Origin of the sequence: Hymenobacter qilianensis (assembly GCF_014489555.1) — a bacterium.
Classification (GTDB): domain Bacteria; phylum Bacteroidota; class Bacteroidia; order Cytophagales; family Hymenobacteraceae; genus Hymenobacter; species Hymenobacter qilianensis.
In genome coordinates, this window is record NZ_CP060784.1 from 632,998 (window position 1) to 689,924 (window position 56,927).

General features: G+C 55.7%; 56 protein-coding genes and 5 pseudogenes (2 of these 61 only partly in view). 26 read left to right on the forward strand and 35 right to left on the reverse strand.

Translation table 11 applies throughout. From position 1 onward, the window contains the following. Positions 1–2,861, forward strand: partial view of a DUF7948 domain-containing protein gene (locus tag H9L05_RS02890; protein WP_187732955.1) — the 3' portion only. 517 nt of this gene lie to the left of the window's left edge; only the last 2,861 of its 3,378 coding nucleotides appear in the window; the start codon falls outside the window, past its left edge; it ends in the stop codon at positions 2,859–2,861. A gap of 14 nt (positions 2,862–2,875) precedes the next feature. Here H9L05_RS02890 and H9L05_RS02895 read toward each other — a convergent pair whose 3' ends face one another. Genes H9L05_RS02895 through H9L05_RS23000 form a run of 3 tightly spaced genes read right to left on the reverse strand, consistent with a single transcriptional unit; the run spans position 2,876 to position 3,683 of the window. Next, entirely contained in the window at positions 2,876–3,235 is a 360-nt protein-coding gene (locus tag H9L05_RS02895) for a TrmH family RNA methyltransferase (RefSeq protein ID WP_262892614.1), read from the reverse strand. Next, positions 3,136–3,387, reverse strand: a complete 252-nt coding sequence (locus tag H9L05_RS24695; RefSeq protein WP_262892615.1) for a TrmH family RNA methyltransferase — start codon at positions 3,385–3,387, stop codon at positions 3,136–3,138. The genes H9L05_RS02895 and H9L05_RS24695 overlap by 100 nt, the downstream gene beginning before the upstream one ends. After that, a complete protein-coding gene (locus tag H9L05_RS23000) occupies positions 3,345–3,683 on the reverse strand; it encodes a hypothetical protein (protein ID WP_223284695.1) in 339 nt (112 codons plus the stop codon). The genes H9L05_RS24695 and H9L05_RS23000 overlap by 43 nt, the downstream gene beginning before the upstream one ends. A 178-nt stretch (positions 3,684–3,861) precedes the next feature. Here H9L05_RS23000 and H9L05_RS02900 point away from each other — a divergent pair, with 178 nt between their 5' ends. The 6 genes from H9L05_RS02900 to H9L05_RS02925 all read left to right on the forward strand — a co-directional run bounded on the left by H9L05_RS02900 (position 3,862) and on the right by H9L05_RS02925 (position 8,087). Further along, the gene (locus H9L05_RS02900; RefSeq protein ID WP_187732956.1) at positions 3,862–5,097 is read left to right on the forward strand and encodes a sensor histidine kinase; all 1,236 of its coding nucleotides are present in this window, start codon (positions 3,862–3,864) and stop codon (positions 5,095–5,097) included. Beyond that, positions 5,049–5,393: a sensor histidine kinase gene (locus tag H9L05_RS02905; RefSeq protein WP_262892677.1), complete on the forward strand. Its 345-nt coding sequence runs from the start codon at positions 5,049–5,051 to the stop codon at positions 5,391–5,393. The genes H9L05_RS02900 and H9L05_RS02905 overlap by 49 nt, the downstream gene beginning before the upstream one ends. A gap of 20 nt (positions 5,394–5,413) precedes the next feature. Continuing rightward, on the forward strand, positions 5,414–5,824 hold the full coding sequence (locus H9L05_RS02910; protein ID WP_187732957.1) for a response regulator: 411 nt from the start codon (positions 5,414–5,416) through the stop codon (positions 5,822–5,824). Positions 5,825–6,125: 301 nt separating this feature from the next. Then, complete coding sequence (locus H9L05_RS02915) at positions 6,126–7,043, forward strand: hypothetical protein (protein ID WP_187732958.1); 918 nt, start codon at positions 6,126–6,128, stop codon at positions 7,041–7,043. Between the two features lie 43 nt (positions 7,044–7,086). Then, positions 7,087–7,845, forward strand: a complete 759-nt coding sequence (locus tag H9L05_RS02920; RefSeq protein ID WP_187732959.1) for an endonuclease III domain-containing protein — start codon at positions 7,087–7,089, stop codon at positions 7,843–7,845. Between the two features lie 41 nt (positions 7,846–7,886). Beyond that, on the forward strand, positions 7,887–8,087 hold the full coding sequence (locus H9L05_RS02925) for a hypothetical protein (RefSeq protein ID WP_187732960.1): 201 nt from the start codon (positions 7,887–7,889) through the stop codon (positions 8,085–8,087). Between the two features lie 43 nt (positions 8,088–8,130). Here H9L05_RS02925 and H9L05_RS02930 read toward each other — a convergent pair whose 3' ends face one another. Genes H9L05_RS02930 through H9L05_RS24705 form a run of 3 tightly spaced genes read right to left on the reverse strand, consistent with a single transcriptional unit; the run spans position 8,131 to position 9,526 of the window. Continuing rightward, positions 8,131–8,370, reverse strand: coding sequence for a hypothetical protein (locus H9L05_RS02930; protein ID WP_187732961.1), 240 nt, complete (start codon positions 8,368–8,370; stop codon positions 8,131–8,133). 17 nt (positions 8,371–8,387) lie between these two features. Continuing rightward, positions 8,388–9,104 (reverse strand): patatin-like phospholipase family protein, encoded by a 717-nt coding sequence (locus tag H9L05_RS24700; protein ID WP_187732962.1) that lies wholly within the window; start codon positions 9,102–9,104, stop codon positions 8,388–8,390. Then, on the reverse strand, positions 9,050–9,526 hold the full coding sequence (locus H9L05_RS24705) for a patatin-like phospholipase family protein (protein WP_262892616.1): 477 nt from the start codon (positions 9,524–9,526) through the stop codon (positions 9,050–9,052). The genes H9L05_RS24700 and H9L05_RS24705 overlap by 55 nt, the downstream gene beginning before the upstream one ends. A gap of 189 nt (positions 9,527–9,715) precedes the next feature. On the opposite strand from H9L05_RS24705, the gene H9L05_RS02945 reads away from it, so the two are divergent. Then, positions 9,716–9,991 carry a DUF167 domain-containing protein gene (locus H9L05_RS02945; RefSeq protein WP_187732963.1) on the forward strand — a complete coding sequence of 92 codons (276 nt, stop codon included), beginning with the start codon at positions 9,716–9,718 and terminating at the stop codon, positions 9,989–9,991. A gap of 325 nt (positions 9,992–10,316) precedes the next feature. Next, complete coding sequence (locus H9L05_RS02950; protein WP_187732964.1) at positions 10,317–11,114, forward strand: ZIP family metal transporter; 798 nt, start codon at positions 10,317–10,319, stop codon at positions 11,112–11,114. A 4-nt stretch (positions 11,115–11,118) separates the two neighbouring features. Here the strand turns inward: H9L05_RS02950 and H9L05_RS02955 are convergent. From H9L05_RS02955 to blaOXA, 6 genes and pseudogenes are all read right to left on the reverse strand, one after another. Beyond that, positions 11,119–12,530, reverse strand: a pseudogene (locus tag H9L05_RS02955) (ammonium transporter). Between the two features lie 250 nt (positions 12,531–12,780). Beyond that, positions 12,781–13,641: a M28 family peptidase gene (locus tag H9L05_RS02960; RefSeq protein WP_187732965.1), complete on the reverse strand. Its 861-nt coding sequence runs from the start codon at positions 13,639–13,641 to the stop codon at positions 12,781–12,783. Between the two features lie 299 nt (positions 13,642–13,940). Beyond that, positions 13,941–15,140 carry a threonine synthase gene (locus H9L05_RS02965; protein WP_187732966.1) on the reverse strand — a complete coding sequence of 400 codons (1,200 nt, stop codon included), beginning with the start codon at positions 15,138–15,140 and terminating at the stop codon, positions 13,941–13,943. Positions 15,141–15,212: 72 nt separating this feature from the next. Beyond that, positions 15,213–15,932 (reverse strand): LysR substrate-binding domain-containing protein, encoded by a 720-nt coding sequence (locus tag H9L05_RS02970; RefSeq protein WP_223284696.1) that lies wholly within the window; start codon positions 15,930–15,932, stop codon positions 15,213–15,215. After that, the gene (locus tag H9L05_RS23010; RefSeq protein WP_223284697.1) at positions 15,908–16,117 is read right to left on the reverse strand and encodes a LysR family transcriptional regulator; all 210 of its coding nucleotides are present in this window, start codon (positions 16,115–16,117) and stop codon (positions 15,908–15,910) included. The genes H9L05_RS02970 and H9L05_RS23010 overlap by 25 nt, the downstream gene beginning before the upstream one ends. 157 nt (positions 16,118–16,274) lie before the next feature. Beyond that, positions 16,275–17,083: pseudogene (blaOXA, locus tag H9L05_RS26685) on the reverse strand (class D beta-lactamase). 337 nt (positions 17,084–17,420) lie between these two features. On the opposite strand from blaOXA, the gene H9L05_RS02985 reads away from it, so the two are divergent. The 6 genes from H9L05_RS02985 (at position 17,421) to H9L05_RS03010 (ending at position 24,580) form a co-directional block, all read left to right on the forward strand. Beyond that, positions 17,421–17,954, forward strand: coding sequence for a hypothetical protein (locus H9L05_RS02985; protein WP_187732969.1), 534 nt, complete (start codon positions 17,421–17,423; stop codon positions 17,952–17,954). Further along, positions 17,860–18,498 carry a hypothetical protein gene (locus H9L05_RS02990; RefSeq protein ID WP_187732970.1) on the forward strand — a complete coding sequence of 213 codons (639 nt, stop codon included), beginning with the start codon at positions 17,860–17,862 and terminating at the stop codon, positions 18,496–18,498. The genes H9L05_RS02985 and H9L05_RS02990 overlap by 95 nt, the downstream gene beginning before the upstream one ends. Then, complete coding sequence (locus H9L05_RS02995) at positions 18,390–19,376, forward strand: MG2 domain-containing protein (RefSeq protein ID WP_187732971.1); 987 nt, start codon at positions 18,390–18,392, stop codon at positions 19,374–19,376. Before H9L05_RS02990 ends, H9L05_RS02995 begins: the two co-directional genes overlap by 109 nt. Next, positions 19,373–22,993 carry an alpha-2-macroglobulin family protein gene (locus H9L05_RS03000; protein ID WP_187732972.1) on the forward strand — a complete coding sequence of 1,207 codons (3,621 nt, stop codon included), beginning with the start codon at positions 19,373–19,375 and terminating at the stop codon, positions 22,991–22,993. Before H9L05_RS02995 ends, H9L05_RS03000 begins: the two co-directional genes overlap by 4 nt. Before the next feature lie 365 nt (positions 22,994–23,358). Beyond that, positions 23,359–23,655 carry a hypothetical protein gene (locus tag H9L05_RS03005; RefSeq protein ID WP_187732973.1) on the forward strand — a complete coding sequence of 99 codons (297 nt, stop codon included), beginning with the start codon at positions 23,359–23,361 and terminating at the stop codon, positions 23,653–23,655. Positions 23,656–23,815: 160 nt separating this feature from the next. Continuing rightward, entirely contained in the window at positions 23,816–24,580 is a 765-nt protein-coding gene (locus H9L05_RS03010; protein WP_187732974.1) for a protease inhibitor I42 family protein, read from the forward strand. Between the two features lie 101 nt (positions 24,581–24,681). Here H9L05_RS03010 and H9L05_RS03015 read toward each other — a convergent pair whose 3' ends face one another. After that, positions 24,682–27,414, reverse strand: coding sequence for a S8/S53 family peptidase (locus H9L05_RS03015; RefSeq protein ID WP_187732975.1), 2,733 nt, complete (start codon positions 27,412–27,414; stop codon positions 24,682–24,684). 817 nt (positions 27,415–28,231) lie between these two features. Here H9L05_RS03015 and pbpC point away from each other — a divergent pair. The 4 genes from pbpC (at position 28,232) to H9L05_RS03035 (ending at position 32,024) form a co-directional block, all read left to right on the forward strand. Then, positions 28,232–30,478: a penicillin-binding protein 1C gene (gene pbpC, locus H9L05_RS03020; protein ID WP_223284698.1), complete on the forward strand. Its 2,247-nt coding sequence runs from the start codon at positions 28,232–28,234 to the stop codon at positions 30,476–30,478. Then, on the forward strand, positions 30,424–30,657 hold the full coding sequence (locus H9L05_RS03025; protein WP_187732977.1) for a hypothetical protein: 234 nt from the start codon (positions 30,424–30,426) through the stop codon (positions 30,655–30,657). The genes pbpC and H9L05_RS03025 overlap by 55 nt, the downstream gene beginning before the upstream one ends. A gap of 255 nt (positions 30,658–30,912) precedes the next feature. Next, the gene (locus H9L05_RS03030) at positions 30,913–31,470 is read left to right on the forward strand and encodes a YMGG-like glycine zipper-containing protein (protein WP_187732978.1); all 558 of its coding nucleotides are present in this window, start codon (positions 30,913–30,915) and stop codon (positions 31,468–31,470) included. An 89-nt stretch (positions 31,471–31,559) separates the two neighbouring features. Continuing rightward, a complete protein-coding gene (locus tag H9L05_RS03035) occupies positions 31,560–32,024 on the forward strand; it encodes a YybH family protein (protein ID WP_187732979.1) in 465 nt (154 codons plus the stop codon). A gap of 82 nt (positions 32,025–32,106) precedes the next feature. Here the strand turns inward: H9L05_RS03035 and H9L05_RS03040 are convergent, their stop codons facing one another. Further along, positions 32,107–32,508 (reverse strand): DUF779 domain-containing protein, encoded by a 402-nt coding sequence (locus tag H9L05_RS03040; RefSeq protein WP_187732980.1) that lies wholly within the window; start codon positions 32,506–32,508, stop codon positions 32,107–32,109. Positions 32,509–32,630: 122 nt separating this feature from the next. Continuing rightward, a complete protein-coding gene (locus tag H9L05_RS03045; protein ID WP_187732981.1) occupies positions 32,631–34,157 on the reverse strand; it encodes an aldehyde dehydrogenase family protein in 1,527 nt (508 codons plus the stop codon). Between the two features lie 124 nt (positions 34,158–34,281). Here H9L05_RS03045 and H9L05_RS03050 point away from each other — a divergent pair, with 124 nt between their 5' ends. Continuing rightward, positions 34,282–35,205 carry a helix-turn-helix transcriptional regulator gene (locus H9L05_RS03050; RefSeq protein WP_187732982.1) on the forward strand — a complete coding sequence of 308 codons (924 nt, stop codon included), beginning with the start codon at positions 34,282–34,284 and terminating at the stop codon, positions 35,203–35,205. A 173-nt stretch (positions 35,206–35,378) separates the two neighbouring features. Here the strand turns inward: H9L05_RS03050 and H9L05_RS03055 are convergent, their stop codons facing one another. From H9L05_RS03055 to H9L05_RS03075, 5 genes are all read right to left on the reverse strand, one after another. Next, on the reverse strand, positions 35,379–36,212 hold the full coding sequence (locus H9L05_RS03055; RefSeq protein WP_187732983.1) for a TIGR03915 family putative DNA repair protein: 834 nt from the start codon (positions 36,210–36,212) through the stop codon (positions 35,379–35,381). 109 nt (positions 36,213–36,321) lie between these two features. Next, positions 36,322–36,672: a hypothetical protein gene (locus H9L05_RS03060; protein WP_187732984.1), complete on the reverse strand. Its 351-nt coding sequence runs from the start codon at positions 36,670–36,672 to the stop codon at positions 36,322–36,324. A 94-nt stretch (positions 36,673–36,766) separates the two neighbouring features. Then, entirely contained in the window at positions 36,767–37,651 is an 885-nt protein-coding gene (locus tag H9L05_RS03065; RefSeq protein ID WP_187732985.1) for an alpha/beta fold hydrolase, read from the reverse strand. Between the two features lie 62 nt (positions 37,652–37,713). Continuing rightward, entirely contained in the window at positions 37,714–37,896 is a 183-nt protein-coding gene (locus tag H9L05_RS03070; RefSeq protein ID WP_187732986.1) for a hypothetical protein, read from the reverse strand. A 236-nt stretch (positions 37,897–38,132) separates the two neighbouring features. After that, on the reverse strand, positions 38,133–39,398 hold the full coding sequence (locus H9L05_RS03075; protein ID WP_187310564.1) for a putative DNA modification/repair radical SAM protein: 1,266 nt from the start codon (positions 39,396–39,398) through the stop codon (positions 38,133–38,135). A gap of 306 nt (positions 39,399–39,704) precedes the next feature. Between H9L05_RS03075 and H9L05_RS03080 the strand changes: the two genes are divergently transcribed. The 4 genes from H9L05_RS03080 to H9L05_RS03095 all read left to right on the forward strand — a co-directional run bounded on the left by H9L05_RS03080 (position 39,705) and on the right by H9L05_RS03095 (position 44,158). Beyond that, positions 39,705–41,657, forward strand: coding sequence for a BamA/TamA family outer membrane protein (locus H9L05_RS03080; protein WP_187732987.1), 1,953 nt, complete (start codon positions 39,705–39,707; stop codon positions 41,655–41,657). A 218-nt stretch (positions 41,658–41,875) separates the two neighbouring features. Beyond that, positions 41,876–42,712 (forward strand): CvfB family protein, encoded by an 837-nt coding sequence (locus H9L05_RS03085; protein ID WP_187732988.1) that lies wholly within the window; start codon positions 41,876–41,878, stop codon positions 42,710–42,712. A gap of 164 nt (positions 42,713–42,876) precedes the next feature. Then, entirely contained in the window at positions 42,877–43,539 is a 663-nt protein-coding gene (locus tag H9L05_RS03090) for an NAD-dependent epimerase/dehydratase family protein (RefSeq protein ID WP_187732989.1), read from the forward strand. Between the two features lie 79 nt (positions 43,540–43,618). Further along, positions 43,619–44,158, forward strand: a complete 540-nt coding sequence (locus H9L05_RS03095; RefSeq protein WP_187732990.1) for a hypothetical protein — start codon at positions 43,619–43,621, stop codon at positions 44,156–44,158. A 76-nt stretch (positions 44,159–44,234) separates the two neighbouring features. Here H9L05_RS03095 and H9L05_RS03100 read toward each other — a convergent pair whose 3' ends face one another. The 5 genes from H9L05_RS03100 to H9L05_RS03120 form a co-directional block, all read right to left on the reverse strand. Further along, positions 44,235–44,570, reverse strand: coding sequence for a hypothetical protein (locus H9L05_RS03100; RefSeq protein ID WP_187732991.1), 336 nt, complete (start codon positions 44,568–44,570; stop codon positions 44,235–44,237). Positions 44,571–44,862: 292 nt separating this feature from the next. Next, on the reverse strand, positions 44,863–45,531 hold the full coding sequence (locus H9L05_RS03105) for an OmpH family outer membrane protein (RefSeq protein WP_187732992.1): 669 nt from the start codon (positions 45,529–45,531) through the stop codon (positions 44,863–44,865). An 89-nt stretch (positions 45,532–45,620) separates the two neighbouring features. After that, a complete protein-coding gene (locus H9L05_RS03110) occupies positions 45,621–46,712 on the reverse strand; it encodes a succinylglutamate desuccinylase/aspartoacylase family protein (RefSeq protein ID WP_317175087.1) in 1,092 nt (363 codons plus the stop codon). 56 nt (positions 46,713–46,768) lie between these two features. Continuing rightward, positions 46,769–47,710: a 30S ribosomal protein S6--L-glutamate ligase gene (rimK, locus tag H9L05_RS03115; protein ID WP_187732993.1), complete on the reverse strand. Its 942-nt coding sequence runs from the start codon at positions 47,708–47,710 to the stop codon at positions 46,769–46,771. Positions 47,711–47,775: 65 nt separating this feature from the next. Continuing rightward, positions 47,776–48,252, reverse strand: coding sequence for an ATP-dependent zinc protease family protein (locus H9L05_RS03120; protein WP_187732994.1), 477 nt, complete (start codon positions 48,250–48,252; stop codon positions 47,776–47,778). Positions 48,253–48,498: 246 nt separating this feature from the next. Here H9L05_RS03120 and H9L05_RS03125 point away from each other — a divergent pair. Next, a pseudogene (locus tag H9L05_RS03125) lies at positions 48,499–49,086 on the forward strand (O-acetyl-ADP-ribose deacetylase). Here the strand turns inward: H9L05_RS03125 and H9L05_RS03130 are convergent. From H9L05_RS03130 to H9L05_RS03165, 8 genes are all read right to left on the reverse strand, one after another. Further along, a complete protein-coding gene (locus H9L05_RS03130) occupies positions 49,067–49,867 on the reverse strand; it encodes an alpha/beta fold hydrolase (RefSeq protein WP_187732995.1) in 801 nt (266 codons plus the stop codon). The pseudogene H9L05_RS03125 and the gene H9L05_RS03130 overlap by 20 nt on opposite strands. Before the next feature lie 137 nt (positions 49,868–50,004). After that, complete coding sequence (locus H9L05_RS03135; RefSeq protein WP_187732996.1) at positions 50,005–50,553, reverse strand: DUF502 domain-containing protein; 549 nt, start codon at positions 50,551–50,553, stop codon at positions 50,005–50,007. A gap of 83 nt (positions 50,554–50,636) precedes the next feature. Further along, positions 50,637–51,521 carry a 4-hydroxy-3-methylbut-2-enyl diphosphate reductase gene (locus H9L05_RS03140; RefSeq protein WP_187732997.1) on the reverse strand — a complete coding sequence of 295 codons (885 nt, stop codon included), beginning with the start codon at positions 51,519–51,521 and terminating at the stop codon, positions 50,637–50,639. Between the two features lie 209 nt (positions 51,522–51,730). Beyond that, positions 51,731–52,477 carry a (d)CMP kinase gene (cmk, locus tag H9L05_RS03145; RefSeq protein WP_187732998.1) on the reverse strand — a complete coding sequence of 249 codons (747 nt, stop codon included), beginning with the start codon at positions 52,475–52,477 and terminating at the stop codon, positions 51,731–51,733. After that, positions 52,474–52,890, reverse strand: coding sequence for a hypothetical protein (locus H9L05_RS03150; RefSeq protein ID WP_187732999.1), 417 nt, complete (start codon positions 52,888–52,890; stop codon positions 52,474–52,476). Before H9L05_RS03150 ends, cmk begins: the two co-directional genes overlap by 4 nt. Positions 52,891–53,010: 120 nt before the next feature. Then, a complete protein-coding gene (locus H9L05_RS03155) occupies positions 53,011–53,406 on the reverse strand; it encodes a hypothetical protein (RefSeq protein WP_187733000.1) in 396 nt (131 codons plus the stop codon). A 106-nt stretch (positions 53,407–53,512) separates the two neighbouring features. After that, a complete protein-coding gene (locus H9L05_RS03160) occupies positions 53,513–54,184 on the reverse strand; it encodes a hypothetical protein (protein ID WP_187733001.1) in 672 nt (223 codons plus the stop codon). Between the two features lie 11 nt (positions 54,185–54,195). Beyond that, positions 54,196–54,357, reverse strand: a complete 162-nt coding sequence (locus tag H9L05_RS03165; RefSeq protein WP_187733002.1) for a hypothetical protein — start codon at positions 54,355–54,357, stop codon at positions 54,196–54,198. 96 nt (positions 54,358–54,453) lie between these two features. Here H9L05_RS03165 and ade point away from each other — a divergent pair. Further along, positions 54,454–56,119, forward strand: a pseudogene (gene ade, locus H9L05_RS03170) (adenine deaminase). Between the two features lie 219 nt (positions 56,120–56,338). Here the strand turns inward: ade and H9L05_RS03175 are convergent. Then, positions 56,339–56,770, reverse strand: coding sequence for a response regulator (locus tag H9L05_RS03175; protein ID WP_187733003.1), 432 nt, complete (start codon positions 56,768–56,770; stop codon positions 56,339–56,341). A 66-nt stretch (positions 56,771–56,836) separates the two neighbouring features. Next, positions 56,837–56,927, reverse strand: a pseudogene (locus tag H9L05_RS03180) (PLP-dependent cysteine synthase family protein); its annotated part runs 884 nt beyond the window's last position; the annotation flags it as partial.

Genomic DNA, 56,927 nt, shown 5'->3' on the forward strand with positions numbered 1-56,927 from the left:
AAATGGAACTGCACGATGGGCAGCTTCGGCTTCATACCCAATTGGGAGTGCAAGCGGAGCAGGCGCCAATCGCGTATCAGGTGCTGGCCAATGGGCAGCGGCGCCCCGTAGCCTGTCGGTTCCGCCTCTACGACAACGAAGTGCGCTTTGAGCTGACCGGAAAGTACGACACCAAATTGCCGCTGATTATTGATCCGGCCCTCGTATTCAGCACTTACACCACCAACTCCACGTTTTTGTCGGCCAACTCGGCGGCGGGTGATGAGTACGGCAATATGTACACGGCCGGCTACACGCAGGATTCGACGTACCCGGTAACCATAGGTGCTTACCAAAGCCACCAGCGGGGCCAGAACCTGGGCATTTCAAAGCTCGACCCGACGGGCCGAACCGTGCTGTTTGCTACCTACTTAGGAGGCAACAGCGCCGAGTATCCGCTGGACATGACTATCACGGCCAAAAATGAGCTGATCGTGCTGGCGCTTTCGGGCTCCACCAATTACCCGGTGACTGCCACCACGTATGACAACACATTCAATGGCGGCCAGGATTACGTTATTTCCCGGCTGAGTGCCGATGGCGCTTCCCTTTTGGCCTCTACGTACTTAGGCGGCTCAGGCTTTGAGGCGGGCTCTCTTTCTTCGAGGCCCGCCACCGTTACCAGCACTCCTACAGGCGGCGTGCTGATTGGCGGGAACACGAACTCCACTAATTTTCCGGTGCGGAACGCGGTGCAGTCTACCCTCCGAAGCATCGGCACATCTGGTTTTCAGTCTGGCAATGACGGCTTTGTGACGAGCTTAAACGAAGCTTTATCGACGCTGCAATGGTCGACTTACCTGGGTGGCACGGCCGAAGATCAGGTGCACGACATCAAAGTAGCTCCCGATGGCAGCATCTACGTTTGCGGCCAGACGGCCAGCGCCGATTTCCCGGTGGGCAGCACCGGGCTGAACCGCACCTTTCGGGGCGGGCAGCTGGATGGGTTTCTGCTGCACTTGAGTGCGGCGGGCAACAACCTGTTGGGGGGCACTTTTCTGGGTACTACGGGCACCGATCTGGCCCGCTTCATCGACTTCGACTCGGATGGGCAGGTATTGGTTGCCGGAGGTACTGCGGGCAGCTACCCCGTTACGGATGGCGCATTCACCCTGCAGACGCCGAATACCGAGAAGGTGTTTATTCATTGCTTTAATCCGGCCCTGACCAGTACCATTTTCTCCACGCAGATTACCGCTGCCATCAGCGGGTCCATAGTTTCGTCTACGCTGATTACGGCCTTCAACCTCGACGCCTGCAACCGTATCTACTTCTGTGCTTACGGCAGCACCAATAGCTCCCCCGTCACCTCCGATGCTTTTTCCACCGCTCAGCGCAGCATCTATTTAGCCGTTTTAAGTCCGGGTGCCCGCCGCCTGGAGTATGGCACCTATTTCGGCGGACCTGCGAATGGAGGAACGCACTTACACGCGGCGGCATCCAACGAAATCACAAAGCAGGGCGTGCTGTATCACATCGAGTGCACCACTACCACGAGCTTCACCACGACGCCGGGCACCTATGCTCCCACCAAAACGGTAGGCACCAATAGCGGAGCAGCATTCAAGTTCAACATGCTGCCTGCGGGTGCTTCGCTGCCCACGCTGACGGCCGCGCTGCCGCCGGTACCAGTGGGCTGCGCGCCCTACACGGTTCAGTTCAGCAATGCCGGCAGCGGAGCCGAAACCTACGAGTGGGACTTTGGCGACGGTAGTCCGCTGGAAACCTCGGCCACGCCAGCCCACCGTTTCGAGCGCCCTGGCACGTATCAGGTTCGGCTGACCGTGACGCGCACCGGGGGCTGTGGACCGCAGCGCCTGACAACCACGACGACCGTCGGAGTTACCAATCAGGCAGCGCCACTGGTATCCGCGGTGGCGGCCGTGCCGGCGGGTTGCGCCCCGTACACGGTTCAATTTCAGAATACCAGCACCAGCACCGGCCCGGTTCGCTACGAGTGGAATTTTGGCGACGGCAGCATGGAGATCGGAATTGCCCCCCAGCATCGATTTACCGTGCCCGGCCGCTATGTAGTACGGCTGACGGCTGAGCAAGCCAGCCCTTGCGGCACGCAACGCAGCGTTAGTGAAACCGTTGTTGTCGTCGATCCGCCGGCGCCGGCGCTCGTGGCTAACTTTCAGGCACCTACTGCAGTCTGCGTGACTACTCCCGTAGAGTTTGTGAGTACCGGCGTGGGGGCAATGCGCTACCAGTGGAACTTTGGGGATGGCACTCCACTCGAAACATCGGAAAAGCCGCTGCACCGCTTTCCGCGCGCGGGCACCTACCAGGTGCAGCTCACGGTGAGCCTTACAAACGTGTGCGGCAACAAGCAGGAAACCATCCGACGCAGCATTGTGGTGCAGGATCCGCCGACGCTGGTGGAGCGCATCGACTCGCTGGACTGCCGTGCCCAACTCACGCTGGATGCTGGTATTACGAGCAACAAGTATGAGTGGTCGACGGGGGAAACGACGCGCTCTATCATTGTGAAGAAGGCCGGTACGTATCGGGTGAATGTGACAACAAATGCCCCCTGCCCTACTACAGTTGCCTTCACCATTCAGCCCGCCGGGGAGCGGAATATATTCAACATCATTACGCCCAACGGCGACCGGCGCAACGACACGTTCGTGCTTCCCTCGGAGCTTGGTGTACCGGAGCTGCGCATTTTCAACCGTTGGGGCCAAGAGGTGTACCAGAGCGCAGCTTACCGCAACGAGTGGCAAGCCGAAGGCCAACCGGCGGGCGTCTATTACTACCAAGTGCGCCAGCCTCAGTGTGCGCTCACGCTCAAAGGTTGGGTTGAGGTTATTCGCTAACGGCTACGTAGGCCTCAGATTTGCCCCCCACGCTGGCGTACGGCCTCAAACGTCATGATAGCCGTGCAGGTGCTCACGTTGAGCGAGTCGATATAGCCGGCCATCGGAATCTTGATTTGCGCATCGGCCGCCGCGAGCCATTCGTCGCTGAGGCCGGTGGCCTCGGTGCCCATCACAATGGCGCTGGGGCCGCTGAAATTCATGTTGGTATACAACCCGGTGGCGGCGGGAGTGGTGGCGTAGCTGCGAATACCGTGTTGGCGCAGCCAGGCGACTACCTCGGCGGTGGGGCGGCCACCACCTGATTGGTAAACACGCAGCCAATGCTGGCCCGAATGACATTGGGATTGTAGAGGTCGGTGCGCGGGTCGCACACGATCACGGCGTCTACGCGGGCCGCGTCGGCGGTGCGGAGCACGGCGCCCAAGTTACCGGGCTTTTCCACTGCCTCCAGAATAATCAGGAGCGGGCTGGGGGGCAATTTCAGGTCGGTGAGGGCGCGGCGCGGTGGGCGGGCCAGGGCCAATATGCCATCGGAGCCTTCGCGGTAAGCCACTTTCTCAAACACCGTTTTCGAAACCGTAAAATACTCCGGGCGGGGGCAAATAACGTTTCCAACTCCCGCTGCCGCGCCGGCTCAGCTAGCTCCGGGCACACAAACAACGTGGTAACCTCCACGCCGGCTTGCTGGGCAATAGTCAGCTCGCGGTAGCCCTCAATGATGGTCAGGTTTTGCTGCCGACGCTCAGCGGGCTTCTGCTGCAAGCGCAGCAGGTTCTTGATGCGCGGATTCTGGGGGCTGGTAATCGGTTCGGGGGGCATTTTTCCGAGGAATAAAAGAAGGCTGCGTGGCCGTGCAGATAAGCTGGCCGGCACACAAAGGTAGAAGCAAAGCCGGCCATCCATCAGCACTTGGCTTGACCACTGCGCCTATAAAAGTGCGAACTTTACTTTTTACACTCTCCATCGGATCTAGTTTCTTACTTCTACCTAAACTCAAGTGCGGCTGAATCTTAATACGAAAATCAGGCTGGGCTTTGGCATTGCGCTGGTTGTGCTGCTGCTTACTTCCCTGTTCGCTTATATGAGCATACAGCAAGTGGCTTATTACACCAATCGGGTGGAGCACACTTATAAGGTGTTGCAGCACACCACCGATCTGCGAACCCAGGTGCGCGATGCGCAGGGGGCAATTCGCAGCTATCTGCTGATGGGCGACAAAGCGTATCTCGGGAATTATGACAACCTGGTGAGCGACATCCACAGGAATTATGAAAGCCTGCGGCATCTTACCTTCGACAACCCCGACCATCAGCGCCGCTTAGATACGCTTGGGACTCTTATGGCCCAGGAAGTTCTGTTGCTGGATGCTTGGCGGCAACGCCCACCCACCCTCTACGCGGCCCGCGACCTAGTGCGTGGCGACCGCCGCCAGTTGGAGCAGATTCGGGCGGTTATTGCACAAATCAAGAACTCGGAAGACCTGCTGCTGCGTGAGCGTACGCGCAACCGCGACATTTGGGAGCGTACGGCTCCGCTAGCCATTATCGGGTCAGCGGTGCTGACTATTCTGCTGGTACTCTGGCTGTTTAGCCGCATCGTGCAGGAGCTTAAGGAGAAGGAAAGCCTACAGACCGAGCTGGCCGCCGTGAACTTCAATACCACCCAACGTATCCGGCTTATTGAAAACCTGGCTGAACAGGTAGTGCTCGGTGATTACAAGGTCAAGATTCGTGATAAGGAGCAGGATAGCCTCGGCAAGCTGGCCGGCTCCCTCAACCGCATGACCCAAACCCTCGACTATACCTTTGAGGCCTTAAACAAGCGTAATCTGGAGCTGGACCAGTTTGCTTATGTAGCTTCCCACGACCTGAAAGCGCCGCTGCGCGGTATTGGGGCTCTGGTAAAATGGATGGAAGAGGAATTGTCGCACGAGCTGTCGGTGCAGATGCGCGAGTATCTGGCTATGCTGAAGGGCCGCCTCACCCGCCTCGATGACCTCATCAACGGCCTGCTGGCGTATGCACGCGCCGGCCGGACGCAGCCACTCCCAGAGGAAGTGGACGTGCGCGGGCTGGTAGCGGAAGTTGCCGAAATGGTTGTGCCGCACGGCTTTACCGTTGATTTGCCCCCAGCCTCCCTCCCTTCCTCACCGACCGGCTTAGTCTGCAACAGGTATTTACCAACCTGCTCAGCAACGCCGTTAAGCACCACCACAGCGGCCAGGGCCATCTGAGTATCGGGGTACAGGAGCTGAAGAAGGAATACGAGTTCAGCGTGACCGACGATGGCCCCGGAATCGCGCCGGAGTACCACGAAAAAATCTTCCAGATTTTCCAGACCCTGCGCGACCGGAATACGGCGGAGAGCACCGGAATCGGGCTCAGTATTGTGCGCAAGATCATTGAAGAACATAAAGGCAGTATTCGTGTACAATCGGTACCGGGTCAGGGTGCTACCTTTGTATTTACGTGGCCCAAAACGCTGGCACCTGTTTCTCAGGTAATCACACCAGCTACTGTTCTCTTTTAGTATCTGTTCAGCAAGCATTTATGCGTTCTATTCTTCTTGTCGAAGACGATTTCTTTGATACAATGATTGTGGAGAAGTCCTTCGCCAAATTCAGTGTGCAACACAAGCTCTATACCGCCTTCAACGGCATTGAAGCGCTGGATATGCTGCTCGGACGCAATGGTCAGGAGGCAATGAACCCGTTGCCGGAAGTGATTCTGCTGGATTTGAACATGCCCAAAATGAACGGGCACGAGTTTCTGGAGGAGCTGCGCAGTCAGCCCAAGCTGCGCGATATTCCCGTATTCATCACCACCACTTCCGCTATGGACGTGGACCGGCTAAATGCCCAGAACCTGGGCGTAGCCGGCTATATCTTGAAGCCCATCGACTTCGAAACGTCTACCGATATGGTTGACAGCCTGAGCTTGCTGGAAAAGCTGCTCAAGTAGACCTGACGGCGCAGGACGCTGGATGGGAGCCTGTGCTCGTAACACAGCAGCGAGATATGCAGCAGCGTCGGCTCAAATTAAATGGGGATTTGCGGCACCACAACGCAACGCCGGGGGCTTGTGTGGCTCTTGTGTATAAAAGCCTCCCCGGCGTTCATTCAACGCGCATTTTAGCAGATAACTCCGGCCTTGCTGGCCGGTGAATTAATTGGCTTGGTGGGGGCTTTTCGGCATACTAAACCGACTTGTTCTATAGTTTTGTGAGCCTATCTTGCTGTTCACCTTACCGCCTTTTGCCTGCATGTCCAGCCGCTTTTTTCTTCTGGCTTTTCCCTTGTTAGCGCTGAGCTCGGCGCCTGTGCTGGCCCAGGATGCCCCGCGCGAGCTGAACACGCTTCCTCAGCCCACGGCGCCAACCACCGCACCCGCTCGCACCACCCCTCCTTCTACGGTCAACAGGCCCCCGGTACTCCCCGACTCGGTGCGGGCCGAGCAACAGCGCCGGCGAGAGGTTGCGCCGCCCGTCGAAACCACTCGCTTTGCGGTGGGCCTCAAAGATGGCCGCGTATTTCAGGCCTACGATGTCGAAACCAAGCAACCCATCTTCGGCAAGCCTTTTCTGCTGTTGGATGGGGAGCAGCGCCTCGACCTGAACACCGTCAGCTACTACGACGACGAAACCGGCCACTACGTGCGCACGGTGCTGCCGGGCCGCTCTACCCGCGAGGCCACCCTGCGCCGCGACCGGGTAGGCCGCATTAGTCTGTATTCCATCACCAATACCCAATACGCCGGCAACTCGCCTTACGGCTATAGTCCCTACGGCTTTGGGCGCTACGGCTACGGCGGTATGGGCGGCTTTGGCGGCCCGATGTACCGCACCACCAAAACCGAGTATTTCAGCAAAGACAACGGCCCGATTGAAGACCTGAACCTGCGCAACCTCAGCATTGCCACTTCTGACTTTGCCGCCAGTCGGGGCTTGCTGGAGCAGGCACGCAAGTACCAGACCTACAGCACGCTGAGCTACGTGGCTGCGGGCGGGCTGGTAGCGGCCGGCTTGTTTGCTTCGTTTACCAGCGCCTCGAGTGGGCGGCCCAGCGTGTCGCCGCTGGTGTACGCGGGCATGCCGCTGCTCATTGTGCCGCTTATTATGCAGAGCAAGCAGCAGCGCCATATTCGCCAGGCCATTTCGCTCTATAACCGGGGGAATAACTAAGTGGTGGCAACCTCGGCGGGGCTGGCTTGCGTAGGCTGTACTTGTGGAAACCCTCGCCCCCAATTTTCCCCCCGACTTTGCCGCCCGCCAGGCGAAAGCCTTACTGGTGCACGAGCGCCTGTGCGCCGAGTACGGGGCGCCATTTCGCTTTTTCAGCTCCAAAGACCCACTCAGCGAGCTCATCAGCGCCTTGCTTTCGCATCGCACCCGCAACCAGGAGTCGCATAAGGCTTACCAGCAGCTGGTGGCCCGGTTTCCGACCTGGGAAGAAGTGCGCGACGCCCCCACGGAGGAGGTGCAGGCCGCCATCAGCCCGTGCACCTGGCCCGAGCAAAAAGCCCCCCGGATTCAGGCGGTCCTGCGCGAAGTCAGTACGCGCTGCGACGGCCCCTGCGACCTGGAATTCTTAGCCGAGGTGCCGGTTACGGAGGCGCGGGCGTGGCTGGAATCCATTCCGGGGGTGGGCCCCAAAACCAGCGCCGCCACGCTGCTCTTCAGCACCTTGCGCTTACCAGCCATGCCCGTCGATAGCCACCATCACCGCGTAGCCCAGCGGCTGGCGCTTATTGGCACCAAAGTAGGCACCGAGGCGGCCCATGCCCTGTTAGCTGAGCTTTTGCCCCCCGACTGGTCGGCGCAGGAGGTGTACGACCACCACGAAGCCCTGATGTTTCATGGGCAGAAATGCTGTTACTTTAACGCGCCGGCTTGCCAGCGCTGCGTGGTGCTAGATCAGTGCCCGTTTGGGCAGGCACGCAGGAGTGGCGCGCGTGCTAGTGAGCCCGCTGCCGCTGGTAAGTAAGCGCTGTTTATCTTTCGTCTTTCACTCTCTCCTTTCCTACAATGAAACCGACTTACGGCGTACCCGCAATCTTCTCCTTCTTCATCCCCGGCTTGGGTCAACTCATCAAAGGCCAGATTCTGAAGGCATTTTTGATCTGGGCTCTTGGCGGTGTAATTGGCTTTTTACTGGCCTGGACGCTGATTGTACCGTTCCTGATCTGGGCCTGGAACGTGTATGACGCCTATAATGCGCCCGCATAAGACACGCAAATCCTAGGTTTGCAACGTATAAGCAGGCGAAGCTTTAAATAGCTACGGGCACCGCAAGAGAAGGCGGAGTGTGGTGATGCTTGCTTTCCATTTTCTCCGATTGCTCCACCACTTCCTGCTTTTTGCGCCGCAGCTCTTTGTAGTCATCCCACTGAAAATCCTGCAAAAAAGCTACGGCTCCGCGCACGCCTATCCGAAAGAGAGCCCGCATTTCTTCGGGTTTCATATCGAAGTCGAGCCAGTTGTAGCCCTTCACGTCGAGACAGTACACCAAGTGTCGATAGTCGGCGTTCAGGTGAATGAAGTCGAAGTCGTATTGGGTGCGGGCGGTATCAAAAATGGCCCCAGCAGCTGCAAAAACGACTTGGTAGGCTGCACATCATTGCGGTCCAGCCCTAGCTTCACCCCGAAAGTAGGGGCTTCGGGCATACTGTGGGTATTATGGAAGAGGTTAATCGGGAAGTTGGACATAATGCCTCCATCAATGAACAGCACCTGCTTCGGAATGGGGCCCATGTAGCCATGATTCCGCCATGCTTGCTGGTATCGGTCGAGTTCGGCCGCTGATGTTTGAGTTGGCTTGGAGCCGGGAATATTTTTGACCTCAAACGGCTCGAAGAAAAATGGAATCGACATGGACGCCCGCACCAGATTGGCGGGGTGCGTCTGATCCGGATGATGCCAATACAGCTCAGCCATCTCCGGAAATATCGCCTTGGTTTGCGTGCTGATATCGGCGGCCACAATGGCTACGCGCTCCAACGACGGCGGATTGTACTCGCTACTGGGACCGCCATTTTCGGGCCGACGCCACAAGCCACCGGGGGGCAATTTTCGGCGCAACGCTTTGAGAGCTGCAATGCTGGACACTTGCTTCTCATCCAGCAGCTCAGCTATCCAATCCAGAAAATGGTCGCCGGGGTTCAGGCCTTTGTGGTCGCGCAGATTGTCGATTACTTGCAAGCCGCTGGCCCCAGCTTCGCCAGATCGACGCGGTTGCGCAGCCACGCGCCGGGGCCGTTGCCAAGGCGGGTTTTGGCACGGGCAAACAGGTCGGCAATGAAGCGTTTGGCGTCGATATCACCATCCACGAAGTCATAAAAGTTCTTGTTGGCCAGCTGCCGGATAATCCAATCGGTGCTGGCTTCGTCGCGTGGCCCGGCCGCCGCCATGAGCAAGGCATTGATGGAGCCCGCCGAGGTACCTCCCAGCCGCAAAAACCGAATTCCTGCCTTTTCCAGCGCGTACACATAGCCGACCAGCGCAATGCCCAGCATGCCGCCGCCCTCCATCACTAAGTCCACGTATTGATGGCCCTGCTGGTCCGTGATATCGGAAATAGACCAGCCGGGATTGTCTTGAATAAAGGTTTCTAGCTCCAGTATGGCAGTAGCTACTTCTCGGTCGGCGGTAAAGTAGGCGGGGCTCAAGCCTCGCGATGAAGGTTGGGGCGCTTTCATGGCGACGATGGAATAAGGAGACGTGGTGGATAACTCAAAAAAGCCCCCAGAAGCCGGGGCATAGCACTAGCAATAGGTATAGGATGGGGGCAGGTAGCAGCGCTGGGATGGGTGGTGCAGCCCGTATCTTCACGCACCATTTGTCGGCCTTTTGCAGCTATGTCGTTCGCTATTCTTCATCTCAAAGCCAAGCCCAACGGTCGCCTCAATCAGGTGCAGGTAGCGGCCGATGGCGGCCTCATGGTGCGGCTCAAAGCGCCGGCTCATGCTGGCCAGGCAAATGCTGAGTTGGTTGCGTTTCTGGCGGAAGTGTTTGGGGTATCAAAATCCAGCGTCACCATCATAACGGGCCATACGGCGCCGTTCAAAAAGGTCAGGCTAGACGGCCTGAGCGAGCAGGAATGCCAGCAGGTGCTGGCGCGGTATCGGGCCTAAAAAAGCCCCCAGAAGACTTTACTGCAGTTTCTAATGGAATGAAGAGTACTTTTCTTCTTCGCGTAGTGTTCCCCTCGAACAATCGAGGACCGTGAGCGTCAGATTCGAAAAGGCTGCATTTAGCTATGCAGCAAAAACCACTCTTAGGTTTTATAAATCTTAAAGCAAGTCTACTGCTTACCTGTAATTATGTTAATATAAATTTATAATAATTTTAGACATAAAACTCGGCTTCACATCGTATAGCTGTCGACTTCCGTACAGTTCCAGCAGTTTTACCCGCTTTCAAACCAAGGCTTTCCGAACAATTCTACTTTCCATTTCTATGACCTTCCCTACTTGGGCAATGGCTGGCTTCTGGGGCTTAGTGTCGGGGTCGGCGCTACTGCTCGGGGCAGCTATCGGCTACTACGCGCATGTACCCCAGCGCCTCATTGCGGCAATTATGGCCTTCGGCAGTGGGGTGCTCATATCAACGCTTTCGCTGGAGCTGATGGAAGAAGCCTTCGAAAAAGGCGGTTTCAATGCTACTGCTATTGGTTTTGTTAGCGGAGCACTCATTTTTACCCTGGCAAACTGGCTGCTTGCCCGCCATGGTGCAAAGCACCGAAAACGCTCCGGTCATCACCAGCACGTCGAACGCAAGGCTGTGAAAGCCGGGAAAACAGAAAACAGCGAGCCCGGCGATGATAACAGCATGGCCATGGCCATAGGCGCCTTACTCGACGGTATCCCCGAGAGTATTGTTATAGGGTTGAGCCTCTTAGCTGGTGGGGCCGTGAGTACGGTAGCAGTAGTAGCTATTTTCATGTCCAATCTACCCGAGGGCTTGTCGAGTGCTGCGGGCATGAAAAAGGCCGGGCGCTCGGCGCGCTATGTGTTGCTGCTCTGGGGCAGCATTGCTCTCGTTTCGGGCGTGGCTTCACTGCTCGGCTACACGGTGTTCAGCAATTTCTCACCCCAGGTAGTATCGGCCACTACAGCTATAGCGGCGGGGGCCATTTTGGCTATGCTCGCCGATACCATGATTCCGGAAGCCTTCGCGGTGGCGCACAATTTTACGGGCCTGATTACGGTGCTCGGCTTTCTGGCTTCCTTCTTTCTCAGCAAAATGGTCGAATAGCTTTCTAGCTAACCAAGCTATCAGACATACGGTGGGAGAGTTTACCGTTATCAGGTCGCTGGCTCTGATAGGTCTGCTCAAACTCTTCATCCACATGGTAAGTCGACTCTTCATGCTGGCTCAGGTCGAGGCCGAGCTGTTCTTCGGCAGGCTTCACGCGCAAGCCGAAGAGCTTGGCTGTCAGCTTGAGTAGCAGCCAGGAGCCAACGAAGGAATATACTACCACAATCAGCAGGCCCAGCACGTGGTAGCCAAATACAGTGGCGGTACCATGAATCAGGCCCACCTTATCGGCGAATACGCCAGTGAGCAGCATGCCCACAATGCCCCCAGACCGTGGCACGGAAACACATCGAGCGTGTCATCGATGGTGGTGCGGCTGTTTTGCCAGTGCACGGCGGCATGGCTTACCAGCGCCGCTACCACCCCGATCAGGATGCTCTGTCCGTACTGCACATAGCCCGCGGCGGGCGTAATGGCGACGAGGCCCACTACCGCACCTATGCAGGCACCTACGGCCGTCGGCTTGGTACCACGCACCACCTCGATCAGCAGCCAGGCAACGAGCGCAGCAGCAGAAGCGAGATTGGTGTTTACAAAAGCCACTGCGGCCAACTCATTGGCACCAAGCGCTGAGCCCGCGTTGAAACCGAACCAGCCAAACCACAATAAGCCCGTGCCGAGCAGCACGTAAGGCACATTAGGCGTTGAGAAGGACGTGTTGCGCACGTGGCCGGTCCGGCGACCCAGCACCATAGCTCCGGCCAACGCCGCGATGCCAGCCGAGATGTGCACTACCGTTCCGCCTGCAAAGTCCAGCACGCCCCATTGGCGCAAAAACCCCTCAGGGTGCCACGTCCAGTGGGCCAGGGGGCAATAAATGAACAAGCAAAACAGCACCATGAACGCCAGATAGCCTTTAAAGCGCACGCGTTCAGCGAAGGATCCGGTAATCAGGGCCGGAGTGATAATGGCGAACTTGAGCTGGAAGGCGAAAAACAACACAAATGGGATGCCCGGCGACAACACCGGATGCGGCGCCGTACCCACATTATTTAGTAACGCATAGGTCAGAGGATTGCCAATGAAGCCGTGCCAGCTAGTGCCATAAGCCAGCGAGAAGCCCACAAAATACCACAACAGTGAAATCACGCCCAAGGCCACAAAGCTTTGCAGCATGGTGGAAATTACGTTTTTGGGCCGCACCATGCCGCCATAGAAAAAGGACAAGCCGGGCGTCATGATGAGCACAAAGGCGGTAGCCGTGAGCATCCAAGCCACATCAGCTGCTTGCAGACTGCCAGGCGCAGCGCTAGGGTGAGTGGTCGGAACAAAAGCTGCTATTCCGCTCAAGAGCAATAGCCCGAGCATAGCAACCACACTGTAGGTTGAACGAGGGAGAGAAGATGAAGCCATAAAACAACTACAGAACTAGTACACTATCACTTTCAATGGCAATATAAATTCAAATATTATATTTTCCGAAAAACCACCCTAAAATTGAATGCCATTTAGAGGATAAGATGATAAATTTTGATCCATACACCTTAAAATAATAGGCATGAATTCGAAATTCTCCATTTATAAGTAATTAGAAAATAAAGCGGCGTACCCACCCCAATAGGTAGATACGCCGCTGTTACTTCTTAAGAAGTAGCCTGATCCGTTACAACTCCAAAATTGCTCCCCAGACGCCGTTTACCACCTCCGCCATTCGCTGAAAGTCGAGCGTATCAATAGTATCGGTGGGCTGATGGTAGTGGGGATTGCGCAGGAAGGAGGTATCATTGATCATCACTGCCTGATAGTCGTACGCCCAGTAGTTGCGGTGGTCCGAAAGGCCGGCCAGACCTAGGCTGGGGGGCAAATTGATGCGCTGCACATCCAGATCAGTGTGCTTGCGCATAAGGGTTTGCATGCGTTGGGTTAGCTCTTCCTGCCCTGTTTTGCCCACTACTGTGATGAAATTGCCCGTATTGGGATAAAGTTTGGCTAAGCTGTCATCGGGGAAGTGCTGCGAACCCGGCTCATCACTGAAGTAGCCAATCATCTCGTAGCAAATCATGGCGTGCACGCGCACTTTTTGCCGATGAAGCAAGTAAGCGTGAATGGCACTTCCCATGAAGTCGGTAGCGAAATAGGGCGGCTCCTCGTTCGGATAGGCCACCAGATCGAGGCGGCGCTTCAGCACGGGCTGTTGCTCGTGCAGCAAGCGGGCCGTTTCGAGTAGGCCGGCTACCGCGCTGGCATTGTCGTCGGCGCCGGGCTGCTCGCCGCACACATCGTAATGAGCCCCCAGAATAATACGTTCGGCATCGGGAGGCCCAAATGAGGCGATGATGTTGCGATAGTCGCGGCCGTCGGCGCGAAACGGCTGCTCTTCTACCCGAATACCCAGCTTTTCAAACTCAGCTTTGATATAATCGGCCGCTTTGTTCAACGACGCGATATTGAGGTAGTTGCGAGCCGGCTGAATGGACGTCAGGAACTCGACGTCGGCGTAGAGGCGGGTTGGGTTGGCTGGCATAGCGGTGGCTGTATGGCTCATCGTTTTGTACGATTAACTGCCACCATATGAAGGTCAGCCGTAAGCGGTTTTGCCCCGATTGCATACAGACGGCTATGCTGAGCCTAAACCAACAGCATAGCCCTTCTACTCTATTTGTCATCCGGAGGCACAAAGGACCTTCTCACGCAGCAATGACTTATGCTAACGGGAGAAGGTCCTTCGTGCCTCCGGATGACAAAGGTTTTAGGAAACCTAAATGCTTATATGGGCAACATTCGTACGTGAGATGAAGCTCATACTCGCTCTATGACTGGTTTCTAATTGTTGAACCGGCCGGCTACATTATCCATGTACTTCTGGCCGGAGCCAGTATTCAGGAGCAAAATCTGTTCGTTGGGGCTAATGGAGCCTTCTTGAAGCAGCCGACGAGCCGCCATCCATATAGCTCCACCTTCGGGCGCTACAAATAAGCCTTCGTGGCGGCTTAGCTCACGCATACCTTCTATCATCTCTTCATCAGAGATACTGACTACCGTACCACCTGACTCTTGCAGCACACGCAGCATAAGCTGCTCACCCAGAGGGCGCGGCACGGCAAGGCCGTTGGCAATGGTGGGCTTTCCATTATAGCTATGGGAGTTGGCCTGCCGACCCAAGTACGTTTCCAGCAGCGGGCAGCAGTTTTCGGCCTGCACGGCTATCATGCGTGGCAATTTGACCCCCAGCGGCAACCAACCGATGGCTTGCATTTCGCGTAGTGCTTTCCATATGCCGATGAGGCCAGTGCCGCCGCCAGCAGGATACAGAATCACGTCGGGCAGCTGCCAGTTAAGCTGCTCAGCAATTTCGTAGCCCATGGTTTTCTTGCCTTCTAAGCGGTAGGGCTCCTTGAGGGTGGACACGTCCAGCAGCTCGCCGTTGGCGTTTTTCTCGCGTACCCAGGCGGCGCAGTCGTTGATAAGGCCATCGATTAGCTGTACTTCGGCGCCGTACCAATAACACTCTTCTTTAAAAGCGTTTGGGGTGTGGCGGGGCATAGCGACTACGGCTTTTAATCCAGCCTTGGCGCAATAGGCAGCCATGGCTACGCCAGCATTACCAGCAGTTGGGATGATGCAGCCGCTCACACCAAGTTCTAAGGCTTTGGAAATGGCCATGCTCAGGCCGCGCGCTTTGAAGGAGCCAGTGGGGTTTTGCCCTTCATCCTTGAGCACCAATGACCGCAGCCCGTACCGATTGGCTAGGCTAGACAGGTTGAGCATGAGCGTAAAACCTTCACCCAGCGTTACTTTATTGGCCTCATCGAGCAGCGGCAGTAGAGCTTGGTAGCGCCACATGCTACCGTCTATCTGGTTGATGCTGCTTTTGGGGATTGGCTGGTGCAGATCGTAGGTGGCGACCAAGGGCATGGCGCAGCACGTCGATACTTTCTGGAGCTTAAAAGCGGAGTGCTGCAGGCCGCAGGCCGAGCATTCCAGCGCTTGGAGGTGGGTGGTGGATTCAGTGCTAACTGACATGGTGGGGTGGGTGAAATACCCCGGCAAGTATGCCAGTTGCCATGCGATAACAAAATACAGTTTAGGAATAGCCTATTCCGTTTTGGAATAATAGCGTTTTGTGAACTGAACGAAGTTTTTGTAAGGTAGATTATTTTCGGTGCCCTTGCGCTGAATGAAATTGAAGTGGCGTACCATAGGCAAATCCGGGATTTGAACCTGCACTAGTTCTCCCGAGATCAACTCCTTTCCAACTGCCTGCCGGGGTAAAAAAGCTAGGCAGGTATCCACTCGTACAAAGTTCTTAAGTGCTTCTGTACCACCCAACCGCACTTTCACTGGTAGCTCGCTTAGCTTCACATGCTTTTGTGCCAGCGCTTCCTCCAGCACCGCCAGCGTACCCGAACCCGACTCGCGCAAAGCCAATGGAATGCTGTACAAATCCTGGGCGCTCAGCTGCTGTTGCTTCAGCGGGTTCTTAGCCGAGCACACTGCAATTACCTCATCGGTGAGAAAGGGAGTGTAAGTGACGTTGCTGACTTTATTAATTCCCTCAATAACGCCCAAATCGATTTCGTGCTCCAGCAGCGCCTTCAGAATATTCTCGCTGTTGCGGTTTTTGAGCGTGAGCTGGGTATTTGGGTTCTGCTCTAGATATGCTGAGAGAACGGGGGGCAAAACGTAAAGCGAAATGGTGGTGCTGGCCCCAATCATCATCTGAATGCGGGGCGAAAAGTCCTCGCTGATTTTTACAAACTCCTGGTGCAGCTCATGTTGCAGTTGCTTGGCTACGAGCAGCTTTTTATACAGCAATTTACCCCCGGCGTCAGTACCACGCTATTGCCGAGGCGCTCGAAGAGGCCGGTTTTGTAGTATTCTTCCAGCGCCTTTATCTGCTTGCTGATGGCCGACTGGCTGATGAACAAGGTCTGGCTGGCTTTGGTGAAGCTCAGCAGTCGGGCCACTTCCAGAAAGATTTCGTGCTTGTGGGAAAGCATAAGAGTATAACGAGTATCTAGGGGCAAATTTTGGTGTTTGTTCGCCGTAGAGAGGCAGGATTTTGCGTCTTGTAGTTGCTAATGCTATGCCGGTGCCACGATTCTAACCGTTCAACGACGAGACGCAAAATCTTGCCTCTCTACTGCCCATTACGATTTACTGCATCAGCTTAAACTCTTGGTGCAACAGCTTTTCCGTGAGCGCGCGGCGGCCTTTGATGAATGTTTCCATCGCTGGACCGTTGTTTTTGGGCTCCACATTTAAAGCAAAAAAGTACGGCTTGCCGTTTTGTTCCAGCCAACCCACAAACCAGCCGTTGTTGTAGTCTTTGGTGGAAGTCCAGCCGGTTTTGCCGCGCAATGTCCAACCTTTGCCCCGGCTCAGCACCAGCAGTGCCTTCACCGTTTCCTGATGCTGCCGTGCCACTGGTAACTGGTTGCGCTCCAAGCGTTGTAGAAAATCGATTTCCTCAAACTGCGTGATGCGCGAGGGGCCTTCCAGCCAGAACATGTCCACCGTGGCCGGTGTCACTACCATGCGCCCGTACTGCAGCTTCGGCAGCCATTGGTTGTAGCGCTCCGCCCGATGCGGCGGGCCAGCTGCTGATAGCACGGCACGCACGACACACGCAGGGCCGTGGCCAAGGTCATATCTTGGTTCCAGGCTGCTGAAATGGTTCTGGTCACGCCATCCCAGCGGAATATTTCGCTGGTATCGCGCACGGCGCCGGTTTCCAGACCGATAAGCGTGTTGGGAATTTTAAAGGTAGAAGCGGGCAGAAAGCCTTGGCGGCAGCGCTTCAGGTTGTAGGCCGTGTATTGCTTGGCCTCGGCATCGAGCAGCAGAAATGAGCCTTGCAATCCGTATTCATCGAAATACTTCTGAAAGTTGCGCTCCGTGATGCGCTGGGCCGACGCGACGAAAGAACTTAAAACTAGAAGCAGCGAGAGAAGCGGCAGACGCATGAGGAGCAAGGGAAGTATGGAGCAGGCAAGTTTAATGTTTCGCCCGCAATAGAGCCTAGTTACAAGGCATTTCAGGATTTCAATTCGCCTCTCACATTCCCCTCTCCCCCTCTGTCATCCTGAGGCACGAAGGACCTTCTCACTTATGAACGACAAGTGCAACAACGGCTCGTGCTGCGGGGAGAAGGTCCTTCGTGCCTCAGGATGACAAGCGAGAAGAAAGACAGGCTCATGTAGCTAACACTATTGATATCAGTTAATATCAGTCCCTAAATCTCGTTCTAAGAATCGCGTTTTCTCTATACCTTCCCGGGTCCTTTCAAGCGCCTCCCTAGCCATGTTGTCCCTAACCATTTCTCGCCTGCCGCTGCTGGTGCTGCTGGCTTTGCTGTGTGCTTGTTCTAAGCCGGCTGCGGACAACGATACAGCTGACGGTGAAGAAATTAGCCCCTACCAAAACCTAGTGTTTCAGCTGGATGCGGCGGTGGCGGCGGAAGACCAGCTCAACCGTTGGGACACGACTCAGTATGTGCGCTTCGAGCCGGCCGTGCGGGGCAAGTTCAAGTGGACCGGCGAGCGGGAACTAACGTTTTCGCCCCTGGAGCCGTTTCGGCCGACTACGGCGTTTACGGCCACGCTGCAACCGCAGTATTTACCCCCAGTCAGCAAAAAAGCCCCCAGCCCTCGACAGGACGCGGTTTCATACGCCCTACCTGCAACTGCGGGAGGCGCAAGCGTATTGGGGCCAAAGTCGGCGGGCTGCGGGCACGGCGGAAGTGCGTACGACGCTCCGCTTCAACTACTTGGTGCGGCCCAGCGAAGTTCAGAGCTTACTGAAAGTGAGCCAGGATGGGCAGCAGGTGGCCTTTGACATCGCTGCCACCGAGCCCGACAGCACCGTGAGTGTGACCCTGACGCAGAGCCTGCGACCGGGCAACCCGCTCCAGCTGGAAGTAGCGCCGGGCTTGCGGGCCGTGGGCAGCGACCAACCCACCCAAAAACCGCTGATAGCGCAGGCCGCCGTGCCTAGCCAAGAGACACTGCTGGTGCACGAAGCGACGGGCGCGCTGGTGGAGGGCGAGCCGGTGATTACGGTGCTGACCAGTCAGCCGGTGGTGGCGAGCGAGGTGGAGCGCCTGCTGACGGTGCAGCCAGCGGCGACCTACTCGGTGGAGGCGCTGGAAAGTGGGTTTAAGCTGAAAGGCAACTTTGACGTGGATAAAACCTACCACCTGGGGCTTGGTACCGGTATTCGGGGTCTCTGGGCGGACAGTTGGAGGAGGCGTTTTCGCAGTCGGTTTCGTTTGTGGATGAGCGGCCCAGTCTGGCGTTTGCCCACGGCGACAAGGCTATGTACCTCAATGCCTTGGGGGCGCGCAATCTGGGGTTGCGGGTGTCGGAGGTGGAGAAAGTGAAGGTGAGTATTGCCAAGGTTTACGCCAACAATATCCAGCAGCTTTTGCGCAGCGGCAGGCAGTACGGCTACGGCGGCGGGGAAGAAGATTACAGCGAGGGCGGCGAAGGTGAGGAAGGCGAGTACTTAGACCGCTCCTACCGCTATTACGACACCGAAACGCTCGGCAATGTGCTTACTGAGCGCACTTATACAGTGGCTGGTTTGCCTAAGGAGGGTGGTTTGCGACTGTTGAACCTGAGCCTCAAAGACCTAGAGTTTTCGGGGCCGCTGAAGGGGCTGTACGTGGTGCGGGTGCAGGATACCGAGCGGCAATGGCTACAAGTGAGCAAGCTGGTGGCCGTGTCGGATATTGGGCTGATTGTGAAGCAGGGTTTGAAGGGGCGCACGCTGGTTTTCGCCAATTCCATCCGGTCGGCGGGGCCGCTGGGGGGCGTTTCGGTGCGCTTTGTGAGCAGCAATAATCAGGTAATTACCTCCAGCACGACCAACGGCGACGGCGTGGCAGTGTTTGACAGCACGGCGGCTACGTCGCGGTTTCGATTGAGCTTGATTACGGCCCAGAAAGACGCCGATTTTACCTTTCTGAACTTGCCCCAAAGTCGGGTTGAGACTTCACGCTTTGACGTGGGCGGCCTGCAAAGCAACGCCGCCCGCTACCAGGCCTTCCTCTATGGCGACCGGGACCTTTACCGTCCCGGCGACACGGTGCGCACCAACACCATTGTGCGCACCGAAGCCTGGCAGGCACCGCCCGCGAATCTGCCGGTGAAGCTGCGCCTGCTGCTGCCCACGGGCAAGGAGTACGCGAGCTTGCGCCAGAAGCTGTCGGCCGATGGGGCGTTTGAGTCGCGCTTCATTTTGCCCCCGCCATCATGACGGGCCTGTACACGCTGGAAGTGCTCACCGGCAACGACGTACTGCTCACCTCCCGCCAGATCAGCGTGGAGGAGTTTATTCCCGACCGCCTGAAAGTAACCGTGCAGGCCACGCCCGCCGTGGCCAAGCCCGGCCAGTCGGTGGAGGCCCAGATTACGGCGCTCAACTTGTTCGGCCCGCCGGCCGCTGATCGTAAGTTCGAGGTGGAGTTTTCGCTGAAACAAAAAGTTTATTCAAGCGGCAGATTTCCTGATTTTTCCTTTGCTGTTAATTCAGGCAAGAACACGCAGCGTAACGCTTCGAGTGAAGATGATTCGAGTCTATCAGATCGGTTTGAAAAAACTGTACGCGAGGGCACAACTGATAGTAACGGTAAAGGAATCGCTACTTACAATGTATCTGATTACACCGATTTAGGTAATCTGGAAGGTACCGCTTTTGCTACCGTATTTGATGAGAGTGGCCGACCGGTTAATCGCTTAGCCACCTTTGAGGTAAGAACCCAAGCAGTCTTATTTGGTATTAAGAAGCTGCCGGAACTGGTGAGTACACGCCAACCCGTTGCTATACATGTGTTGTCTGTTAAAGCGCAGGATGTACTTGAGCTTGCTCCGGCACAAGCAGAGGTCAAGATTGTCCGGCTGCTTTGGGAAACAGTTATAGAAAGGCAGGGAGGCCGCTATACATATGTTTCTCAGAAAAAAGAGCAGCTAATGTCTAGCTCAATCAAGCAAATAACCAATTCGGCTACAGGTCGTGGCGAAGCCGGTACACGCTTAGACTTCACGCCAGTTTATTCTGGTGAATACGAAGTACGCGTGTCACGTCCTGGTGCAGTTACTTACGTGTCTCAACGCTTTTACGCTTACGGTTTCGGCGACACCCAAAGCAATTCCTTCGAGGTAAACAACGAGGGCGAAGTCACGATTGAGGCCGATAAAGCCAAGTACCAGCCCGGCGAAACGGCCAGCCTACTGCTCAAAACGCCCTTCCCCGGCCGCGTGCTCGTGACCGTGGAGCGCGACAAGGTGCTGAACCATTTCTACGTCAACACCGACCAGAAATCGGCCCGCGTGCGCATTCCGATTAGCGCCGGCCACGTGCCCAACGTGTACGTGACGGCCACTGCCATTCGGGCCATCACCGATAATCGGTTGCCGCTCACGGTGGCGCGGGGCTTCGTGCCGCTGTCCGTCGAAAAGCCCGGCACCAAGCTCGCCGTGGCCATAAAAGCCCCACAGCAGAGTCGTTCGCAAACCTTCCAAACCATTGAGGTGACCACCGCGCCCCGCGCCGCCGTGACCCTGGCCGTAGTGGATGAGGGCATTTTGCAGATGAAAGACTATCGCACGCCCGACCCCTACGGCCACTTCTACCAGAAGCGCGCCCTGGAAGTGCAGGCCTACGACGTGTACCCCTTCCTGCTGCCCGAGCTGGGGGGCAATTCCAGCACAGGCGGCGACGGCTACGACCTCGGCCGCCGCACCACGCCCGTGCCCTCGCGCCGGGTGCAGCTGGTAGCCAAATGGAGCGGCATTCTCCGCGCCGACGCCCAGGGCAAAGTGCGCTACCGGGTGCGCGTGCCGCAATTCTCGGGCGCCCTGCGCGTGATGGCCGTGGCCTACAAAGGCGAAGCGTTCGGGGCCGCCGAGCACACCATGCGCGTCGCCGACCCGGTGGTCATCAGCACCAGCCTCCCCCGTTTCTTAAGCCCCGGCGACACGATTGACGTGCCGGTGACGCTGACGAATACGACGGAGAAAACTATAACTGGACAAATGCTAATTCGCTGTGAAGGTCCAATAGCGGTTACAAAAAGCACAGGGATTGAAAAAGGTGTTGGTCCCGGCAATGTTTTCTATACTGATGCAATCATTACCCTTCCGGTTAATAGTGAAAGAAGAGTTGTCTTTCGTCTTATAGCGAAACCAGAAATTGGGAATAGTAAAGTAGGAGTAGCATTTGAAGTGCAATCGGAGAAGCTTCCACCCGGGTATCATCACAAAATATACAGTGAGTATACAGAACTCCTCATTCGCTCCGCGTCGCCGCTGCAGAAGCGCACGGGTTCCGGGGTAGTGGCTGGGGGGCAAATTCAGAATCTGAACCTGAAAACCGACTTCCTGACGGCTTCCATGCGGAGCCAGTTGGTGGTCAGTCGCTCGCCGATGACGGAGTTTGCCAAGGACCTGCGCTACCTGCTGCAATACCCCTACGGCTGCCTGGAGCAAATCGTGTCGGCGGCGTTTCCGCAGCTCTACTACGGCGATTTGGCCGCTACTTTAAGCCAGCAAAAAGGTCAGCAAGCCAAAGCCGCGGGCTACAATCCGAACTACCACGTGCAGGAAGCCATCCGCAAGGTGGAGGCCCAGCAGCTCTACAACGGCTCGCTCAGCTACTGGCCCGGCGGCGACTACGACAACTGGTGGGCCACCGCCTACGCCGCTCATTTCCTGCTCGAAGCCCAGCAAGCCGGCTTCCAGGTAAATAAAGCCGTACTCGACAAAACCCTCGCCTACCTGCAATTCCGCCTCCGCAAGCGCGAAACCGAGCCCTACAACTACCTCGACGCCAAAAACGCGATTCACCTCAAAACCATCGCCAAAAAGGAAATCACCTACTCGCTCTACGTGCTGGCCCTGGCCGGCCGCCAAGATGCCGTAGCCCTGAATTACTACAAAGCCAACCGCCAGCTCCTCTCCCAAGATTCGCGCGTGCTCCTAGCCGCCACCTACGCCCTAAACGGCGACCAGCGCAGCTTCCAGGCCGTGCTGCCCACCCGCCTCGGCACTGAAACCGCCGCCCGCCGCTACTTCGACGGCAGCTTCTCCTCCCCTCTCCGCGACCAGGCCCTCACCCTCAACGCCCTGCTCGCCGCCGACCCCAACAACCCCCAAATTGCCCCCCAGGCTCGCCAGCTCAGCCGCCAGATGAAACAAGCCGGCTGGCTCAGCACCCAAGAACGAGCTTTTGGTTTGTTGGCTTTAGGCAAAATAGCTCGCCAAAACGCCCGCAGTACCGCCACGGCTACGTTGCTAGCCGAAGGCAAAAAGCTCGGCGAATTCTTAGCCAAAGACCTCACCGTAAACAACGTAGCCAACCGCGCGCTCAGCCTGCGCACCAGCGGCACCGGCAGCCTCTATTACTTCTGGGAAACGGAAGGCATCAGTCCTGGGGGGCAAATTCAGGAGGAGGACGCCTACCTGCGCGTGCGCCGCCAGTACCTGAACCGCGCCGGCCAACCCATTGGCAACACCTTCCGCCAAAATGATCTGGTAATCGTCAAGATAACCCTGCAAGCACCCGAAGCCGCCGGCGACATCCCCAACGTAGCCATCACCGACCTGCTGCCCGCCGGCCTGGAAATCGAGAACCCGCGCATTGGCGCCATCCGCGACATCACCTGGGCCACCGACGCCGCCCAACCCGACTACCTCGACCTCCGCGACGACCGCATCAACCTCTTCACCACCGCCACCGACAAGCCCAAGTCCTTCTACTACGTAGCCCGCGCTGTCTCCAAAGGCACGTTCCGCCTAGGCCCCGTAAGCGCCGACGCGATGTACAATGCGGAGTATCACAGCTACCACGGCGCCGGTGTGGTAAAGGTGCGGTAATTGCGTGTAGAGACACATATTTGTGTCTCCCGATTGAACGAGCGGCACCACACAATTTATAAACAACATCAGCAATCAGGAGACACAAATATGTGTCTCTACACCTCATGGAGCCGGGCTTATTTAAAGATAAATACCGGGTGCAGTCAGCCCGTTGGGCAGGATATGATTATGGGCAAAACGGGGCTTACTTCTTTACGATTTGCACGCACAATCGGGCCCGATCTTTTGGGGACATTGTAGTGCCAGACAATAAGTGGGACTAAGCTTATTTGCGGTTCACTGATCTCGCTAATGTTGTTTTGAATTGTTGGCAGGCTATTCCGCTACGCTTTGCTTTTGCTCAGCTCGACGCGTTCATCCTTATGCCTGATCACATACATGGGATATTGATCTTTGATAAGCTCTCCGAAGCTACTTCTGGTTTATCGTATCAGAACAAGTTTGGCCCACAACGAGAGAACTTGGCAGCCGTATTGCGCGGCTTCAAAGCAGGCGTGAGTTCATGGGCTCGAAGTAAGAATCTTGACTTTAAGTGGCAAGCTGGGTTTCACGATCGAGTAATTCGCAATGAAAACGAGCTCGAAAAGATTCGTCATTACATTGCCACTAATCCTAGTCGCTGGGAGCAAGAGCAATTGAAGGAAGAAAACTCTATATAGATAAAAGATTCTGACTTCTGTAGTCTACACACTTGCCTCTCTCAAGCTCCTTCGAAGCCTTTCCAACCCTCAAAACATATACACCATCACCCAGGCACAGCCGGCGACTTTCTAAGCGCCGGCTGTGTTGTTACATATAACCTTATGTTATACACCGCTTATGAAACCGCATCCTTCCTTTCCGCGCTACGCGCTGCTAGCGCTCTTCATACTTACCATTTTCCTGTCCTCCACTCCTTCGCGCGCTGATATCGTCACGCTCACGGCGGCCGACAACGGCAAGCAAGTGCAACTCACTGTCGGCGACCAGTTGATAGTGCGCTTGCCCACGGTTTCACCGCGCTTCGGGTGGCGGCTGGTCCAGAATTATCCCGGCCAATTATCCGTTACGACTACACACAATCTGCCTGGGGTGAGTAGCGGCGTGCCGGGAGCACCTGCTACTTTTGAGATTCACTTTCAAGCCGTTGGGGCGGGTGGCCTCGATTTGGCTTTGGTGTCGGCGCTGCCCGGCACTGGATATTCGCCGCTGGGAGGCTTTTTTCACGCTTATGTCACCATCGACCAGCCGGGAGTGGCCAAAAACGTGAACATCAGCGAATATGGTAACCACAGCCGGGTGAAAGTGAACAAAGGCGACCAGCTCCAGATCAGGCTAGATAACACCGCCGGCGCCCAATACAAGTGGGAAGTAATGCCCATCGCCGACAACGTCATTCAGCTTGTAACAGCCCAGCCCGAACAGCCGCAGAAGAAATCAAGAAAGCGCAAAGCCGATAATCCGGAAGACATAACGTTTCAGTTTCAAGCGCTGAACCCTGGCAAAACCACGCTGCGTTTTTTGTACCGCAACGCCACCGACAACCAAGCCCCGCCCAAGCGCGATTTTGAACTAGAGGTAGAAGTGCCCGAGCCACCTCGATAAGTGCGCATTCTGAATTCAGCACCTCATTCGCCAAAAGCAAAAAAAGGAAGCCTGCTCCGTGGAGCAGGCTTCCTTTTTTAATGTAGTTCAATGAAGCAGTCTTACTGCACTACCAAGCGCTTGGTCGTAACGTTTGCACCAGTTTTCACCTTGTAGAGGTAAGTACCGCGCGACAGGTTCCCAGCGTCGAATTTCACCTGGTGGTTGCCAGCTGCTTCCGAGCCCGAAACCAGCGTCTGCACTTTGTGACCCATCGAGCTGAACACTTCTACACTTACAGGGCCTTCTTCGGCCACGTAGTAGTTGATAGTAGTAGTACCAGAGAAAGGGTTCGGATAAGCTACCGTTTCCTGGGCTACTGCGCCCTTGGTTGCAGTGGCAGCGCTAGTGCTAGCCGCAGCGGTTGGCTGCGTCTGAGCGTTGTATTGTGGGAACGTACGGCTCACAATTACAGCGAAATCAGCGCGGGTTACGGTTTGGGCGGGCTTGAACGTAGCCTGAATAGTGGGCTGCAAGTCGAATGGACCCTGCTTTACTGTGTAGTAAGCGTTGATCAGGTTCAGCTCCAGGGCAACGCTTACGTAGCCCTCCAGGCCGGCTGGAATCTTGGAAGCGTCGTCGATGGCAACGGTCTTACCATTTACCTGCACTGTTACTGGCTTACCGTTGCGCTCCAGCGCAAACTGCTGGAAGCCTAGGCCCTGCACGAGCGAATAAGCTAGCTCGGCACGGCTAACGGTGCCAGCAGGCGAGAAAGTACCCGCTGCGGTAGGCCGCATTACGCCGTTAAACTGGTGGAAACGGTCGCGCTGGGCGGCGCCCTTGGCAGCTACAGCTTCGGTCAGCAGAATGTCGTTGGCAGTTGTTACATCAGAGAAAGTACGGGCACCGCTGGTGGGCAAATACTGACGAATGCCTTGGCCCATCAACAGATAGTCGGCTAGCTGAATGCGGGTTAGATTAGCATTGGGCTGGAAACCAGTGGCCAAACCATCTACGAGGCGACTGGTCACAGCCATTTTGATAGCAGCTTCGGCTGGGTGACCAACGATGTCAGCAAGGTTTGTGGTGCCGCTTGGCGTTAGCAGCGAGATATTGCCTGTAACGGTTTCGGGAAAAGCTATACCGCGCAAACCTTCAACGGCCACAGTCCAAGTGCCGGCGATGGGAGAAGCTACAGCTACGCCCCGGTCGGTAGTAAGCGTGAACGTAACAGGCGTGCCAGAGGTATAGCGTACGCCGTTCGGATCAATCAACACTAGGTTTGTCAGGTTACCAGTCTCACCGAGAATACCTCTGGAAGAAATCTTTACCTCTACGCTGTTAGTACCAGGGTTTACGGGGAAAGTAAGCGAATTACCCGTGGTCAGAATAGGGTTGAAGTTGATGGTAAACGGCACCGTAGTGGTTTGTGCGTTTACGCTGCTGTTGAAGCGACGAGTAGCATTCACCGTCGAGCCAAAGTTGGAAGAACGTAAAGCCTGATCGACGGCGGCAAAGGCATTTACGTAGCCAGCACCCACTTCCCACGACTCATGGCCGGGCATGTTGGTAGCAGTTTTCATCAATATTTCCTTTACCTGAGCTGGCGAGAGAGAAGGCTTAGCTTCGAGCAAAAGAGCCACAATACCTGCTACGTGAGGCGTTGCCATCGACGTACCACTCATGTGGGTGTAGAAAGGAACCTGACCGGCAGGCAGTACTTCAATGTCCTGCTGTGTACCTAAGGAAGATACCGGAGCAACAGCACGAGTAGAAACCACATCTACACCAGGAGCTACAATAGAAGGCTCATTCTTAAAAGTCCAGGTTTCACCATCAACAGTGAAAGTACCTTGCTCACCGCGTACACCACGGGACGAAAAGTCAGCTATCAGGCCGTTGCGGTCACCGGCGCCTACCGAGATAGTCCAGGGAGCAATGGCGTAGGGGTTGTGCGTATCGGCGCTAGGGCCTTCGTTACCGGCGGCAAATACCACTACCATGCCGCGGTCGTAGCACTTCTTGGTAACCACGTTTATCGGCTGATCAGGATTGAAGTCGCCACTGGTACCGAAAGAGTTGCTGATAACGCGGATGTTGTATTGGGCCTGGTGGGTAAGAGCGTAGTCGAAACCACCAATGGCGTCCAGCACGAGCAGCGCACCACCCGAGCCGTAGCCCAATAAGTTAGCGCCGGGCGCTACACCCTCATATTTGCCCCCCGACTTGGCACCATTGCCCCCCACAGTACCGGCGCAGTGCGTGCCGTGACCAGAGTTGGTATCAGTGTTCGGCACGTTTTCCAAATAAGTAACGGGCAGCATCGCATCCTGAGCGTTCAGGTTGGTAGAACCTAAGACGTTCTGTACTAGGTGCGTACCTAGCTTGATGTCGTCATGAGTACCATCAACACCACTATCGTTAATGAGAACACCAACACCTTTTCCGGATACGGGCAGGCCACCGTTGCGGGCAGTTGTCTCCTTGTCCGTGCGCAGGCGCTTTACGCCAGTCAGGTTGGTGTCGTCAAAATTGTAGTAGTCGAGCTTCTTGTTGATGTAGAGCGACCGCACTTGGGGGTTGCTTGCCAACGCATCTACTTGAGAGGCAGTTGCCAATACACCAGCTATTGGCAAGGCCCGGAAGGAAATGCCCTTGGTAATGCCTAATTGCTGGAGTAAGCTCAGCTGCGTAGGCTGCGGGGCTCCGTCGCCCTTGAAGGTGACTATTACTTGTGCAAGAGGGTTGGTCTTGAGGGCGGCCCGTAGCTCCGGATCAACGGTGGCCTGCCCAAAAGACGTGGTGACCGACAGGCCAACCAGCAGAAGGGTTGTGAGAAACTTGCCTTTCATGTAGAGGTTTTGGAATAGATGGAGAGTGGGAAAGAAGAAAGAAAACTGAGCAACTATGCAGGATAAACGCCTGCTAGAAAAACCATTAAAACAATTACAAAACCCTTTAAAGTAATCAGCAACACTTGATCATCTATATATACGTGCAGCGATTCTTAAATGGATTTCCTGCATTTAATTTATTCGCGTGGAGAACGATTTATATTATTTTAAATCTTTTTTCTCTTTGCAAAACCTTTACAAGAGTTCAGCGTAAAAGCCGCCCTTTTACATCAAAATCGCATGCATTATCGAGGCACTTTTGAATTAATTATTAGCTATTACACAGCTAAGCTCGACTATTAAACGCTGCAATTAATTGTTGAACAAGCATTTAAACGCACTATCGCTTGTACTACCTTTTGTAATCGTTACAATATTATTTACCGGACACTGGTGTAAAAAGGAAGACTAAAGTCCTTTTGTGACACACATCATTAAAAGCATTTTTACTCTGCAGTTTAATTACCAAACTGAAATACCCTCAGAAAATGAATTGGTAAGCTTTTCTAAATTCTTCCGAGCTTTTACCTACGATGCATACCCATGGATTGGATTTGAAGAAATGCAACTTTTTTGCGCTCTTTTCGGAAAAGATTAGGCTAATTTGTGACATATGATTTTATTAATATATAATAGCCTGAGCTTATATCAGAAGCAAAAAGTGTCGCCAGCGCGGCCATCATTCTTCTTCCACCAGTGAACTCTGCACGCTGGTTTAGAAGCCTGTGCACGGTTATATTTGATTATGACTCGGCAGCACAAAGCACGATTGGGAATGACATTGCTGGTCGGGTCATTGATATTACTGGGCCTCGACCGTCTGTTTCCGCTACCTTTTGCCCCCCAATACTCGCCTATCGTGCTGGCGGCTGATGGCTCGGTGCTGCACGCCTACCTCAACCCCACGCAGAAGTGGCGGATGAAGACCGAATTGCGAGAGATAACCCCCGTGTTGCGCACCGCCATTATTGAAAAGGAAGACCGTTACTTCTATTACCACTTTGGCGTCAATCCGCTGGCCATTGTCAAAGCCGCAACGCGTAATGCTTTCACGCAAGGCCGCACGACGGGAGCCAGCACCATCACGATGCAGGTGGCGCGCCTGCTGGAGCCCAAGGAGCGCACGGTAGCGAACAAACTGCTGGAAATAATGCGTGCGGTGCAGCTGGAGGCACATTACAGTAAGGATGAAATCCTGCAGCTATACCTGAACCTGATACCCTACGGTGGCAACGTAGAGGGCGTGAAATCGGCGGCGCTCCTGTACTTTCAGCAGCCCCCGGATTACCTGTCGCTGGCCCAGACGGTGACGTTGGCAATCATCCCAAACCGGCCTACGGGTTTGGTTTTGGGCAAGCACAACGCCGCTATTCTGAAGGAGCGAAATAGGTGGCTGCGGCGCTTTGGGGGGCAAAATCTGTTTTCCAAACAAGCTATTGCCGACGCATTACTGGAGCCGCTGGATGTGCAGCGTCACGCGGCGCCTGCTTTGGCGCCCCACCTGGCGCGACGACTGGTGCGGCAGTTTGCGGGTCAAGCCAGCATCAGTTCCACGTTGCAGCGCAGCAAGCAAGCCAAAGCCGAAGATTTGACGCGCAATTATGTGCGCCGCTTACACGCCTTGGGCATTACGAATGCGGCAGTGCTGGTCGTGAATAACCGCACCCGCGCCGTGGAAGCCTACGTGGGCTCGGCTGACTTCGGCGACATCAACAATCAAGGACAGAACGATGGGGTGCTGGCCGTTCGCTCGCCGGGTAGCACGCTTAAGCCTTTTTTGTATGCGCTGGCCATGGACCAAGGGCTGCTTACGCCCAAACAGTTGTTACCTGATGTACCCACCAACTTCCGCGGCTACCGCCCCGAGAACTTCGATAAGCGCTGCCACGGGGAGGTAACCGTGGAGCGAGCCTTGGCTTTTTCGCTTAATATTCCGGCGGTAAGCGTACTGGCTGAGCTAGGCGTGCCTGCCTTCACGGATAAGCTTACCCAGGCTGGCTTTCGCCGCGTGGCCCGCGATGCGCCGCATTTGGGCCTGAGCACGATTCTGGGCGGCTGCGGGGCAACGCTCGAGGAACTGACGAATCTGTATGTGACGCTGGCAAACGGCGGCCGGTATCAGGCGCTGGCGTGGACTACTTCACACGACCTCAACAATTGGCCTTACCCCCTAGCCCCCTCGCCGAAGGGAGAGGGGGAACCAGCTTTAAAAACTAGAATTCTAGAAAATGTAGTCAGATCTAAAAAGCTAGAACTAGTTCACCCTCTCCCTTCGGCGAGGGGGCTAGGGAGTGAGGTCACACCTGGGGGGCAAATTTCTTTGTTTTCCGAGTCGGCGGCCTATCTCACCACCGACATTCTCGCTCAGCTTACGCGCCCTGATTTGCCGGTGGGCTACGAAACCAGCCGGCGCCTGCCCAAGATTGCCTGGAAGACGGGCACCAGCTACGGCCGCCGCGACGCCTGGAGCATCGGCTACAACCGGGAATACACCACTGGGGTGTGGGTGGGCAACTTCAGCGGGCACGGGGCACCGGCCCTGACGGGCTCGGAGGTGGCCACTCCCCTCCTATTCGACTTGTTTAATGCGCTGGCCTACAACTCACCTAACAACTGGTTTTTGCCCCCAGCAGCTTGGATTTCCGGTTGGTGTGCGCTGAGAGCGGCCGCCCGCCGGGTGAGCATTGCCCCAATCAGCTCATCGATTATTTCCTGCCGGGCGTGTCGTCGGGGCAGCGCTGCCAGCACCAGCGCGAGGTGCTGCTGGCGGCCGATGGCGCGAGTGTGTATTGCCGGGCCTGTGCCCCGGCAGCCGGTTTTCGGCGCGAGCTGTACCCAAATTTGCCCCCCGGCGTGGCTGCTTTCCGCGAAACTCAAGGCTTGCCCTACCGACGACTGCCGCCACACAACCCCGCTTGCCAGCTTGTGCGCGGCGGGCCCGAAATGGCCCCCAGCATCATTTCACCCTTGGCGGGCACTGACTATGTGCTCAACCGGGGAGAAGGGCAGCAGCTATTACTGAGCTGCACGACCGACAGCGAAGTTCGGCAGGTGTATTGGTACGTGAATGACGAGTTTTTGCGAGCCGCGCCAGCTACGGAGCGTGTCTTTTTTCGCCCGTCGGCCGGGCCGCTAAAAATATCCTGCGCCGACGACCACGGCCGCAATACGGATATTCAAATCACGGTAACGGAGCTGTAGAGCAACGGTATTTGTGCTGTTTTCTGCGCCGTCTATTGCTCACAAAAACAGCACTTTGGAAGGGCATAAAAGAGAGGAATTATTCCCTGATTTAGAGCGAATTGCCCCACTTTATCTGACTTTCGTCTTAAATCGGATAATCCTTATTGCACTCTACTCCGTTAAGAGCATCATCAACGGTTGAGTTGTTGTGGCACGGTGCTTGTATTTACCTGCTAAGAATTTGTATAAGATTCCCAACTTAAAACATTCGTCATGAAAAAGCTCAGTTATATATCGACGCTGATTCTGCTGATCACGGTGACCTTCGGTAGCACGGTTCAGGCTCAGGAGAAAAAGCCCTGGAGCCCGCAGGCCAAGGGTGCCGTAATTGGTGGTGTAGGTGGTGCCGCTGCTGGCGCTATTATTCATAAGCGCAACCGCCCCGTGGGTGGTGTGGTAGGTGGAGTGGCCGGCGCTGGCGTGGGCTATGCCATTGGTAAGCGCACCGACAACAAACGCAAAGAAGCCGCCCGCGTAGCCGCTGCTAACCGTGCTGCCGCCAACCGGGCTGCGGCCGAACGCGCCGAGCGTGCTGCCCTGGCCCGCCGCGTAGATGCTGCTGAAAAGAAAGCTGCTGTAGCTACTGCTCCCAAGCCTCAGGCCCAGCAATACCCAATGATGGCCAATGGCTTTGCCGCTACCGCTCCGATGATGCTTGTTGGCACCGACGGTGCTCCTACTGCTTCCAACGCTGCTTACCTGCCCAACGAGTCGTATGGCGAGCGTAACACGCCGTATCCTTCTTCGGAAGTGCGCAGAAAGAGCTGGTAACCACCGAATTTTTCTACTTTCGCCGACTCTTGCCTTGTGCCGGAGCCGGCGAATTTTTGTACAGTCCTCACACTAACACTCCCCTTTTTATGAAATCCTTGCTTTGGATTTTGTCCGCTACCGTACTTCTGACGGCTTCTTGCACCAAAACCGACGAGAAAGACTCGGCCGTAAATGCGCAGACGCTGAATCAGCAGTTTATCAGTGCCTGGAACAGCAAAAATGCCATTCAGCTAGATACGCTCTTCGCCGATGATGTGCATTTTCTGCAAGGAGAAGCCCACTTTCAGGGTAAATCAGAAGTTTCTAACCGTTGGGTGCGCGAAACCATGGGCACCATTTCTAACCTGCGCACCAACGTAGTAAGCTCCGGCACCGACGCGCAAACAGCTTACGAAGCCGGCACGTACTCCGTAGATGTGGAGCCAACAACGCCGGGCGCCCCCATGGGTGAGGGCGAAGGCAACTTCATCCTGCTCTGGAAAAAGAACCCGAAAGGCAGCTGGAAACTCAGCTACGCCCAACTCGAAGGCTTGCCGGTGCGCGTGAAATAATGTAGATTGTTTCTTGCTGCATCATACATAAAAAAAGCCCCCCAGACCTGATCTGGGGGGCTTTTTTTGGCATTCGTTTTTACTACGACTCCGTTGTGCGGGCCAGATATTCTTCCCCATCCAGCACCGGTTCCATGTGCTTTGACTCTTCCTCAGTAAATAGCCGCGAGCGAATCAGGAAGCGCACGCCCAGCGGAATTTCCAGCGAGAAGCTGGCCCCGCGGCCCTTCGTGACGTCTACCGTGAGTTGGGTGTGCTGCCAGTACTCAAACTGACTGGCGCTCATGAAGAAGTCGCAGCCGTGGATGGTGCCCAGCCACACGTCGGAGCCGCCCACGCGGAACTCGCCCGCCGCAAAGCACATGGGCGAAGAGCCGTCGCAGCAGCCGCCGCTCTGGTGAAACATCAGCGGGCCGTGCTCATCGCGGAGCAAATCAATGGTAGCTTCGGCAGCAGGAGTTACGAGGACGCGGGGAGTTGGCATCAGTGATATGGTGAGTGGTGAAATTGTGAAGTGGTGAAATGGTGAGTTTGACGTTCTATCTGCGCGTTTTGCTCCTTCAGAACGTCAAACTCACCATTTCACCACTTCACAATTTCACCTTATTAAAAGAAGCCTAGTTTCTGCTGGCTATAGGATATTAGCATGTTCTTGGTCTGGCGGTAGTGGGCCAGCATCATCTTGTGGTTTTCGCGGCCAAAACCTGATGCTTTGTAGCCACCGAAGGGCGCGCCGGCGGGATAGTCGTGGTAGCAGTTTACCCACACGCGGCCGGCCTGAATGGCGCGGGGCATCTGGTAGAGCTCGTGGGCGTCGCGGCTCCAGAGGCCGGCGCCCAGGCCGTAGAGCGTGTCGTTGGCCAGGGCAATGGCTTCGTCGTTGTCCTTGAAGGTGGTAACCGACAGCACAGGGCCGAAGATTTCCTCCTGGAAGATGCGCATTTTGTTGTGGCCGCGGAAGATGGTGGGCTTGATGTAATAGCCTTCGGTCAACTCTTCATGATCATGAGCGTGGGCTTCACCGCCAACCAGCACTTCCGCGCCTTCGGCCTTGCCAATTTCGAGGTAGCTCAGAATCTTCTCGTACTGATCGTTCGAGGCCTGAGCGCCCATCATGGTGTCGGGGTCGAGGGGGTGGCCGAGCTTGATAGCTTTTACGCGCTCAATCAGGCGGGGCATGAACGCGTCGTAAATGTCTTCGTGGATGAGCAGGCGCGACGGGCAGGTGCAGATTTCGCCCTGGTTCAGCGCAAACATGGCCGCCCCTTCCAGGCATTTGTCGAGGAAATCGTCGTCGTGGTCCATCACCGATTTGCAGAAGATATTCGGCGATTTGCCCCCCAGCTCCATCGTGACCGGAATAATGTTCTCAGCGGCGTATTGCAGAATGAGGCGGCCCGTGGTGGTTTCGCCCGTGAAGGCAACTTTCTGCACACGCTTGTTGCTGGCCAGCGGCTTGCCGGCTTCCAGCCCAAAGCCATTCACTACGTTGATTACCCCGGCAGGCAGCACGTCCTGAATCAGCTCCATGAGCACCATAATGCTGGCGGGCGTCTGCTCGGCGGGCTTTACTACCACGCAGCAGCCGGCGGCCAGGGCGGGGGCAATTTTCCAGGTGGCCATCAGCAGCGGGAAGTTCCAGGGAATAATCTGGCCCACCACACCCAGCGGCTCCTGAATGACGAGGGAAAGCGTGTTTTCATTCAGCTCCGTCGCCGAGCCTTCTTCAGCCCGAATAACGCCCGCGAAATAGCGGAAGTGGTCGATGGCCAGGGGCAGGTCGGCGGCCATGGTTTCGCGGATGGCTTTGCCGTTCTCCACAGTTTCGACGGCCGCCAGGTGCTCCAGATTGGCTTCCATGATGTCGGCAATCTTGAGCAGCACGTTGCTGCGCGTGGTGGCCGAAGCTTTGCTCCAGCTTTTGAACGCCTCATGGGCCGCATCCAGGGCCAGCTCAATATCCTCTTTGGTGGAGCGGGCTACCTTACAAAAGGCCTTGCCATCGATGGGTGATGGGTTCTCAAAATACTGGCCTTTAACGGGGGCTACCCACTTGCCGCCAATAAAGTTGTCGTAGTGAGATTTGAACTGGGGGCGCGCGATGAGAGTGGTGGGATTTTCTAACGTTTCCATGCTGTGGGAGTTATGAATGAACACTTAGCCCAAGTTAGCTTTCGTTATTGCTGAAAAGTGTGTAGTATTCTCTCAGTCTTCCCGCCTATAGTCGCAAGTTTTTCTGCTCTCTAGTCCGCCCGCCATGTCCCAAGTATTTCTGCCTTCGCCCGTAGCGCTACGCCATCCCGATCAGCTCCACGCTTTGGTTGAAAACCGCACGGTGTACTCGCTGGATGCTTTTGAGCTGAACATTTTTGAGACGCGCCAAACGGCCAGCAAGGTGCCGCTCAGCATGGGCAACCTGGTGCTGACGACTATGCTGCGCGGCAAGAAAGTGATGCACCTGGCTGGCCGGCCGGCCTTCGATTACCTGCCCGGCGAATCGGTAATTGTGGGCGAGCAGCAGCTTATGGAAATCGATTTTCCCGAAGCCAGCGCCACCAATCCTACCCAGTGCCTGGCCCTGGCCATCCCCGCCGACACCATTCGCCAAACCGTAGATTTACTGAATGAGCGGCTGCCGCTGGCCGAGGAAAAAGCCCCTTGGAGCCTGGCCATGACCGAAAATGCGCATCTGACCAACACGCCCGAGCTAACGGGCACGCTGGAGCGCCTGATTCATCTTTCGCAGGAAACGCACGCCAGCAAAGACGTGCTGGCGTCTTTCACGCTTCAGGAGCTGCTTATTCGGCTGATGCAAACCCAGGCCCGCCAGCTTATTTTTCATAACTACGCCCAGCACCTCACCTCCCACCGCTTTGCCCATGTGGTGCAGTACATCAAGCGCCACCTCACGGAGCAAATTACCGTGGAAAAGCTCAGCGAGCTGGCTTGCATGAGCAAAGCCACCTTCTTCCGCCTCTTCAAGCGCGAGTTCGGCCTGACGCCGGTAGAGTATATTATTCATGAGCGCCTGGCCGAAGCCAAACGCCTGTTGCGCAACCCGCTCACCACCGTGGCCGACGTGTGCTTCCGGGCGGGTTTTAACAACACAAATTACTTTCAGTCGCTTTTCAAAAAGTACGAAGGGATAACGCCCGGCTTGTACAAGAAGCGGTGCCGATAGAAGCACGCTGGGGGCTTTTTAACATGAAATGAGTTAAGCCTACTCACAAAGCCGTCATGCAGAGGCGAAGCCGAAGCATCTCGCGTGTTTATTAAGATTAGTAACCTCACATCAGCACGCGAGATGCTTCGCTCCGCTCTGCATGACATACGCTTTGGGTAAGCGCCTTGATATTACTGCAATTGGCTGGAATCCTTCGTTAATGTCTTGTTCTTAATGGGCTGAAACCTGGTTTCGCGGGGCTGCTTTTCGCTTAAATAACGCCAGTAGCGCAGCGGAATGTGGCGCCGGTGCAGCTTCATGTTGCGGCGCTCCGGAATGTTAGCGTGGTCGAAATAGGTTTGCCAGAGCAGGCGAAACAGCGGTTCCCGTTCATCCAGCACTGTGGCTGACATGTCGGTGGAGCGCTGGGGGGCTTTTTCCTCAAACTGCACGATGTCGGTGCGGTGCAGATCGTAGTAGAGACCGTAGCCACGGCGGCGGTCAAAGATCAGCCAGCGCTGGTCGGCGTAGCGCTTGGTAAAGTGGGGTGCGATGAGCGGCAGCACATCAAAGTCAGGTTCGATAGTGGCGTGAAACAGCTCGTCCTGCGTTTTCTCGAAGCGCACAAAGGCCTCCATGCGGTGCTTTTCGCGGAACATCTGCTTGTCGATGTCGGCTACCAGGCGCACGCTGTCGTTGGTGTAGTTTTCTGAAATATCCACCCGGCCCTTCGCTTCCACCGCCAACTGCACATAGCGGCAAATGATGATTTCGCGGTCGGCGCGCTCCGATAGAAAAACGTGGTAGAGGCGCGTACGGGCCTCTTTGTCCATGTATTTCAGCAAGCCTTGCCACACGCGCGCGGCTTTTTCCTCGCTGGTAGCAATGGGCACCGTGGCTGTAAAAAGCCCCCCCTGGGCCGCGTCGGCGGGCTGAATGCTGTTGGGGGGCGTTTTGCGCTCATACATCTCCAGCAATACCGTCAGCAGGCCATCGAAAGAGCCATCGTAGGTGTAATCGTGCATAAAGCGGAATAAATGGATAGCGACACTAGCCGGCTAGTCAACCAACAGCCCGCCATGCTTCAACAGGCAAAAGCCAGATTCAGCATGACGGGCCAGTTTCGGCAGTTGCTTAGCCTTGTACGGGTTGCAGCTGGCGGGCTGCGTCGCTGAGGGCCTGGGCCAGTTCGTGCAGCTGATCGATAAAGTTGGGCGTAGCGCCATCTACTACGCTGTTGATGTGTTCGGCCAAAGTGAGAAGCTGGCTGCTGACTTGATTTGCATCACCGGTATTGATAACACCTTCCAGCTCTCTCAAATCGTCGGCGATTGTCTTGTAAGCCGGGTCGCCGCCTGTTTCCAGGAGTTCGCTCCAGCCGTTGATGTTGCCAAGCGCAGGGGTTTTACCGTTGGTAATATTCCCCTTAAGAATCTCGAGAGAAGCGTTTAGGTGAGTGGCGGCGGCAGATTGGGAAATGCTCATATATCGGTTGGGTTTAAGTGAACACTAGCCTTTCTTACTGCATCCGGTGCTCTGAGGTTAAGTAAGGAAGAAGGTTATCGTGTTTCGCTTCCTGTTATTGCCCGCCATTTTCGTGCGGATGACCGAAGAACCGCAGCAACAATTCGTTGACGGCTTCGGCATCTTCGTGCTGCACCCAGTGCGTTGATCGTTCAAAATAGGTGAGGCGACCGGCCTCACACCACGCCAGGCTTTCCTGCGCCATGTTGGGATTAAGAAAAGCATCGCGCTTGCCCCACACGATGTGTACCGGCACCCGCACGCGCCCCGGCGGATTCAGCTGCCGCATGTAGCGCGCCGCTGCCCGATACCAATTGAGCATACTGGTAATGGCGCCCGGCTGCGCCCAGGCTGCCCTATAAAGCTTTAAATCTTCGGTACTAAAAGCCCCCCGGCGGCTGGTGCCGCGCAGAGTTTGTTCGCCGAGCTGGTAGTTGTTGAAGCTGAAGGCCTTCTCAGGCAGCCAGGAGAGCTGAAAAAAGAAAATATACCAGCTCTTGCTTAGCTGCCGGATGCTGTGCCGTAGCTCCTGGGTCATCACCCGCGGGTGCGGCACATTCAGAATAGCCACCCGCGCCACCCGGGAAGGGAAATAGGCCGCCAGGTTCCAGGCTACGAGCGCGCCCCAGTCGTGGCCGACCAGGAAGGCGCGCTCGTGCCCGGCTGCGTCAATCAGCCCAATAATATCGGCCGCCAAAGCGGGCATCTTATACGCCGCAACCTGGGCAGGTTTGTCGCTGAGGTTGTAGCCGCGCTGATCCGGTGCCCACACTCGGTAGCCCGCTTCTGCCAAAGCCGGAATTTGACGTCGCCAGCTGTACCAGAACTCAGGAAAACCGTGTAGCAGTATAATCAGCGGGCCATCCAGCGGGCCACACTGCACCACGTGCAGCGTAATGCCATTGGTAGGGACGTCGTGATGTTCGAGTTCGTAGCGCACAACCCGTCTTACTACGGGCGCGGTAAGAAGTTGCCCCTCAGCTACAAACCAGTCTCACAGCCTCAGGCAGCCTCCGGGTGCGACTCGTCGCGAGCAGTGTTATTACGCACCGACTCGTGCAGCTGCCGAACAAGCGGCAATAGGTCGCTGAGCTTACAGCAGCAGGCTAGGCGGGCTACTTTGGAGGTTTTGGAGGCTTCGGAAGGAGCGGCCGACGCGTCGGCGCCGCGGTGAGAAACAGTCATGGTAGTAGTAGTTGGTCGCTAATGGTTGGTTGTATAAAGAGCCGCCGGGCGGCGTTGAGGTGGCAGAATGGAAGAGAAACTATGAGCCGCACCGCAATGACTGAAGTTGTGCTGGAGTATGTTGGTCACTGCGGCGCGGCTTAATGCTTTCTGGGGGCTTTTTCGAATACCAAAATGATACCGGACTATGCCTATACTTTTATTTATAAGTTTTAATGAGAAGTGATTTTCACGCGCTAGGAAGCCTGAGCAAAAAGATCGAGCTGCTGGGTAACAAGGGCAGAGCGCACCGCACCCGACCCGAACAGAATCTGCCGACGCAGGCTCTGCTCATCATATTCGCGGCTATCCAGCGCCTGCCCGCGGCAAGTCAGAAAGAACTTAGCGCGCTTGAGCACCACGCCAAACTTGTGCAAATGATCTAAAGTGAGCGGGGCAAAACGGCGGGCCGCCACAATGCGCTTGGCCGAGCGCGCGCCCACACCGGGCACTCGCAGAATCATCTCGTAGTCAGCGGTCTGCACATCCACCGGAAAAACGTGGCGGTTGCGCAGTGCCCAAGCCAGCTTGGGGTCAATTTCCAGATCGAGGTGCGGATGCTGAGGGTCCAGAATTTCGTCGGCCTGAAAGCCGTAGAAGCGAATCAACCAATCGGACTGATACAGGCGGTGCTCCCGAATAACAGGCGGGCGCGTGAGCTGCGGCAGGCGCGCATCATCCGTCACAGGCACGTAGCCCGAATAATACACCCGCTTCAGGCCGTAGCCTTTGTATAGCGAATCGGATAGCTGCAGAATCTGATGGTCATTTTCATCGGAGGCGCCTACTATGAGCTGGGTGCTTTGCCCCGCCGCCGCGAAAGCCGGCACCTTCTTGAATAGCGCCTTCTCCTCTTTGTTCTGCACGATACCCTGATGAATCTGCTTCATCGGGGTCAGAATTTCCTTATAGTTTTTCTCGGGGGCCAAATTCTGCAAACTCAGCTCCGAAGGCAACTCAATGTTCACGCTCAACCGGTCGGCGTACAGGCCGGCTTCCGCAATCAGTTCAGGCGAAGCGCCCGGAATAGTTTTAACATGGATGTAGCCGTTGAACTTGTGCTCCGTGCGCAGCTTTTTCACGATGCGCACCAAGCGCTCCATCGTGTAGTCCGAATCCTTAAAAATGCCGGAGCTTAAAAAAAGGCCTTCGATATAATTGCGACGATAGAAGTTCATCGTCAGGTCGACTACTTCGTCCACGGTGAAGGCCGCGCGCTTCACATCATTGCTACGCCGCGATACGCAGTAAGCGCAGTCGAAGATGCAGTAGTTGGTCAGCAGAATTTTAAGCAGCGACACGCAACGGCCGTCTTCGGTGTAACTGTGGCAGATGCCCATACCCTCGGCATTACCCAAGCCTTTGTTCTCGTTTTTGCGCTTTCCGCCACTGCTGGAGCACGACACATCGTACTTCGCGGCGTCTGCCAAAATACTTAGCTTTTCCTGAATTCGTTCGTTCATCCGAGGGCTTTTGATGGCTTAAAAATAGCAACTAGACTTCATATACACAATACTACCTTAAGCTAATTTTTTTAGGAAAGGTTTCAAAAGCACTGCTCAAAATGGCTGGTTTGTACTAGAATTTTGCCCCCCAGACTAGCAATCATCAACCTATTGCGCCTGGTGCTTTTTTGGGCTTGATTTGGGATATTATCCCCTCCTAACTTGGTTGAGAATTTCAGGTAGGCTTGAGCTTCGTACTTACCGAGTGGCGGCCGACGTTTGTATCTTGCAGGTTGCCACTTGGCTTTTGTATTGTTCCGCTTTATGCTTGCTTACCTCGTGTCTGCTTTCCAGTTGCGGCGCCGTTTTCGGTGGCGGCTGGTACTGCCGTTGGTATTCTTGGCAGGGGTGGCGCAGGCCCAAGACCCGCAGCCATCCGTGCCCGATACAGTGCTAACCCCGCTCGAAACCCGCCCCGATTCCCTGCGGCGGCGCTTCGATGAGGAGCGTATTCTCACTGGCCTGCAAGCGTATGCCAAGCGCAAGACCATTGCCGGCAAGGCGGTGGCGGCGCTGTTCAACTTTACGGCCCGCGCTGAGGAGCGGGCCGGCCTCGATGCTACCCTGCTCGACCGCCAATACAGCCAGCACAACTTTAAGATTGTGCGTAGCATCAACATTACCACCCTCGACGCCTTCGGTTATAGCATCAACAACCCCGACCGCAAGCCGCGCAACTTTCTGGAAAAAGGGGGCAATATTTTTCACATTCGCACGGCTCCTTCGCGGGTGCGGCAGCTTCTGCTGTTTCGGGTGGGCGAAGAGCTGGAGCCCCAGGAGCTTAGTGAAACTGAGCGTTTGCTGCGCCAGACGGGAGAGCTACTCGACGCGCGCGTATTTGTGAATGAGGCCACTACTACGCCCGACAGCGTAGACGTGCAGATTATTACCAAGGATGTGTTTAGCCTGAGCGGCTCGCTTCAGATTCGCGATGTGGATGCGGCCGTCATTGGGCTGAACGATGTGAACTTTATGGGGCTGGGCCACCAGTTCCGGAACCGCTACGAGTATGGCCGCGCCAGCCCCCAGCCCTGGCGCTACCGGGGCAGCTATCTGGTACCTTTCCGCAACTTCGTCAATGCGCAGGTGCGCTATCGCAACGAGTACGAAAACAAGGAAATAGGCGCCTACGTGGCCCGCGACTTTGTTTCTATTAACACCCAGTATGCCGGCGCAGTGGCGCTCGATTTCTATGATCGGCTTATTCAGCTGCCACAATTGCCCCCCATCCCTTCGGATCGCCTGGAGCGGCTGCGCTATAGCACCCGCGATATATGGCTGGGACGCGCCTTACGCCTGAAAAGCTACGATCTGGGCTATGAGAATCCGGCCCGCTTTGTCGTTTCCGGGCGCTTTCTGAATACCACCTACGGCGAGCGGCCCATTGAGGACTACGCAGACGCGAGCCTTTTTCTGGGCACTATCGGCTATAGCGTTCGGCGCTACTATAAGGACAAATATCTCTTCGGTTTCGGCCGTACCGAGGACGTACCGACGGGCACCTTACTCAGCCTTACCGCTGGCTACGAATTGAACGAGCTGGGCAATCGGCGCTACTATGGCGTGCGTGCTGCCAGTGGCCTCTATAGTGTGCGGCGGGGCTATTTATATCTGAGTGGGGAGTTCGGGACCTTTGTGCGCCAGCGCGAACGAGACTGGCAGCAAGGACTCCTGAGCACGCAGGCCCTGTATTTTACGCGCCTCTACAATACGGGCAACTATCAGTGGCGCCATTTTCTGTGGAACCGCATGGATCTGGGCTTCGACCGACGCCCAGGCGAGCAGCTTTTGTCCATTGAGGGCGAACGGGGCCTGCGCGGCTTCCGCTCCGATGGCACTCTGCGCGGCACCAGTCGCTTTGTGCTCAACTACGAGGCTACCATGTACACGCCCGTATCGTTTCTGGGCTTCCGCCTGGCCGGCGTAGCTTTCGCCGATGCTGCCTGGTTGGCCACTACTCCCGGCCGCGACTCTCCATTTCTCGACAAGCCATTCACTGGCTTCGGCCTGGGTTTGCGCTTCCGCAACGAGTACACAGCGCTGCGCACCATCCAGATTTTGTTTGGCTTCTATCCGCGGGGCCAGCTGACCAATAATGGCTACCGGATCTTCGAGAATTCGGGGCCTATTATGACTTCAGTGATTTCAACTTTACCCGTCCTGGTGTCGCACCGTATCAATAGTTTGCAGAGACGCGTATTCGCGTCTCACCGTTGAATGACCGGCCCCACGCCATGCTACTAGTTATCCTAAAATAACGTCAGCAACGATTGAGACGCGAATACGCGTCTCTACGCCGTTATTACTCCTTTTTATAGTAATGCCAATCTACCGCAGGGACTCTACGTAAGAGGCAGATACACCCGAGCGAAATTTGCCCCCCAGGCTTCTGTACCTTTGGCTTCCTACCATAACTCACCCCAAAAGCCCATCCCATGCTTGCCCTCGGCGACTATAACGAACTTGAAGTAGCCCGCGCCGTGGATTTCGGCCTGTATCTGACCTCCGACGACGGCGACTTGCTGTTGCCCATTAAGTACGTGCCTGAAGGCACTCAAATCGGTGACCGGCTGCGCGTGTTTGTGTACCGTGACTCCGAAGACCGCCTCATTGCCACCACTTTAGAGCCACTGGCACGGGTGGGTGAGTTTGCGGCCCTCACCGTTCGCGACGTTTCGTCCAACGGCGCTTTCCTGGAGTGGGGCCTCGAAAAGGACCTGTTTCTCCCCTACCGCAACCAGCGCCAGGCCTTGCGCGTGGGACAGCGCGCTACCGTATATGTTTACCTCGACGAGAACTCCGACCGTATTGTGGCCTCATCTAAATGGGAGAAATACCTGCCGCAGGCTGACTTTCCGGGCAAAGCTGGCGACCAGGTAGAGCTATTCGTCGCCCAGGATACGGACTTAGGCTACACGGTTATCGTGAATGGCGCTTACCTCGGGCTGGTGTATCACAATGAAGTATTTCGCCCTCTGCGCTTAGGCGACAAGCCTACTGGTTACGTGCGCCAGATCAGGCCCGACGGCAAGCTGGATATAAGTCTGCAGAAAGTAGGCTACGATGAAGCTTTGGACGCCACCGAAACCATTCTCACGGCCCTACGTGCCAGCGGCGGCGCCCTGCCCTTGTCCGACAAAAGTGAGCCCGACGACATTTACCGCCGCCTGGGCATGAGCAAGAAAGTATTCAAGAAAGCGCTCGGCACACTTTATAAGCGCGGCCTGGTGCAACTAGCACCCGACGAAACCCGACTACTAGGGCAGGAATAAATAGCCAAAGCAAGCCTTCATCTAATAACTTGACTCTCAACAGAAAGGACGCACGACGCGTCATTTTTGCTGCGATGTTCGTTGGCTTCATTGCCCTTAATTGGTATTTATCGTAGAAGGACCTCTGCTGCCCTTCCGTCTGCTCTCGTGCTTGCAATCACCTTATGACACCTCAAAAAACTGCTCTCATTGCCGGCGCCAGCGGCTTGGTTGGCAGCCAACTCCTTACGTTGCTGCTAGCCTCCGAGCGCTACGCCAAAGTCATTGTGATAGGTCGGCGTCCCTTGCCCCAGGTGCACCCCAAATTAGAGCAGCGCATATTCGGACTTGATGACTTGGATCAGCACCGGCTGGGTCTGATTGCCGATGATGTGTACTGCTGCCTGGGCACCACCATGCGGCAGGCGGGCTCAAAAGAGGCTTTTTATAAAGTCGACTACCTTTACGTGGTAAAGCTGGCAGCGCTTACGGCCGGTAACTTTGCGGCGCAGTTTTTAGTTGTATCAGCGATGGGGGCCGATGCAAATTCGCGCATTTACTATAATCGGGTGAAGGGTGAGATGGAGCAGGCGGTGCGGCAGACGCCTTTTCGGGCCATCCACTTTTTTCGGCCTTCTTTATTGCTGGGCAACCGCACAGAAAAGCGCTTAGGCGAGCAGATTGGAGCCGTTTTGTTGAAAGCGCTGCGGCCCTTGATGGTGGGGCCACTGCGTAAGTATCAGCCTGTTGAGGCAGTGACGGTAGCGCGGGCTATGTTGCGTGCCGCTGAGGAAGACGGCGGCGGAATACGCGTGCATTTGTCGGATGAAATTGCCGAGGCGCGCTAAAACCAATGAATGGAGATGAGTTCAGCACGGAGTTTGTGCTTTAGGGTGCCAGTTGAATTTTAACCCTAACATCTCAGTAATGAAGTTTTTGTACCGCCTTGTTTTATTACTCCTTTTAACGGCCCCGGCTGCCTACGCCCAGAAAGGCGGCTACACCACTGGTATCGGTCTGCGGGCCGGCGGATATTCTTCGGGACTCACCGTAAAGCACTTTTTGAGCGGCAAGAACAACGTGGCCTTTGAAGGCTTGCTGACCAGAGAGTACGCTGCCCGCGGCGGCCGGCTAACCCTGCTGCTGGAAAAGCACATGCCCGTAAGTGATATCAAGGGCCTACAATTTTACTATGGTGCTGGTGGCCACGTTGGTTCATACAACGGGCGCTACTACTTCACTGATAGACGCTATTATGGCCGTAAAGGCAAGGATTACTATGAAGTTTATTACGAAGAAGACCGGAATTATGTCGCCTTTGGTGCTGACTTGATTCTGGGTCTGGAGTACAAATTGCCGGATCTGCCCTTCGTGGTAGGCGTGGACTACAAGCCATTCTTCGAAGTATTTGACGGTTATACTGGTCTGTACTCGGATGCAGCCTTTAGCTTGCGCTTCGTTTTCTAAGCCAGCGAATTCGATCAAACCCAAAAAAGCCCCCAGACAATGTCTGGGGGGCTTTTTTGCGTTGGTATACCTGTTACTAGCGAATCCGGCCACGGTCACGACCATAGTGGTGGCCGTCGCGGCCGGGCTGGCGAGCATCCTGGCGATAATAGCCCGGCCGGGGCCGCACGACTACGGTGCGCTGCCGGTACGGCCGTATGATAACAGGCTGGCGCTCTACCACAACCACTCGCGCTGGACGATGGTAGTAAGGCCGTGGTCGATAACCGTAATAAGGGCGAGGCGGCGGATAATAGGCTGGTCCGCTTGCTACCACAACGCCGGGCTGGGCGGAGGCCACGCAACCCGTCAGCAGGGCTGCCGAGAAAACCAGCGCCACTAGTACCAGAGAAGATTTGATGAGCTTTTTCATAGTCTATACAATGGCGCCTTTGTTCGGCTTCCACTTGTAATTAGACACAGATTTTTGCGCTGGGTTTAATGAAACGACCCTAAAATTTCAGATCCAATTTCATCACAACAGCCTGCCAGTAAGTGCTATTATGAGCGTAGCGCACATATCAGATCTACTTTCTAAAACCTGAGCTGGGGGCTTTTTACAACGTACCAACTCCTGCTAAAACTCAGTACATGGCAATAAAAAGCGCCCGCTGCTCCTTGGAGCAGCGGGCGCTTGCATTACTTCTCAAACGTCAAAAACTCGACTACTTTTTTCCGTATTCGGTGTTCAGGCGCTTTAATACCGGAGCCGTTACGTCGAGGTCTTTGCGGCTGTAGGCAATAGAGCCGCCAGGCTGTGCAATGAGAATAAACTGGTAGCCGTTCTCTTTGCCATACTGCTCAATCAGCTTATTTACGCGGGTTAGTACCTGCTGGCTCATTTTGGCTTCTTCCTCAGCCGCCTGGCGCTGTAGCTTTTGCTGCTCTTGGCCCACCTTCTGCTCCTGCTGCTGCAATTGCTGCTCGGTAGCGGCCCGTTGCTCAGGCGTGAGGCTGGCAGCTTGGGTCTGATATTTCTGCACGGCCGACTGGAAGTTGGTTATCAGCGTTTTGTTCTGCTGCTCCCAACCTTTGGCCTTCGCCTCGAAGTTGCGGCGCGCGACCTGCATCCCTTTGTAGCCATCCAGCAATTTGCTTGACTCTACATAACCGATTTTGACGGGCTCAAGAGCCGCAGCTACTGATGCGGGCCCTGCGGCATCTGTTGTGTCCTCAGGGGCGGTGCCAGCGCTGTCAGCGGCAGTAGTGATGGCCGCAGTTTTGGCCACGGCGGGCACGCTGGCTGGCTTCTGGGCAAAGTGCAGGTAAAATAATACGGCCACGGCAACAACCAGAACCGCATTGATGGCTAAAAGCAAGGAATTCGTCTTCATTCAAAAAAATAGTAGCGGCCGACACCTCGCCGGGTCCCCAAAGAAACGCAGAAACCGGCAGGATCAGAAATTGAGGCCAACGGCCGGCTTTACAGCGCTTGGTTGACGCTGCATTCTGCCCCGTAAATAATCCTATATCTGATCGTCGTCCTCCTCCTTCGCTCTGGGGGCATTTCTAACAGATGAGGCCAGTGCTCCGTGCGGCCGGGGGGCAAATTATCGGGCCAGGCAATGTGCACCAGCGCGTCGCCCTGATTCACGACCGGCATATGATTTAAGCCAATAACGTAGCCGGCCGTGGGCGTTTCGAGCCGCACGGTGCCTTCGCCATACGGGTCGGCCACGCTGCCGTATACCTGCCCTTTTTCCAAAAACTGCCCATTTTGCACATGACTGCGAAAAAGGCCCGCGAACTTCGCCCGCAGCCACGTATGCCGCCGACACACAATGCTCGGCTGGGCGGCTGCCGTAGCTTCAGCCAGCATTCCTAGTTGGTGTAAAACGCGAAATGTGCCGGCCATAGCCAACTCAATGCCGGCTTCATCGAGGCGCAGCGATTCGCCGGTTTCGTACACTATAATGCGGCGGCCCTGCTGCATAGCCGCCTCGCGCAGTGAGCCGGGTCGCAACGACGCGTGCAAAGTAAACGGCGCCGCAAAAGCGGCAGCTAATGCATCGGTCTGGTCGTCTTCGCCCAACAGACAGCGCACCTGAGGCATATTGGCCCGAGCCGCGCCACCCGTATGAAAATCGATGCCGTAGTCGATCAGGGGCATGATTTCGCGCATAAAGCGGTGGGCAACTCTGCTGGCCAACGATCCGCGCGGGTTGCCCGGAAAGCTGCGGTTCACATCTTTGCCATCGGGCACCTCCCGCGAGAAATTGAGGAAGCCGTAGATGTTGAGAATAGGAATGGCAATGATAGTACCGCGCAAGGGCTGCAACAAATCGCGGCGCACCAGCCTCCGAATCGTTTCGATACCATTCACTTCGTCGCCGTGCATCCCGGCCATCAGCAGCACCGTCGGTCCCGGCTCCTGCGCCCGATACACGTACACAGGCACATCAATAACGGTGCGGGAAGGCAAACGCGAAATCACCAACCGCGTCAGCACCCGTTCGCCCGGCCTGATAACCAAGCCGTTAATCAGCATGTCGGTGGGGCCGTAGGTGTGGGGCAAAGGCTGAGGTGTTAAGAGTGAAAGGAAAATAGCTGCATTTCAACCCGGTTAGCCAACTACATCAGGCTGGGTATCAGGCTGGGGGCTTTTCTGGTCGTTTTCTTCGCGGAATCCTTGCGCTTGCTATGCACCAGCGCCGCCGTGTACTCAATGATTTTGCCGGCAATATCCAGGCCCGTGGCCTTCTCAATACCTTCCAGCCCCGGCGATGAGTTCACCTCCAGCACTAGCGGGCCGCGCTTGCTTTGCAGCATATCAACGCCGGCAATGCCCAGCCCCAGCGCTTTGGTAGCCAGCAAAGCAGCCGCTTTTTCGGCACGGCTCAGCTTCACCAGCTTGCCCGAGCCGCCCCGGTGCAGGTTAGAGCGAAACTCGCCTTCCTTGCCCTGGCGCTTCATGGCACCCACTACTTCGCCGTTCACCACAAAGGCTCGCAAATCGGCGCCTTTGCTCTCGGCAATAAACTCCTGCACAATGATGCGGGCTTTGAGGTTATGAAAGGCCTCTATTACCGATTGGGCAGCTTTTTCAGTCTCGGCCAGTACTACGCCCAGGCCTTGCGTACCTTCCAGAAGCTTGATGATAACCGGGGCGCCTCCCACCTGCTTGATCATTTCGGGCACATCGTCGGAGTAGTTCGTAAAGGCAGTTTTGGGCATCCCCACTCCGGCCCGCGACAGAATCTGCATGGAGCGCAGCTTATCCCGTGAGCGTACAATAGCCTGGCTATCAATGGCGGCTCGCACTTTCATCATCTCAAATTGCCGTACCACGGCCGTACCGTAGAACGTAACCGAGGCGCCGATGCGCGGGATGATGGCGTCGAAATCCGTCAGCTTTTTGCCTTCGTAAATAATACCCGGCTGGCCTTTCTCCAGCACCAGGTTGCAATGCAGATGGTCGACGACCACCGCCTCGTAGCCGCGCAGCGTGGCTGCTTCGACAAGGCGCATGGTGGAGTACAGCCTCGGCTCGCGCGAGAGAATGGCCAGTTTCATTGGAAAGAGTAGGTCAGAGGTAAATGGGGAGCGGCGGCAGGAAAACAGGGAAAAGCCTAATCAACTTAGGGCCGCGGATGTTTAGCTACGGCCTGACTTTTATACGACAAATGTAGGCGAGCCACATCAACTACCAGTTGTGCTTGACGCAATAACACCCGCCCGATGAGTACGGGGTAGCGCATATCGGAGCGGTCAGACAGGGAAAACTCGGCGGGAATATCTTCGCCAAATAACTGAATAACTGTCTGAATAACATAGCGTTCCTGCACTTCCCCATTCGAGCTTTTGATGTCACGCAGGGAGAAGTCGGCGAACTGTAGCGGCCGGCCATTAAAATTTGGATGTGAGGGGTCGAGCAGCTGCACGCAGAGCAGTTGGCGGCCGTCGGGCAGGGTTTCGATGTGAATATTGGAGCAGTGAATGGCGCCCGTATAGGCTCCCGTATCTACCTTGGCCTCTACCCCACGCAATTTGAATTGCGGGAAATCAACCAGCTCTCTTCGCCCCACTACTCGTTTTGCAACCCGCTTTTTTATCATGGTAAAGGCAATATAAGGGAAGCAACTGGTTAGAAGCCAAAGCTTCCCGATTCGGCACCCGGATGGCTTACCTAAGGATAGCGCTTAATTCATTCCCTTCAGAGTAAATTATAGAACTGGGGGCTTTTTTATCTGCGCCAGCCCAGCAGGTGAAGTTGGGGGGCTTTTTAGCTTAAACTCTTAACTCATCCTGCCGTTCCCACAAAACGCGCGTTCACCTTACCCGCATCTGTTATCAACTTTCCTATGCATAATCACTCTTCCAGCGGCTTATGGCGCTCCCAAGCCCAATCATTCGGCCGCATCTTGCTGTATCAAGGTGACATTACTACCCTTAATACCGACGCGATTGTAAATGCCGCCAACTCCTCCCTGCTCGGTGGGGGCGGCGTTGATGGGGCTATTCACCGTGCCGGCGGCCCTCAAATTCTGGAGGAATGCCGCCGCTTACGAGCCGGTCACTACGGCAAAGGCTTACGAACAGGGGAAGCCGTGATTACCACGGGTGGCCGCTTACCTGCTCAGCATGTTATTCATACCGTGGGGCCAGTTTGGAACGGTGGGCACTAGCAGGAGCCGGAGCTATTGGCCAACTGCTACCGCAACAGCCTTACTATTGCCGCTCAGCATAACCTGACGAGCATCGCTTTTCCGGGCATAAGCACCGGAATTTATGGGTATCCCAAACCCGAAGCCACTACGATTGCTGTGCGCGAGGTACTAGCCTTTCTGGAAACTCATGAGCAGCCAGCTGAGGTTGTATTCGTGGTATTCGATGGGGAAACCAAGCGCCTGTACGAGCAAGAACTAACGGCTAAGACGTCGGCGCAATAAGTTCGGGGTGACGACGCAGGTACGCGGCTACGTCGTAGATAAGGCCCGCGTGGCCCGTGTCGAGGAGCACGGTGCGCGCCTGCTGCAACGAGCCGATAAAGCGTTGCAAACCAGCGTGCGGTATTACGCGGTCGTGTTTTCCCAGAAAAAAGGTAACCTCCACGTTATGCTCGTTCAGAATACGAGCCAGGTCTTTCAAGCTGAATACCAGCAGCCGAAAGCCAACCCAGCTTCGATACACGCGCAGACGCTTTTCCCGGCTTTCGAGCTGCCATTCGGCAAAGCGTATCAGGTTGGTATCCACTACGCGGCGCTCCCCCAGCGCATTGAGAAAGCGTAGCAGCCGCTGCGGGCGCAGCACCGCCCGGCCCAGCACCCCGCGCATCCAAGGCGGGTAAGTAGCCAGCGAGTACCAGAACTGACGCTGCAGGCCATCGGGCGCGATAAGCCAGATTTTCTCCACCCGACCAGGGAAATGCTCAACGGCAGTAAGTGCAAATTTGGCCCCCATGCTGAAAGCGAGCAGACTAAACTGGTCTATGCTTTTCTCAGCCAGAAACTGCTCCAGTAGTTCGCCAAGGCGCTTTTTGGTTAACGGAGCATCAGCTTTGGCAAGCCGGCTATTGCCATGATAAAACAGATCGAACGAGTAGATGGTAGCCCTATCGCCCAGCACGGCGGCTATGCTACGCCAATGGCCTTCGCTTTGCCCATAGCCGTGGAAAGCCAGCACCACTCGCGGGCCGGTGCCATAGGTCCGATAATGTAAAGTTGTTTTCAATGGCGAATGCTAGCTACGGCCGTTCTAAGTCATCATGTGCCCGGCCTGTAGAGACGCATACTGGCGTCCGATCGTTACGGTTATTGTTTTGATGGCGCAGTACCGGTCGTTCAACGACAAGACGCGAGTACGCGTCTCTACAGCCGCGAAACGCCCCCCGACACCACAAACTTCATCACCTCGCTGCTGGGCAGCTCCAGAAAAGTGACGTTCTCCTTGGGCACTAAGAATAGCTCGCCGGAAAAGTTGTAGGAGTGTGGGCAGTAAACGGCTACCAAGTCGGGGCGGTTGGCGGGCTCCATATTCTCCTGCGTCACAAACCCCATTTTGAAAATCTTGGCTTCCGGGTTAACGCACATGACGACGGGGCAGTTAAACTTCTGATTATCGCCCACAAATGCATCAAACAGATCTTTGAGGCTAGAGTAAATAATGCTCACCAGAGGCGTGCGGTGCAGCACTCGCTCAGCGATAATGAGGAAGGGCCGCACCATAAACGACTTGGCAATGAAGCCCACAACCGTGAGAAGCACTATAGCCGTCAGCAAGCCAATACCGGGGGGCACATTGTCCATGCGAAACAAGCCATCGAGCCAGCGGATAGTAGCAAACAGAATGTAGATGGTGAGGCCAACCGGCGCCACAATCAGGAAGCCGTTCAGGAAGTAGTTGAAGAGTTTGCGCATACGGCAGCAGAAGTAAACAAAAATGCCCGACCAGAAACCGGCCGGGCAAATAACGATGATGTTGAACAGAAATCCGTGCGGGACTATACTGCCTCTAAGGCTACCTGCGCAATGCGGTCGGCCACACGCTGCATCAGCCACATGGGCGTGCTGGTAGCGCCACAAATCCCGACAGAATTGGCCCCCACAAACCATTCATCATTGATATCCTGGTCGTTTTCGACGAAGTAGCTGCGCGCGTTCGTTTGGTTGACTACCGAAAACAGCGCCTTGCCGTTGGAGCTTTTGCGCCCACTCACAAACACTACTACATCGTGCTCCACGGCGAACTTTGCCAACGCAGGCTCGCGGTTGCTTACCTGCCGGCAGATGCTGTCGTTGGCATCGAAGCTATCGAGGCTGCCCCCGGCGGCGGCAATGCGGTTCTCTATCAGCTGCTTCATGCGGTAGAAGCCGGCAGTGCTCTTGGTCGTTTGGCTAAACAGCGTAACGGGGCGGGCAAAGTCGATTTGGTCGAGGTCGGCTTCGGTCATCACGATTAAAGCGCGGTTGCCGGTTTGACCGGCTAGGCCAGTAACCTCAGCATGACCCGGCTGCCCGTAAATGACAATCTGGCCCTCGTGGCGGCGGCTGACGTCGTAAGCGTGCTTTACGCGGTTTTGCAGCTTAAGCACCACCGGGCACGAAGCATCAATCAGCTCCAGGTTGTTGCGCAAAGCCAGTTCGTAGGTCTCGGGCGGCTCGCCGTGGGCGCGTATCAGTACTTTGCTATCGTGTATCTGCTGAAGCTGTTCGCGGTCGATGATGCGCAGGCCGCGCTGGTGCAGGCGCTCCACTTCCATGCGGTTGTGCACAATATCGCCCAGGCAGTATAAAGTTGACTCGTTCTCCAGCTCATCCTCAGCCATTTGAATGGCGAACTCAACGCCAAAGCAATAGCCGGAATTTTTATCGATAATGATGTTCATGACAGGGAAAATATTTCGGCAGTTGTAGCTGCAACTTTAGTGCCCTAACTGGCCGCCGACAGCGCCAGACCTTGTTCATCTTTTTGGCATTTAGCCGGGTAAACTCATGTGTACTACGAAGATTAGCACAAAAAAATGCCTCCCAAAACGATATAGTTTTCCCTAACCCAACTTCTAGGCCCACGGAGCCATTACTACCTCAATATCTTTTAGGTACGGTAGGCCGTGGGGGGCTTTTTTTCATCGTTTGGCACTGCTAGGTCGCCAACCGCTGCTAGCGAAAATAGCGTAGCCGATACACGCTCCAGCACGAAATCTACCTGCTCATCAATAGTAATATGCGTGGTATCGAGCATTATGGCATCGGTAGCACGGCGCAAAGGGCTTTCGGCGCGGGTCGAGTCGAGGTGGTCGCGCTTGGTGAGGTTTTCGATAATCTCCTCCACTTCCACCTGCTCGCCATTTATAGCCAGCTCCTCCTGCCGACGCAGGGCCCGCACGCGGGTTTCGGCGGTCATAAATACTTTCACCTCTGCATCCGGAAACACGGTTGTGCCGATGTCGCGGCCGTCCATCACCACTCCGCGCTTGCGGCCCATGCGCTGCTGCTGGCTGACCATGGCGTGGCGCACGGCCGGAATCACCGACACCTCGCTTACAGAGTTAGAGATATACATCTGACGAATCTCATCTTCGCGGATTTCGCCGTCCAGACACAATTCATTTCGCCCCGTGCGGCGGTTGCGCTTAAACGAGATGTGCATATCGTGCAGGGCCTGCTCGATACGGGGCAAATCATCGAAAGCGATTTTATGTTCGAGCAAATACAGGGTCACGGCCCGGTACATGGCGCCTGTGTCAATGTAGGCATACCCTAACTCGGCGGCTACGGCTTTGGCGGTAGTGCTTTTGCCGCACGAAGAGTAGCCGTCGATGGCAATGACGATTTTTCTCATGGGGAAGTCGTTCGGCGCGGGGGCAAGGGGACGGGAATCCAGGTTCGACGACGTGGTACGGCAGCCGCGGCTAAGCGGGTGGGCACAGACTGGAAGAGTACCATTACGCACTCCGCCGCGCCCTGCTCCAGTTGCCGCTCCACGTAGCTGAACGGATTGATAAAGGTACAACCAGCTATCTGTATGCCGACCAGCCCGGAGGCGTCGCGGTGCCAGTGGCCCCCAAAGCTACGGATTATGCACTCCCCCAAAAAGCACCCCAGCGCATTTACTGCTCCGGTTAAGGCTTCCTGCTTAATACTAGCTCGCTCACGGTCAATGAACTCAGCGAGCTTTGACACCGCTACCCCGTCAAAAGAAGAGAAGTTTAAATTTTGCCGCACGGCTTCGGCGGCGCTTCGTAGTTCTCCCATCGCAGAAAAAACGCAGCATCCGGTAACTGACGTGAGTAAGGTTCAAAATGAAAACTACCGGATTAGTCAAGTTTTAAATCTACGAGAGAAGAAAATAATATTTAAGGGAAAATATAGTAATTAAATCCAAGTTTTACGAGGCAATTCCGCTTCCAAACGGTCCGGAATCTGCTCAAAGAATGTCATTACTGAATCAGCCAAGCCATGCTTTAGCTGCTGCCCTACCCGGTAAAAGGGATTCAGAAATAGCTTGTTACGCAAGCCAATGCCCGTAGTGCCATCTGGGCCAGTAGCCCACTCACCCTGGTAAGTTTGCGCGATGCACTCACCCAGAAAGCAGCCCAAAGCATTTATTACGCCTTCACGGCTCGCGGCGGGCAATTGGGCGCGCTGCCCTTCGATGAAGTCGGAGAGGCGCTGCACACCGGCGGCATCGAAGCCATTGACCTGCAATTGTTGGCGCACGGCATCAGCGGCAGCGCGGAGGGCGGTGAGTGGGTTTTGCTCGGGGGGCATTTTTGGAAGGCGTTAATTAGAAAGTAATCTACCGAGCATCCCCCATTCGTGGACGATGGTTCATGCTTTCCCAGTTGCTAGTTAGTACGACACTGTTGCTCAAAGGCTATTGACGGAAAATATTAGCGGCTTCCTCGTAGCTGACCTGCTCAATTTCCCTTTTAAAGAGGTACGCATAGATGATTCGCTTGAAATCATCCGGTCCGACCAATCCGGCTCGAATACGTTGGCATAGCAAGGGATTATCGACAAAAAGCGTCGATGCATGTTGTGCAAAGGCGCTTTGTTCATAGGGTAATCCTACAATAGCCAACTCAGGTGACATCCGTAGCAGCCAGATGTTCAAGTGCCCAACAGTATTGTGGCTCCGCATCAATTGATCATGCTGCAAGACTTGAATTCTTCCAGTAAGCATCACTCGAAAGAATTCTGCTTCGCCGAATGGTTTTTCATTTGGCGCGCCTACCATTGCTACCTGTCGCACCACAGCGAAGCTATCAGTTCCAATGGTGAATCCTTGCAAGTCAGCTGTTTGCAAGTTTATTGGATCGGCTTTTCCTTGCTCAACCTGAACAACGTTACGTTCCAAATCCTGCCATACACGTAATTTACCGCCGTGTCGAGACCCGTCTAGCAGCGTGTAGAACCCAGGCTTGAACTTACCTATGCTCGTTACTTGCATAAACTTGGCATGCCTCCCCTGGCTGTGAGCAACAGTACTTGCTAGAAGTAGCACAACAACCAGCATTAATTTGCCGGCGATGCGCAAATGGCTCATTTGTATCAGCATTAGCAGTCGTGCGTGGGGCAGGGCATGCGGCCGCCTTTGCTTTGGCGCTTGAAGGCTTTGGTTTTCTTTTGCTGGGCTGTGCGCTGAGCGCAACCGGCCATGGGAGCCACGGCAGAACCGGTCAGTACTGCGGCCAGCAGCAAGGTCAATATCTTTCTCACGAGACGAATTTGGCAGGGATAATTAACCAAATATAAGGTTCTTTACCCGTCCGCCGGCCTGGGGGGCAAATTCTGAACCCTCTACTTTCCTGCCTTATGCCCGCCGAATTTAGCCTGCGCGCCAACGTTATTGATCTGTTTGCCAACACCATAGCTCCGGCTACTATATATGTGGCTGGGGGCAAATTCAGCGCATAGAGCCCCTCTCCTCCCCCACACCCGATGCCACGCTGCCCTATGCGCTGCCTGGGTTTGTAGATGCCCATGTGCACGTGGAAAGCTCCCTGCTCGTGCCCGCCGAGTTTGCCCGGCTGGCCGTGGTGCATGGCACGGTAGCCACCGTCTCCGACCCCCACGAGATTGGGAATGTGCTGGGCACGGCGGGCGTGGAATATATGCTGGCCAGCGGGCGCACGGTGCCGTTCAAGTTCTGCTTTGGTGCTCCTTCCTGCGTGCCGGCCACGTCTTTCGAAACGGCTGGGGCGGTTATCTCGGTGCAGGATATTGAGCAGCTGTTTCAGAACCCCGAAATCGGCTACCTGGCGGAGATGATGAACTGGCCCGGCGTGCTGCACAACGACCCTGATGTAGCGGCTAAAATTGGGTTGGCCCAGCGCTACGGGCGCCCCGTGGATGGCCACGCGCCCGGCCTGCGCGGCCAAGATGCCCAGCGCTACGCCGCCGCTGGCATCAGCACCGACCACGAGTGCTTCACCGCCGACGAGGCCCGCGACAAGCTGGCCATAGGCATGAAAATCCTGATTCGGGAAGGCTCAGCGGCCCGCAATTTTGAGGCGTTGATTGATTTGCTGCCCGAGCACTACGAGAACATGATGTTCTGCTCCGACGACAAACACCCCGATACGCTGGTGCTGGGTCACATCAACCAGCTGGTTCAGCGGGCCGTAGCGCGTGGCCAGGATGTGCTGAAAGTGCTGCGCGTGGCTTGTTTGAACCCCGTGCTGCACTACAACTTACCCGTAGGCTTGCTGCGCGAAGGCGACCCCGCCGACTTTATCGTGGTCGACGACCTGGCTGATTTCCGGGTGCGCCAAACCTACGTGGGGGGCAAATTGGTAGCCGAAAATGGCCAAACGCTTATTCCCGCCGCGCCGGTATCGGTGGTCAATAACTTTCACGCCCAGCCATTTACATCCACAGATTTTCAACTATCCGCTCCGCAAAAAGCCCCCCAGACACAGTCAACCGAGATTCGCGTAATCGAATGCTTCGACGGCCAACTCATTACTGCCCGCCACAACCTGCCCGCCAGCGTTGAAAATGGCCTCGTCGTATCTGACGTAGCGCGCGACATACTCAAGCTCACGGTGGTAAACCGGTATGAAGCAGCGCCACCGGCAGTTGCCTTCATTACCGGCTTTGGTCTGAAGCGCGGCGCCTTAGCTTCCAGCGTCGGCCACGATTCGCACAACATTACCGCCGTTGGCACTGATGATGAGAGCATTGCCCGCGCCGTAAACCTGGTTATCGAGGCGAAAGGTGGCCTGGCGGCCGTGGGGGCAAATCTGAAGAGGTATTACTCCCTTTGCCCGTGGCCGGCCTAATGTCTGATCAAGATGGCTACCGCGTGGCCGAAGCTTACGCCGCCGTAGATGCGCTGGCTAAAGAGCTAGGCTCGCCCTTGGCCGCCCCGTTTATGACATTGTCATTCATGGCGCTGCTGGTTATTCCCAGCCTAAAACTCAGCGACAAAGGCCTGTTCGATGGCGAAGCGTTCCGGTTCGTGGAAGCGGTGGTGTAACAATCTGGTGCTCTACTCTAATCGACCGTCATGCAGAGCGGAGCGAAGCATCTTGCGTGTTTAGCGGGATTAGTAATCAGACCTCAGCATGCGAGATGCTTCGTCGCTGCTTCATGCGCAGAATGCTCTGCATGACAGGCGATATTATATCATTAACTACAAAAAAGGCCGCTGCACTTTCATGCAACGGCCTTTTATTAGAAGCCAATTCTTAAAGACTTACACCTCAGCGAAGCGCTTACTCATCAGCTTGTTCAGCTTCTCCTCAGTGAGTGGCTTGGCCAGGTACTCCACATCCGGGTATTGCGCCACGCGGGCGGTGTCGGCGGCGTGCATGGAGGTGGTAAGTACCGCCAGTACCGTGTGGGCCTTTACTTCCTCGGGCAGAGCGCTGTAGCGTTGCAAAAACTCAAAACCGTCCATTCCCGGCATCTTCAGATCTACAAAGACCAAGGCTGGCGTTTCGCTGGGCACTGGGTCAACGAGATTGCGGCCTTCGCCCCAGAAGAAGTCATAAGCCTGCTGAGCACGGGTGAAAACCAGCACGTTATCGGCCACATCGAGGCGGGTGAGCAAGCGATTGTTCAGAAAACAGGTGGTCTCGTTGTCATCCACCAGCACGATATTGCGCAGCTTTTTAGTCACGGTCATAAGTCTTAGTATTTCTATAAGGAGAACATTAAACCGGAAGCGGGCAATAAAGATATTTTTTCTTTACAGCCATCCTTGCTCCCGCATCCAGTCGTCGTTGTAAATTTTTCCTAGGTAACGCGTGCCGTGGTCGGGCAGGATAATTACCATGGTGTCA

Bases quoted from the DNA above. Each gene is read 5' to 3' on its own strand.
- H9L05_RS02960 (WP_187732965.1), bottom strand. From the start codon at position 13,641: ATGCCAGCCAACCCAACCCGCCTCTACGCCGACGTCGAGTTCCTGACG.
- H9L05_RS03080 (WP_187732987.1), top strand. From the start codon at position 39,705: ATGCTTGCTTACCTCGTGTCTGCTTTCCAGTTGCGGCGCCGTTTTCGG.
- H9L05_RS03000 (WP_187732972.1), top strand. From the start codon at position 19,373: ATGACGGGCCTGTACACGCTGGAAGTGCTCACCGGCAACGACGTACTG.
- H9L05_RS03105 (WP_187732992.1), bottom strand. From the start codon at position 45,531: ATGAAGACGAATTCCTTGCTTTTAGCCATCAATGCGGTTCTGGTTGTT.
- H9L05_RS03055 (WP_187732983.1), bottom strand. From the start codon at position 36,212: ATGCACGATTACACCTACGATGGCTCTTTCGATGGCCTGCTGACGGTA.
- H9L05_RS03075 (WP_187310564.1), bottom strand. From the start codon at position 39,398: ATGAACGAACGAATTCAGGAAAAGCTAAGTATTTTGGCAGACGCCGCG.
- H9L05_RS03085 (WP_187732988.1), top strand. From the start codon at position 41,876: ATGCTTGCCCTCGGCGACTATAACGAACTTGAAGTAGCCCGCGCCGTG.
- H9L05_RS03135 (WP_187732996.1), bottom strand. From the start codon at position 50,553: ATGCGCAAACTCTTCAACTACTTCCTGAACGGCTTCCTGATTGTGGCG.
- H9L05_RS23000 (WP_223284695.1), bottom strand. From the start codon at position 3,683: ATGCCCCCCGAACCGATTACCAGCCCCCAGAATCCGCGCATCAAGAAC.
- H9L05_RS03090 (WP_187732989.1), top strand. From the start codon at position 42,877: ATGACACCTCAAAAAACTGCTCTCATTGCCGGCGCCAGCGGCTTGGTT.
- H9L05_RS03050 (WP_187732982.1), top strand. From the start codon at position 34,282: ATGTCCCAAGTATTTCTGCCTTCGCCCGTAGCGCTACGCCATCCCGAT.
- rimK (WP_187732993.1), bottom strand. From the start codon at position 47,710: ATGAAACTGGCCATTCTCTCGCGCGAGCCGAGGCTGTACTCCACCATG.
- H9L05_RS03030 (WP_187732978.1), top strand. From the start codon at position 30,913: ATGAAAAAGCTCAGTTATATATCGACGCTGATTCTGCTGATCACGGTG.
- H9L05_RS03175 (WP_187733003.1), bottom strand. From the start codon at position 56,770: ATGACCGTGACTAAAAAGCTGCGCAATATCGTGCTGGTGGATGACAAC.
- H9L05_RS03040 (WP_187732980.1), bottom strand. From the start codon at position 32,508: ATGCCAACTCCCCGCGTCCTCGTAACTCCTGCTGCCGAAGCTACCATT.
- H9L05_RS02910 (WP_187732957.1), top strand. From the start codon at position 5,414: ATGCGTTCTATTCTTCTTGTCGAAGACGATTTCTTTGATACAATGATT.
- H9L05_RS02965 (WP_187732966.1), bottom strand. From the start codon at position 15,140: ATGTCAGTTAGCACTGAATCCACCACCCACCTCCAAGCGCTGGAATGC.
- H9L05_RS03035 (WP_187732979.1), top strand. From the start codon at position 31,560: ATGAAATCCTTGCTTTGGATTTTGTCCGCTACCGTACTTCTGACGGCT.
- H9L05_RS02925 (WP_187732960.1), top strand. From the start codon at position 7,887: ATGAAACCGACTTACGGCGTACCCGCAATCTTCTCCTTCTTCATCCCC.
- H9L05_RS23010 (WP_223284697.1), bottom strand. From the start codon at position 16,117: ATGCTTTCCCACAAGCACGAAATCTTTCTGGAAGTGGCCCGACTGCTG.
- H9L05_RS03010 (WP_187732974.1), top strand. From the start codon at position 23,816: ATGAAACCGCATCCTTCCTTTCCGCGCTACGCGCTGCTAGCGCTCTTC.
- H9L05_RS02950 (WP_187732964.1), top strand. From the start codon at position 10,317: ATGACCTTCCCTACTTGGGCAATGGCTGGCTTCTGGGGCTTAGTGTCG.
- H9L05_RS03160 (WP_187733001.1), bottom strand. From the start codon at position 54,184: ATGAGCCATTTGCGCATCGCCGGCAAATTAATGCTGGTTGTTGTGCTA.
- cmk (WP_187732998.1), bottom strand. From the start codon at position 52,477: ATGAGAAAAATCGTCATTGCCATCGACGGCTACTCTTCGTGCGGCAAA.
- H9L05_RS03120 (WP_187732994.1), bottom strand. From the start codon at position 48,252: ATGATAAAAAAGCGGGTTGCAAAACGAGTAGTGGGGCGAAGAGAGCTG.
- H9L05_RS02985 (WP_187732969.1), top strand. From the start codon at position 17,421: ATGTTGTCCCTAACCATTTCTCGCCTGCCGCTGCTGGTGCTGCTGGCT.
- H9L05_RS03100 (WP_187732991.1), bottom strand. From the start codon at position 44,570: ATGAAAAAGCTCATCAAATCTTCTCTGGTACTAGTGGCGCTGGTTTTC.
- H9L05_RS03015 (WP_187732975.1), bottom strand. From the start codon at position 27,414: ATGAAAGGCAAGTTTCTCACAACCCTTCTGCTGGTTGGCCTGTCGGTC.
- H9L05_RS03045 (WP_187732981.1), bottom strand. From the start codon at position 34,157: ATGGAAACGTTAGAAAATCCCACCACTCTCATCGCGCGCCCCCAGTTC.
- H9L05_RS02915 (WP_187732958.1), top strand. From the start codon at position 6,126: ATGTCCAGCCGCTTTTTTCTTCTGGCTTTTCCCTTGTTAGCGCTGAGC.
- H9L05_RS03095 (WP_187732990.1), top strand. From the start codon at position 43,619: ATGAAGTTTTTGTACCGCCTTGTTTTATTACTCCTTTTAACGGCCCCG.
- H9L05_RS03140 (WP_187732997.1), bottom strand. From the start codon at position 51,521: ATGAACATCATTATCGATAAAAATTCCGGCTATTGCTTTGGCGTTGAG.
- H9L05_RS03155 (WP_187733000.1), bottom strand. From the start codon at position 53,406: ATGCCCCCCGAGCAAAACCCACTCACCGCCCTCCGCGCTGCCGCTGAT.
- H9L05_RS03060 (WP_187732984.1), bottom strand. From the start codon at position 36,672: ATGAGCATTTCCCAATCTGCCGCCGCCACTCACCTAAACGCTTCTCTC.
- H9L05_RS03070 (WP_187732986.1), bottom strand. From the start codon at position 37,896: ATGACTGTTTCTCACCGCGGCGCCGACGCGTCGGCCGCTCCTTCCGAA.
- H9L05_RS03005 (WP_187732973.1), top strand. From the start codon at position 23,359: ATGCCTGATCACATACATGGGATATTGATCTTTGATAAGCTCTCCGAA.
- pbpC (WP_223284698.1), top strand. From the start codon at position 28,232: ATGACATTGCTGGTCGGGTCATTGATATTACTGGGCCTCGACCGTCTG.
- H9L05_RS02945 (WP_187732963.1), top strand. From the start codon at position 9,716: ATGTCGTTCGCTATTCTTCATCTCAAAGCCAAGCCCAACGGTCGCCTC.
- H9L05_RS03150 (WP_187732999.1), bottom strand. From the start codon at position 52,890: ATGGGAGAACTACGAAGCGCCGCCGAAGCCGTGCGGCAAAATTTAAAC.